Here is a 46,573-nt window from a genome sequence, read left to right on the forward strand (position 1 = left end):
GCCGACGGAGGCCACGGGTCCCTGGCGGACGCTCGGACCCGTCGCCCGGCTGATCAGGTGTTCCTGGGAGGGGCTCGACCGCCCCTTGCGGGCGGTCGCGGCGGTGGCCGCCGGGGCAGCCGTGGCCACCGTCCTGCTGGCGAAGGCGCTGCACTACCCCTCTGAGTCCGAGAGCCTGCAGGATCTGCTCACCGGCCACTTCGGCCGGCCCGACCGCACCCGGCTGTGGCCGGAGTTCCTCCACCTGGAGGTCAACTTCTGGGTGGAGTGGCTGCGCCGTCAGCTGTGGGAGCCGCTGTTCCTGACCGCGCTGGCCGCGGGCGCCTGGGGCGTGCTCCGGCAGCGCCTGGGCTTCGGCTGCTTCCTGCTCGCGGCCGCGTTCACCGGCATCCTCAACCAGGCCGGGCACCCGGACATCAACATCTACGGCGACCGGCTGATCGTGCTGGCGTGGCTGCTGCCGGTGCTGGGGCTGCCCCTGCTGCTGGAGCGGTTCGTACGCCCGCGGACCGACGCCACGGGGACGGCGGTCCCGGGCCCGCTGCGCAGGGACGCCACCATCACGCGCTGAGGGACTTGCCGCCACGTGCCGAGGGAGCCGTACAGCCGTCCCCCGATGGGGTGAACGACCGCTAGGCCGTTGACCCCGACGGGAATATACGGCAAATGCCCCGAACTGCTCAGCCCTGGCCGCCCTGCCCCGCCCCCGTCCGGTGAGCGCCGACCTTCTCGTCCGGCGGGTCGCGCGCGGTGCCACGGCGCTGCGCGGCGGCGCGGCCTGGCGTCCGACGCCGTATCAGGTCTTCGGCGGCCTCTTCTGGCTGGTGATGTCACTCGCGTACTGGCGGATCCCGATGTGCTGCGACTTCGGGCAGCACGCGGCGGTGGTCGAGCGGCTCAAGGCCAATCTCCTCCACCCGCTCCACCCGATGGCGGACCTGCCGGGCGCGGGCAGCCCCTACTACTCGCCGTACGCCGTCGCCCAGGGCGCCTTCGCACGGCTGACCGGTCTCCCGGGCTGGGAGGTCGTCCGGCTCTCGGCGCCGGTGAACCTGCTGGTGCTGCTGACGGGGATCGGCCGCTTCGTGCGGGTCCTGGCGCCCCGCCGCCCCTGGGCACCCGTACTCGCCCTGCTCGCGATGGCGCTGCTCTGGGGCACCGAACGGGCCTGGTGGAGCGGCTATCTCGGGCTGATGTCGATGACCGGGAACCTCGGCTATCCGTCGACGTTCGCCATCGGGCTGACCTTCTGGGCCTGGGCGCTGACCGGGACGCGGGCGGCCGGACTGGGCGGCCCGGTGCGCTATGTCGGGCCGAGCGGCCTGCGCGGCTTCACCGGATACGCGGGCCTCGGCGCCCTGTACGGACTGATCCTGCTCATCCATCCGATCACCTCCATCGCGGCCGCGCTCGGCGCGGTGGCCGTCGTCGTGGGGTGGCAGCGCGGATGGCGCGGGCCGGTCGTGGGCCGGTGGGCGCTGGCGGGCGGAAGCGCATTGCTGGTCGCCGTCTGCTGGCCGTACTTCGACGTTTTCGCGCTGACCGGCGACACCAGCGTGGACGCCATGCACCGGCGGCTGTACGTGGGGATGCCCGGGCACTTCTGGCTGGCGCTGATCGGGCTGCCGGCGCTGTGGGCGCGGGCCCGGCGGGCGGCCCGCGGGTACGGGGCCTGGTGGCGCGACCCCCTGGTGCTGATGTTCACGCTGGAGTACCTCGCGGTGGCGTACGGCTGGGTCAGCGGGCACTACACGTACGGCAGGATCCTGGGCCTGACGCTGGTGCCGCTCCAGTTCGCGACGGCGGTGGAGCTGGCCGCGCCGCGCCCGTGGCCGGTCTGGCGGCGGGCGCTCGGGGTGGCGGCGGCCGTCGGGGCCTGCGTCGGCTTCCTCACCGTCCAGGCCGGGGCGGTCGTACCGCGCTCGCTCGACCCGGTCGGCTTCGACCAGCCGCCGCGCTGGCCCACGTACGAGTGGGCGGCACGGCACATCGGACCGGGCGAGGTCGTCATCACCGACGGGTACCACGCCGTCCACTCCATCGCCGGGTACGGCCCGAACCTCGCGGCGCCCGCGTGGCCCGACCCCGCCCTCGACGAGCGGGAACGGCAGCGGCGGCTCGCGGCGGTCCGCGCCTACCTCGCTCCTGACTCGACCCTCGCCGAACGCACCGCCGTCGCCCGCCGCTATCACGTGCGCTGGCTGCTGCTGACCCGCTGGGCCCGGGTGCCGGGCGAGGCGGTCGTGGTGGCGTGGAGCCGGACGACGGGCGAGGTGCTGGCGCGGATCAACGACGGCGCGTCCAACGACAGCGCGCCCAGCGGGCGTTGACCGCTGGGCGCGCTGTTCGGGAACAAGGTCGACGACACTGCCTCACTCGGGTGCCGCTTCGGTCGCTCGCCCTGCTCGACGACGAGGACGCCCTGCGCAGACTGTTCGGGCAGGCCGGGCGGGCCGCCCTGCTCGACGACGAGGACGCGCTACGCGGACCGTTCGGGCAGGCCGGGCGGGCGCCCTACTCGACGACGATCTCGACCGGGATGTTGCCGCGGGTCGCGTTGGAGTAGGGGCAGACCTGGTGGGCCTGCTCGACGAGCTTGCGGCCCGTCGCGGCGTCGATGGACGCGGGCAGCTCCACGCGCAGCGTGACGGCCAGGCCGAAGCCCTCGCCCTGCTTGCCGATGCCGACCTCACCGGTGACGGCGGCGTCGGTGACGTCGACCTTCGCCTGCCGGCCGACGAGGCCGAGGGCACTGGCGAAGCAGGCCGCGTAACCGGCGGCGAAGAGCTGCTCCGGGTTGGTGCCCTCGCCGTTGCCGCCCATCTGCACCGGTACGGCCAGCTGGAGGTCCAGGCGTCCGTCGGAGCTGACGGCGCGGCCCTCGCGGCCGTGGGTGGCGGTGGCGACAGCGGTGTAGAGCGCGTCCATGGGGACCATCCCTCTCAAGTCGGGGTCCTGCTCGGGCGACCGATCCGGCCGCCGCACGTTCTCCAGTAGAGCACGCAATTCAATTGTGCACAACTTAATGGCGAACAAGCGCTACTCTGGATGCATGACCGCCACGCCGACCCCGAGCCCCCAGGCACCGCCCGACGGGGACTACCTCCGTCTGGAGCAGCAGATCTGCTTCTCCCTGAACGCCGCGTCGCGCGCCTTCGGCGGCGTCTACCGCGTCCTGCTGAAGGACCTCGGGCTCACCTATCCCCAGTACCTGGTGATGCTGGTGCTGTGGGAGCACGGCGAGCTGCCCGTCAAGAAGGTCGGCGAGCATCTGCGCCTCGACTCCGGGACGCTGTCCCCGCTGCTCAAGCGGCTTGAGGCGGCCGGTCTCGTACGGCGTGAGCGCAGCGCCCGCGACGAACGGTCCGTACGGGTCCAGCTCACGGACGAGGGCACCGCCCTGCGGGAGCGCGCGCTGGTGGTGCCGCGCCGGATCGCCGCCGCGACGGGCTTCGAACTCGACGAGATCCGCGAGCTGCGGACGCGTCTCGACCGGCTCACGTCGGCGCTCGACGCGGCGGCGCTGGAGGAGTCCCCGGGCTGCGCGTAGGCGTGCCCCGGCCCGCGCGGGACGTGGCACGCCTACGTCATCGACAGGTCGGGGGGCTGGGCGCGCTACGTCCTCGACGGGTCGGGGGACTGGGCGCGGCTACGTCATCGACAGGTCGAGGGGCTGGGCCGGTGGGCGGCGTACGTACAGGCGCAGGGTCGCGCCCCGGCGCACGTACTGCTCGCGCGGTACGAACTCCTCGTCCACGACGGCCAGTTTGACCTGCTCGGTCGGGTCCTGCGGATACCAGGACGGCTGTCGCGCGAAGGGCTCGGTGACCACCCACACGTGGGTGAGGCCGAGCAGCCTGCGCCGTAGCTCCGCCGGGCCGGTCTCCTGCCCGTACAGGGTCCCGGACGCGGACGCCGACTCCCGGAGCGCGATGTCCCGTGTGCCGCGGAACCCCCGCGGATAGGCCAGCGCCGACCGGCGTCCGAGGCCCGGCACGAACAACACCGGGTCCCCGGGCCGCAGTTCCCGCGCGGCGACGTCGGCGATCGCGGCGAGGTCGTCGGGACGATTCTCGGGGCGGCGGTCCTGCTCGAGCAGGGGGAACTCACCGACGAAGACGAGGCCGACGGCGAGTACGCCGGCGAGGGGGACGGCTCGCTTACGGGCGACGGTCAGTACGCCGGTGAGGGTGACGGTTCGCCGACGGACCAACGGAGTCTCGGCACGTACCGACCGGACCGGCGCCGACGTGCCCCCCGTCCCGGGAGACTCCCCCCGAGCTCCGGCAGACGTTCCCGTCACCCCGGCCGGCGCCCCTGCGCCCACCAAGCTCCCGGCCTTCGCCGACGGCTGCCGGGCAGCCAACGCCCGCTCCTCCCCCGCCAGGTGCGCGTCCGGCGTCAGCCACCCGGCCCCCGCCGCCACGAACCGGCCCGCCTCCACCAGCCGTTCCGCCCCCGCCGCCGCGAGCAGCGGTGCTCCCGCCAGGGCGTAGAGAACGTATCGCTCGTCGTAGAGCGGCATGGTCTGGGAAACGGTCATCAGGAGCGTGGGCGGCAGCAGCACGAGCGGGAGGGCGACCGCGGGGAGCGACAGTTCGCCGCGGCGGGTCGGCGGCGGGCACAGGGCGAGGAGGACGAGCACCAGGTACGGGACGAGAAAGCCGGGGTACGGGCCGGCGAAGTCGCCTGCCAGCCGCTCCACACTGTGGCCGTTGGGCGGAGCGAGCCACGCGACCTGCGCGGCCTGCCCGTGGGAGACGAGCACCAGCGGAAGCAGCACCACCAGGGCGGCCCCCGTGGCGCACAGCCACCCCCGCCAGATTCGCCACGGCGTCCGTGCCAGCGCCAGCGTCACCGCGTGCGCCAGCGGCAGCAGCACCGCCAGCTCGTGGAGCACACAGGTGACGGCGAGGACGACGCCGTACCCGAACCAGCCCCCCACGCGCACGCGTGCCGTCACTCCCCCGGCCCCGCCCTCGCCGCGCACGCGTGCCGTCACTCCGCCGGTCTCGCCCCCCACACGCACGCGTGCCGAGTTTCCCCCGGCCCCGCCCCCCACACGCACGCGTGCCGGGTTTCCCCCGGCCCCGCCCGCGTCTGCCGTCACTCCGCCGGTCTCGCCCGGTACGCGCGCGCCTGCCGTCACCGCGCGTACCAGCAGCAGGGTGGCCAGGGCCGCACCCGCGGCGACCATGGCGTACGAGCGTCCCTCCTGTGCGTAGTGGCCGACCATGGGGTTGGCGGCGTACAGCAGGCCCGCCCAGAGGCCCACGCGCGGGCGGTACAGACGGGCGCCGAGGGCCCCGACGAGGCCCGCCGTCACGGCGGCGGCGCAGACCGAGGGCAGCCGCAGCGCCACCTCGCCGGGGTGCACGGCGAGCACGAGGTGCATGAGCAGGTAGTACAGGCCGTGCACCGCGTCCACGCTGTGCAGCAGCTGCCAGATCTGTGGCACCGAGCGCCGGGCGACCTGGAAGGTGACCCCCTCGTCGCGCCACATGCCACCCCGGTCGAGGCCCCACAGCCCGATCGCGAGCATGGCGAGCGCGGGCACCAGCACCGGCACGAGCAGGGGCGTGGACGCCGGCCCGAGAGCGGTCGTCGGCTCCGTACGCCTGACCTGCCACCGGCTCACGCACTTGCTCAGCATGGGCAGATTTTGTGCTATTAGCTAACTCCTGTTGCGTATTGACGGTGTATCGACCGCTATTCCCCATCCGTGCGGCTTACGATCCAGCCTTGATGAGCGCCTTGACGAAACTCCGCCCCCTGCTCCCGCTCGCCGCCGCCTGGCTGGCCGCCCGCGGTCTGATGCTGTGGCTGCTCACCCACGACGACCTCCGCCTGCTCGGCAGGGGCGGGGTCTCGCGCGAGGTGGAGCAGCTGTATTTCCGCTGGTACGGCGTCCTGTCGCACGGCAGCTATCCGTCGGGCGACCATCTGTGGCAGTACCCGCCCGGCGCGGGCCCGGTGCTGCTGTCGCCGGCCCTGCTGCCGACGCTGACCTACTTCCAGGCCTTCGTGACCCTCACGCTCGTCACGGACGCCGTGATCACGGCGGCACTCGCCCGCGCGGGCACGCGTCCGGGCCGTAGCCTGCACGGCGCGTGGCTGTGGACGGCGGCCCTGCCGCTGCTCCTGCACATCCCGCTCGCCCGGTACGACGTGCAGGTCACCGCCTTCGCCGTCATCTCCCTGTTGACGTTGTCGCGCTCCACGCGCGTGTGCGGCACGTTCGCCGCCATGGGCGCACTGGTGAAGGTCTGGCCGGCACTGGCGCTCATCGGCACCCCCCGGGGGCGGACGACCCGGGAGGCCTGGACGTCGGCCGTGGTCACGGCGACCGTCCTGCTGGCCGCCCTCGCCGTCCTCTTCGACAACCCGTTCGACTTCCTGCGTCAGCAGGGTGGCCGGGGGGTCCAGATCGAGTCACTCGGCGGCACGGTCCTCGGCGTCGCGCGCCACGCCGGCTGGCCGGGCCGAGCCCGCTACCAGTACGGCGCGATGGAGTTCGTCGGCCCCTACGTCCCCCTCGTCGCCGCCGCCTCGCTCGCACTCACCGTCGCCGCGGCCGGCCTGCTGCTGTTCTGGCGGATGCGCGCCCGGCGCTGGACGCCCGCGACGCCGTACGACGCGGCCCTCAGCGCCGTTCTGCTGTTCACGGTCACGAGCCGGGTGATCAGCCCGCAGTACATGGTGTGGCTGCTGGGGCTGTCCGCGGTCTGCCTGACCGCGCGGCACACCACCCAGCGCCCGGTGGCCGCGCTGATCGTGGCGGCGACGGCCGTGAGTTCCGTGGTGTACCCGGCCATGTACGGCGAGGTCATCGCCAGCACCTGGACGGGCTGTCTGCTGATGCTCCTGCGCAACGGTCTGCTGGCCGCGGCGGCGGCGCTGTCCTTCCGCCGCCTGTGGCGATCAGGACTTTCCCTGCCGGACCGGAACGAATCCGGCACGCGCATGCGGAACTCACACCCCATTCCTGCCGTCTTCCGCACAAGACACTAAGCAACTCTTAACGGAGAATTACCCACAACTCCTACTGTTCCGGCCCGTGGAATCCATGCATCCTCACCCCGCCCAGGTCAGCGTCGTCGTCATCGGCTACAACGACGCCGCTCACGTGACGGACGCCGTGCGCTCGGCGCTCGCGCAGGGCCCCGCCGTCCGCGAGGTGATCGCCGTCGACGACTGCTCGACGGACGGCAGCGCCGGCCTCCTCGACACCCTGGCCGCCGCGGACCCGCGGGTGCGGGTGCTGCGCCGCCCGGTCAACAGCGGCGGCTGCGGCAGCCCCCGCAACGACGGGATCGACGCGGCGACCACCCCGTACGTGATGTTCCTCGACAGCGACGACGTGCTGCCGGCCGGCGCGGCGGACGTGCTGCTCGCGGCGGCCGCCGGACACGGCGCACAGGTCGCGGCGGGCCTGTGCGTGCGGCGCGAGCTGCCCTCGGGCCGCGAGGTCCGCTGGCAGCCCGAGCTGTACGCGAAGGCGGCCGTCGTCCCCCGCCCCGCGCGGCGCGCCCGCCTGGTCCACGACACGCTCTGCGTGAACAAGCTCTACCGCACCGACTTCCTGCGCGAGCACGGCATCCGCTTCCCGGAGGGCCGCTACACCTACGAGGACTTCGTGTTCAGCGCGCGCGTGCTGGCCGCCGGGCCGCGCATCGCGCTGGTGCCCGACACGGTGTACGTCTGGCATGTGCGCAGGTCGGCCGAGCAGCTGTCGATCTCGCTCGACCGCGCCGACATCGACAACTGGCGGGCGCGGACGGAAGCGAACCGCGCCGCCCACGAGATCCTCCTCGGCGCGGGCGAGAAGCGGCTCGCACGGGCGGTACGCGCCAAGTTCCTCGACCACGAGCTGCGGATGTACACGCGGGAGCTCGATCTGCGCGGGCCCGAGTACCGGCGCGAGTGGTGGACCCTCACGCGCGCGTACCTCGCGACCTTCGACGCGGCCGACTTCGCGCTGGCGCCCGCGCCGGGCCGGATCATCGCGCGCGTGGTGCTCGCCGCCGCCGAACCCCGTGATCTGTCCCGCCTCAAGGAGATCGCGGCCCGTCCGGCACGGCTGCGCCCGCCGTACTTCCGGGCCGCCGACGGCACGCCCGTCTGGTCGGCGGACCTGCCCCAGGTGGAGCTGGACCACCTCCTGGAGCGCCCGATGCATCTGCTCCCGGCCGCCGTGGACGCGGAACTGCGTCCCCGCGCGCGTGCCGCACGACTGCGGCTGCGCCTGCACGAGCTGTACGGGCGGATGGCGGATGCGGGACCCCGGTCGGTGGACGTCGAGTTCGTGCACCGGGAGAGCGGGCGGCCGGGGCTGCGCCGTACGGCCGGCCTCGTGCCCGATCCCGACGACGACACCTGGTCCGCCGAGGTGCCGGTGGAGCTGTCGGCGCTCGACTCCGGCGCCTGGGACCTGCGCCTTCGCCTCCACTTCCACGACGGCACGAGCCGCGACACCACGGCCCACGCGGTCGCGGGACCGGGTCTGCTGCGGCGCGCGGCCGTCCCGAGCCGGCGCCACGGGGTCCTGCTCGTGCAGCCGTACGCCACCCACGCGGGGGCGCTGGCGCTGCGCATCGCGCCCGGATGGCGAGGAATGACCGGTGTCGTCCGCCGCAGGCTCGGCCGCCTGCTTCACTGATACGCGACCGACCACCGACCCGCACCGACCGCTCGACTCACTCCCGCTGCTTGACTCACTCCCGCCTACGGGCTCACTGACGAGGGGATGGCCGACCATGACCTGGCTGATCACCGGCGGCGCCGGCTACATCGGGGCGCACGTGGTCCGCGCGATGACCGAGGCGGGCGAAGGGGCCGTGGTCTACGACGACCTGTCCACGGGCATCGCGGAGCGCGTGCCCACGAGCGTCCCGCTCGTCGTCGGCTCCACCCTGGACGCCGAGCTGCTGGCCAGGACGATCACGGAGCACCGGATCACCGGAGTCGTCCATCTGGCGGCGAAGAAGCAGGTCGGCGAGTCGGTGGACCTCCCGCTGCACTACTACCGCGAGAACGTCGAGGGTCTGCGCGTGCTGCTGGAGGCGGTGACGGCCGGGGCCGTCGCCTCCTTCGTCTTCTCCTCCTCGGCCGCGGTGTACGGCATGCCGGACGTGGACCTGGTGACGGAGGAGACCCCGTGCGTGCCGATGAGCCCGTACGGCGAGACGAAACTGGCGGGCGAGTGGCTGGTCCGCGCGACGGGCCGGGCCACCGGCCTGTCCACGGCGTCGCTGCGCTACTTCAACGTGGCGGGGGCGGCCGCTCCCGAGCTGGCCGACGTCGGTGTCTTCAACCTCGTCCCGATGGTGTTCGAGCGGCTGACGGACGGCGCGCCGCCGCGGATCTTCGGTGACGACTATCCGACGCCCGACGGCACGTGCGTGCGCGACTACATCCATGTGGTGGACCTGGCGGAGGCCCATGTGGCCGCGGCCCGCGCGCTGGAGGCGTCACCCGGCACGGACCTGACCCTCAACATCGGCCGCGGGGAGGGCGTTTCGGTCCGCGAGATGGTCGACCGCATCAACGCGATCACCGGTTACGACTCCCCGCCGACCGTCACCCCGCGCCGCCCCGGAGACCCCGCCCGCGTCGTCGCCTCCGCCGACCGCATCGCCGTCGAACTGGGCTGGAAGGCCAAGTACGACGTCCAGGACATGATCACGTCCGCCTGGGACGGCTGGATCCGCCACCACCCGGGAGCGGCCCGCACGTGACGCCGGCCGGGCACCGGTCCACCATGTCGACGCCCTGACACAACTGTGCCGCCGCGGGCCGTCCCTACAGCGCCTTGAGGGCCGCCGCCGTCGCGCGGGCCAGGCTGGCGAGGTAGTCCTTGGGGAGTTTGGGGCCGCGGATGACCACCGCGCGCCAGTACAGGGGGCCGGACATCAGGTCCAGGGCGAGGTCCTCGTTGACGCCCTCGCGGATCTCGCCGCGGGCTGCGGCGGCCGCCACGATTCCGGAGGCGACTCCCTGCTGACCCTGGCGGAGCGCCTGTTGCATCGCCTCCGCGATGTCGGGGTTGCGGGCCGCCTCCGCCTGGAGGTCGGGGATGATCTGGCCGGCGACGGGGTGGCGCAGGGCACGTGACGTGACCTCGTACAGGAGCCGCAGGTCGCCCTCCAGGGAGCCCGTGTCGGGCGCGGGCAGGCCCTGGACCGCGACGGCCGAGACCAGGTCCAGGACGAGGTGGAGCTTCGAACGCCAGCGGCGGTAGACAGCCGTTTTGCCGACGCCGGCACGGCGGGCGATGCCCTCGATGGACATCCGCGCATAGCCCACGGCCGCGAGTTCCCCGAAGACGGCGGCACGGATGGCCTCGGTCACGTCCTCCCGGAGCACGGCCGCCCCGGCCGGAGCCCGGCGCCGCGGGACCTTGCCGGCGTCCGTCGCCGTCTCACCGGCGCCCTTGCCCGCACCGGCCTGCGTCACGTCGGCGGCCCTGCCCGTGCGGCTCTCCGTCACCTCGGCGCCCTTGCCCGCGCCCGTCTCCGAGGCGTCGGAGCCTTTGCCCGCGCCCGCCTCCGAGGCGTCGGCGCCCTTGCCCGCGCCGGGCTCCGGCACATCGACCGTCTTGCCGGCGCCCGTCTCCGAAGCGTCGGCCGCCTTGCCGGCACCGGCCTGCGTCACGTCGGCCGCCTTGCCCGCGCCGGCTTCGGTCACGGCGGTGGCCTTGCCTGCAGTGGTTCCGGGGGCGTGGGCGTTCGTCGTCATGGTGTCCAGCATAGGCCGTTACGACGAAACGGTTGCGTTCCGACGTCATCTCGGCCTAGGCTCACGTTGCGACGATACGGTCCCGTCCCGACGTAAGAAGACGGCAAAGACGGCGTAACGAAACGTCCAAGGACAGCACCCGCACCCCACCCCCCGAGCGAAAGCAGCGGATGTGAGCCAGGTCCTCCACACACCGCCCCCGACGTCGGTCACCCCTGCCGACGATGCCGCGGCGCTCGCCGCCCGCTACGGCCTGACCGTCAGCGGCGCCCGCCCGACCCTGACCCAGTACGTCCGCCAGCTGTGGGCGCGGCGTCACTTCATCACCGCCTTCGCCACCGCCAAGCTCACCGCCCAGTACAGCCAGGCGAAGCTCGGCCAGGTCTGGCAGGTGGCGACCCCGCTGCTGAACGCGGCGGTCTACTACTTCATCTTCGGCGTCCTCATGGGCACCAGCCGAGGCGTTGCCGACTACATCCCGTTCCTGGTCACCGGCGTCTTCGTGTGGACGTTCACACAGAGCTCGATCATGGCGGGCACCCGCGCGATCTCCGGCAGCCTCGGCCTCGTACGGGCCCTGCACTTCCCGCGGGCCGCCCTGCCGGTGTCGTACTGCCTCCAGCAGCTTCAGCAGCTGCTGTTCTCGATGGCCGCGCTGGTCGTCATCCTGCTCTGCTTCGGCGTCCCGGTGAGCGCCTCCTGGCTGCTCGCCCTCCCCGCGCTCGCGCTCCAGTTCGTCTTCAACGCGGGCGTGGCGATGGTCATGGCCCGGATGGGCGCCAAGACGCCCGACATCGCGCAGCTGATGCCGTTCCTGCTGCGCACCTGGATGTACGTCTCCGGCGTGATGTGGAGCATCGACAAGGTGCTGAGCCACCAGGACCTGCCGCACGTCGTACTGGTGGCCCTGCAGTGCAACCCGGCCGCCGTGTACATCGACCTCATGCGGTTCGCGCTGATCGACACCTTCCACCACGATCAGCTGCCGCCCCACGTGTGGGCGCTGGCCGTGGGCTGGGCGCTGGTCGCCGGCGTCGGCGGCTTCATCTACTTCTGGAAGGCTGAGGAGACCTACGGCCGTGGCTGACATCCTGACGAAGGACGCGGGACCCCGCGTCGAGACCGGCGCCGACAACGGCTCCGCTCCCGTCCCCACCGTGATCGCCACCGGCGTCGACATCGTCTACCGCGTCAACGGCACCGGTGCCGGCCGGGGCACCGCCACCGCCGCCCTCAACCGCATGCTGCGCCGCCGGCAGACCGAACAGGCCGCCGGCGTCCGCAAGGTGCACGCGGTGAAGAACGTGTCGTTCACGGCGTACCGCGGCGAGGCCATCGGTCTGATCGGCACCAACGGCTCGGGCAAGTCCACCCTGCTCAAGGCGGTCGCCGGCCTCCTCCCCGTGGAGAACGGCAGGATCTACACGGACGGCCAGCCCTCGCTCCTCGGCGTCAACGCCGCCCTGATGAACGACCTCACGGGCGAGCGCAACGTCCTTCTCGGCGGCCTGGCGATGGGCATGTCCCGCGAGCAGGTCAAGGAGCGCTACCAGGAGATCGTCGACTTCTCCGGCATCAACGAGAAGGGCGACTTCATCACGCTGCCCATGCGCACGTACTCCTCCGGCATGGCGGCCCGGCTCCGCTTCTCCATCGCCGCCGCCAAGGACCACGACGTCCTGATGATCGACGAGGCGCTTGCCACCGGCGACCGCTCCTTCCAGAAGCGCTCGGAGGCGCGCATCCGCGAGCTGCGCAAGACCGCCGGCACGGTGTTCCTGGTCAGCCATAACAACAAGTCGATCCGGGACACCTGCGACCGGGTGCTGTGGCTGGAGCGGGGGGAGCTCCGCCTGGACGGGCCCACGGACGAGGTCATCAAGGAGTACGAGAAGTTCACGGGGAAGTAGCGGCTCGACCCCGGCACGGCTCAACCCCGGCACGGGCTCAACCCCGGCACGGGCTCAACCCCGGCACGGCTCGACCCCGGCACGGCGCGCGCCCCGCACAGGGCGCGCGCTCACCTCTCCGGTAGCCCGATCTCACCTCTCCGGTAGTGCGATCTCACCTCTCCGGTAGTGCGATCTCACCTCTCCGGTAGTGCGATCTCACCTCTCCGGTAGTGCGATCTCACCTCTCCAGGAAGAGGAACAGCTCCTCCCAGCGCCGCACGACCTCCTCCGTCGTGTAGCGCTGGATGTTGACCCGGGCCGCCTCGCCCATCGCGTCCCGCAGCTCCTTGTCCGACATCAACGTGTCGAGCCTGCGGGCGAGTTCACCGGTGTTGCCGAGGCCGGCAAGGAGCCCGTCCTCGCCGTCGTGGACGATCTCGCGGACGCCCGGCGCGCAGTCGAAGGCGGCACACGCCAGGCCGCTCGCCATCGCCTCCATGAGGGCGAGCGGGAAGCCCTCGCCGCGTGAGGACAGCACGAACACGGACCCGCTGCGCAGGGCCGCCGGGACATCGCCGGTACGGCCCCTCCACTCGACGGAGTCGTCGAGGCCGAGGGACGTGCACTGCTTCCTCAGCATCTCCTCGTCCTCACCGGAGCCGTAGATCCGCAGCGTCCAGCCGGGATGGCGGGGTGCGACCTCGGCCCAGGTGTCGAGGAGCATGTCGATGCCCTTCTGGTCGGTCAGCCTGCCCACGCTGACCACGGCCTTCTCGGTGCGCGGGGACGGCACCTCGGGCATGAACGGGAGCGGGTTCGGCATGAACGAGGCGTTGTTCAGGCCCTGTCCGATCCACAGGTCGGCGTCCTCACGGGTGAGCGCCAGCATGCGGTCGACGTCCCGGTAGTGCAGGAGCACCCGCTGGAAGCGCGAGGTCGACTTCGAGAACAGGAACGACTCGTGGCTCATGCCGATGACCATCAGCCCCGTGGTGTCGGCGAGTTCCACCCACTCCATGGCCCACACCTGCGTGACGATCACGACGGCTCCCGGCCGGGCGGCCCGGAACAGCGCGGTCAGCTTGGCGGCCTGCTCGCGCATGCCCGCCGCACGGGCGGCACGCAGCCGCCGCTCGGCCACGCCGAGCCGCCCCTTGAGGCCGGCCGCCGCCGCGACCCGCGGCGGGTGGACGTCGTACAACGTCGTGGTGGGGTAAGGGAGTTCACCCAGTTCCTGGGCGACGGCGGGCTCGGTGATGCCGATGACCTGGACACGGTGTCCGCGCTCGGTGAAGAGGCGTGCCATCTGGTGCGACCAACTGGTCACTCCGCCCAGCTCGTCGACGCTGTTGGAGACGAAGAAGATGTCGCGTCCGCACTCGTCCCGCTCGCTGTACCCGCTCACGCGCGCCTCCCCTGGGAAAAGAACTGGTCGACGACACTGCGGGCGGCGGTGCCCTTGTCGTACTCGCCGAAGTCGGCGACGAACCGCTCCCGCGCCGCCGCGTACTTCACGATCTGTTCGTCGAGGGAGCCGAGGACGGCGTGCAGCTCGTCCTCGGTGCGCACGACGGGTCCCGGCGCGCGTTCCAGCAGGTCGAAGTAGGTCCCGCGGCCCTCGTGCACGTACTCCTCGTAGTCGTACACGAAGAAGAACATCGGGCGGTCGAGGAGGGCGTAGTCGAACATCACCGAGGAGTAGTCGGTGATCAGCCCGTCGGCGAGCGCCAGCAGCGGAGTCATGTCGTGGTGCGCGGTGACGTCGATGACGCGGCCCCGCACGGACGGCGGGAGCACCACGTGGTTGAGGTAGTGCGAGCGCACGAGAAGGACGTACCGGTCGCCGTACGTGTCGGCGAACCGCTGCACGTCGAAGGGCAGCTCGAACCGCCGCTGCTTGCCTTCGCGCTGCCGGAAGGTCGGCGCGTAGAGCAGCACGGTCCTGTCGTCCGGGATGCCCAACTCGGCGGCGAGCGGCCCGCGTTCACGGATCCCGGACTTCTCCTCGCGCTCCTTGGCCTGTACGAGGGCGTCGTTGCGCGGATACCCCACCCGCAGCAGCGTCTTCTCCTGGAGCCGGAACGCCCGCGCCAGGGTGCGCACATCGTGCTCGGAGCGGATCAGGAACCGGTCGAAGCGGTCCAGGGTGCGCTGCTGCTCGTCCTGCTGGGTCCGGGTTCTGAGCTTCCACTCGGGCTCGTCGAACCCCATCCGCTTCAGCGCCGAACCGTGCCAGGTCTGCAGGTACGTCGTCTCCGGCCGCTTGGTGAGCTTCAGCGGGTAGCTCTGGTTGTCGACCCAGAACTCGGCCCGGGCGAGCGCCTTGAGATACGGCAGCGACCAGCGGCGCACCAGGGTGGCATCGGCCGGAAAGCCGTCGGGAGCGCCCGTATACGACCACACCGCCTCGAAGTCGAGACCCTGGCGGCGCATCTCCTCGTAGATGGCCCGGGGGCTGTCGCTGTACTGCCGGCCCAGGTGGCTCTCGAAGACGACGAGGCCCTTCTTGACCGGGAGACGGGTGAACACCTCGTGGTACAGGCGGAGTTTGGCGTCCCCGGAGGTCAGCTTCTTGCGCAGGGCCTTGGCCTTGCGGTAGCCGGACTTGGCGAGCCGGCCGGCCGGCCCGTGCACACCCCGCTGGACGAGCTCGTTCGCCTTCTTGTCCGGGACGAGCCGGAAGGAGAGGTGGCCGCGCGTGGAGACCACCGGTTCGATGCGGTCGGCGACCAGCCGGGTGAGCCGGGGCCGCACGGGCAGGGAGCCGGCGGCCAGGTCGGGCTCGGCGGCCGTCAGCCGGGTCGAGGTGCGGACGCCGTCGACGTCCAGATGCAGCCGTACGTCCCACACGGCGTCCACGATGCCCAGCGGCCGGACCGCGGCGAGGCCGGCCGAGGCCTCCCAGGCGATGGTCTCGCCCTCGTGCCGCACCGTCGTCACGGGGAAGCGGAAGGTCTGGAAGCGGACGCCCGGGCGGCGGGCGTAGAACTCCAGCTCCCCGGCGAGCCGGGCACCGGGCGGGATGACACCGAGGGGGTTGGTGATCCGTCCGGCCAGCCGGGCGCTGCCGCCGGCTTCCGTGTACGAGGTCAGGGCGTTGCGCAGGAACATCCGCTCGACGGGCCTGGTGTGGTAGCCGAGTTCGGTGACGTCCAGGACGTGCCGGCCGAAGTCGTCGTCGAGGTGTTCGGCACACCAGTAGACGCGTCCGTCGCGCTCGACGAGGGGCGAGGAGATCTTGTCGCGGTTGGTCAGCGTGTCCACGGCGGGCAGCAGGTTGGCCCAGTCGCTCTTCTGCAGAAGGTAGGCGCAGATGGCGTGGATGGGCTCGGTCTCGTCGAAGGCGGCGCGGTCGATCGACTCCAGGTACTGCCGGGCGATCCCGGCGAACGCCTCGCGGTAGGCCGCGTCCCGGAAGGGCAGCTCCCGCAGATGCAGCACCAGATCGTGCTTGAGCCACTTGACGTCCTTGGCGAACTTCAGCTCCAGCAGGCCGTTGTCCGCGAGGAGTTGGTCGACCCGGTGGTGGATCTCCATGCGGTGTGTGAAGTTGGCGATCTCGTCACGCCGGTTGCTGATCGACTTCGTCGCCGCCGGTTTCTCCACGACCCGCCAGTCGTAGACCCGGTTGGGGATGAGCGTGATGCGGCGGGCGGCCACGTACGCCTGGGCGGAGAAGAGCAGGTCCTCGTAGTGGATGCCGACCGGGAAGCGCAGCCCCTGGTCGAGCAGGAACTGCCGGCGGTAGCACTTGTTGGTCGACAGGGTGTCGAAGACCAGCAGGTCGGGCAGCTCGGAGACCGACTCCAGGGTGCGGGTGCGCTCGTAGAGCCAGGGGTACCACTTGACCTCCTTGCCCGTACGGGAGTCGACGTGGACGCGGACGCACAGGCCGGAGACGAGGTCGGCGCCGGTCCGCTCGGCGGCCTCCAGCATGTTCCGGCAGGCGTTGCGCTCCAGGACGTCGTCGCTGTCGAGGAAGAGGACGTAGTCGCCACGGGCCTGCTCGATGCCGTGGTTGCGCGGGGCGCCGCAGCCGCCGCTGTTCTCGGGGAGCCGGAAGGCGCGGACCCGGTCGGGGTACTCGGCCGCCAGCAGCCGCGCCACCTCGTGCGAGCCGTCCGTGCTCCGGTCGTCCACGATGACGACCTCGACGCCGTGCAGCGTCTGGTCCAGGACGGAACGCACCGCCGTGGGAAGCCTCTGCGCGTCGTTGTAGACGATCACGACCACGGAGACGGCGGGCGGGCGACGCTGATCCACATTCATCCTATTTATCCTAGACATTCCCGATGGGCCGACCTAGGCGGGCTGGTCCACTTGTGTACCGACCGGGCAGACGGCGAGCGGGGCGCGGGGGTTGCCGCCCGCCTCTCAGGCCAACGTCAGTCAAATGTACCTTTTAGCAGTAAAAAGTAAGTTCGGGATCCGGATTCTCCGAGAGCACGTCAAGGGCTCGGCAAGAGCCGGGCAAGAGGACGGCGCCGCCGCGGTGCGGGCACGACGTACGACGGCATACGGAAACGGGGGCGCCCCGAGCCGAAACGGCCCGGGGCGCCCCCATCGACGTACGGACTACGAATGCGTCCGCAGCAGTGTGCGCATGGTCCGCATGGCCACCGACAGGTTCGCCAGGTCGAAGGAGTCCGAGCTGCGGATCTCCTCCAGGGTCGTGCGGGCCCGGCCGAGGATCGCGGCGTTCTTCTCCTCCCACGCCTTGAAACGCTGCTCCGGGGTGGAGGTGCCGTTGCCGACGGCGAGGACGTCCGCCGTGAGCGCCGCGTGGGCCGCGTACAGGTCCTCGCGGATCGAGGCGCGGGCCATGGACTGCCAGCGGTCGGCACGCGGGAGCTCGATGATCCGGTCCATCAGCTGGGTGATCGACAACCGGTCGGCGAGGTCGTAGTAGACCTCGGCGACGTCCATCGGGTTCTTGCCCATGCGGTCGGCCACCGCGACGATGTCCAGCGTCGGGAAGGCGGACGAGAAGCCGGCCACGCGGGTGGCGAGTTCGTCCGGGACCCCGGCCGCCGTCAGCTCGTCGCAGATCTGCTGGTACCACTCGAGATCCGCGCCGCGCAGCAGCTTGGGCAGCTCGTCCCAGACCTGCTTGACGCCCTCGCGGAAGAACGAGATCGTCTCGGCGAGCTGGAGCGGCTGCGGCCGGTTGTTGAGCAGCCAGCGCGTGCCGCGCTCGACGAGACGGCGCGAGTGCAGCCGGATCCGGGTCTGCACGGCCGCGTCGACGACATTGTCGAGCGACTCGACGGCGTCCCACACCGCACTGGAGTCGAAGATCGCACGGGCCGCGGTCTGCGCCCGGACGATCTCCTCCAGGGAGGCACCGGTCTCCTCGCGCAGCCGGTGCAGGAAGCTCGTACCGCCCGTGTTGACCGTGTCGTTGACCAGCACCGTCGTGACGATCTCGCGGCGCAGCGCGTGCGCGTCGATCTGCTCGCGGAACTTGTCGCGCAGCGCCGTCGGGAAGTACGCGTGCGCCAGGCTCTGCAGATACGGGTCGTCGGGCAGCGAGGTGGCGAGCAGCTCGTCGGACACCGTGATCTTCGTGTACGCGAGGAGGACGGCCGTCTCCGGGCCGGTGAGCCCCTGCCCGCTGTTCAGCCGCTCCCGGATCTGCCGCTCGGTGGGCAGGAACTCCAGCGCCCGGTCCAGGTGACCCTCGCGCACCAGGTGGCGGATGAACCGCTGCTGGGCGTGGAGCATGCTGCCGGACTGGGCCAGCGCGTTGGCGATCGCCACGTTCTGCGCGTAGTTGTTGCGCAGGACCAGGTGGCCGACCTCGTCGGTCATCTCGGCGAGCAGCTTGTTGCGCTGCTTGACGGTCAGATCGCCGTTCGTCACCACCGAGTTGAGCAGGATCTTGATGTTCACCTCGTGGTCGGAGGTGTCCACACCCGCGCTGTTGTCGATGGCGTCGGTGTTGATCCTGCCGCCGTGCTGGGCGAACTCGATCCGGCCGAGCTGGGTCAGACCCAGGTTGCCGCCCTCGCCGACGACCTTGACCCGCAGGTCGGCGCCGTCCACCCGGATCGCGTCGTTGGCCTTGTCGCCGACGTCGGCGTGCGACTCGGCGGACGACTTCACGTAGGTGCCGATGCCGCCGTTCCACAGCAGGTCCACCGGCGCCTGGAAGATCGCCCGCATCAGGTCGGCCGGGGTCATCTTGCCGACGCCCGCCTCGATGCCGAGGGCCTCCCGGATGTGCGCGTTGACCTGGATCGCCTTGGCGGTACGCGGGAAGACACCGCCACCGGCCGAGATCAGCTCGGTGTTGTAGTCGGCCCACGACGAGCGCGGCAGCTCGAAGAGGCGCCGGCGCTCCGCGTACGACGTCGCCGCGTCCGGGTTCGGGTCGATGAAGATGTGCCGGTGGTCGAAGGCGGCCACCAGGCGGATGTGCTCGGACAGCAGCATTCCGTTGCCGAACACGTCACCCGACATGTCGCCGACGCCGACCACGGTGAAGTCCTCGGTCTGGGTGTTCACCCCCAGCTCGCGGAAGTGGCGCTTCACGGACTCCCAGGCACCGCGGGCGGTGATGCCCATGCCCTTGTGGTCATACCCGGCGGAGCCGCCGGAGGCGAACGCGTCGCCGAGCCAGAAGTTGTACGACTGCGCGACCTCGTTGGCGATGTCCGAGAACGTCGCCGTGCCCTTGTCGGCGGCGACCACGAGGTAGGTGTCGTCCCCGTCGTGCCGGACGACGTCGGCGGGCGGCACGACCTCGCCGGCCACCATGTTGTCGGTGATGTCGAGCAGCGCCGAGATGAAGGTCCGGTAGCTGCGGATGCCCTCGGCCAGCCAGGCGTCACGGTCCGCGGCCGGGTCCGGCAGCTGCTTGGCGACGAAGCCGCCCTTGGCGCCGACGGGCACGATGACGGTGTTCTTCACCATCTGCGCCTTGACCAGGCCGAGGATCTCGGTACGGAAGTCCTCACGCCGGTCGGACCAGCGCAGACCGCCGCGCGCGACCTTGCCGAACCGCAGGTGGACGCCCTCGACGCGCGGCGAGTACACCCAGATCTCGTACGCCGGACGCGGCGCCGGAAGGTCCGGGATGGCCTGCGGGTCGAACTTCATGGAGACGTACTCGTGCGGCTTGCCGCCGGCCGCCTCCTGGAAGAAGTTCGTCCGCAGCGTGGCCTTGATGAGGTGCAGGAAGGACCGCAGGATCCGGTCCTCGTCGAGCGACGCGACCTGGTCGAGCGCCGCGTCCAGCTCCTCCAGCAGGGCGTCCGTCAGCTCGACCCCGGCCCGCTGCCGGTCCGGCGACATCCGCGCCTCGAAGAGCGAGACCAGCAGCCGGGTGGTGTGGACGTTGTTGCGGAGGGTGTCCTCCATGTAGTCCTGGCTGAAGGTCGAGCCGGCCTGGCGCAGGTACTTGGCGTACGCGCGCAGCACCATGGCCTGGCGCCAGTTCAGCCCGGCGCTCAGGACGAGGGCGTTGAATCCGTCGATCTCGGCCTGGCCGGTCCAGGTGGCGGCGAAGGCCTCCTGGAAGCGCTGGCGGCCGTCGTCGCCGAGGTAGTCCCCGTTGCCGTTCGGCGACTTCGGCAGGCGCAGCCCGAAGTCGTAGATCCAGGCCGTCGTACGGTCCGAGCAGCGCAGCTCGTAGGGACGCTCGTCGGTGACCTCGACGCCCATGCGGTTGAGGGCCGGCAGGACCGCGGAGAGCGAGACCTGCGCGCCGGTGCGGTAGATCTTGAAGCGGCGCTCACCGGGCGCGGCGCCCACCGGCTCGTACAGGCTGAGCGCGAAGTCCTTGACGCCCTCGCGCTGGGCGTGGCTGAGGTGCTCCAGGTGGACCAGGTCGGCGACGGCCGCGCGCGGCGAGTGGTCGGCCTTGTAGCCCTCGGGGAAGGCGTTGTTGTACCGGCGCAGCAGCTCGGCGGCGCGCTCCTCGCCGAACTCGGCGGTCAGCGCCTCCCCGAAGCCGTCGGCCCAGGACCGGGCGGCCTCGACCAGGCGCGACTCGATGCGCTCCTTGTCGGCGTCGGACAGCTCCGGCAGCTCGGTGCCCTGCGGGACCCGCACCACGAAGTGCAGCCGGGAGAGGATCGACTCGGTGTTCCAGGCCGTGAAGTCGACGCTGTTGCCGCCGAGTTCCTCCTTGAGGATGTCGATGATCCGCAGACGCACGCCGGTGGTGTAGCGGTCGCGCGGGAGGTAGACCAGCGCGGAGTAGTAGCGCCCGTACTCGTCCTGGCGCAGGTACAGCCGCAGCCGCCGCCGCTCCTGGAGGTACAGGACGCTGGTGACGATGGTCCGCAGCTCGTCGACCGGGGTCTGGAAGAGCTCGTCGCGCGGATACGTCTCCAGGATCTGGAGCAGGTCGCGCCCGTCGTGGCTGTTGGGCGAGAAGCCGGCGCCGCGCAGGACTTCCTGGACCTTGCGGCGGATGACCGGCACGCGGCGCACGGACTCGGTGTACGCGGCCGAGGAGAAGAGCCCGAGGAAGCGGCGCTCACCGACGACGTTCCCGTGCGCGTCGAACTTCTTCACGCCCACGTAGTCGAGATACGAGGGCCGGTGGACGGTGGCGCGGCTGTTGGCCTTGGTCAGCACCAGCAGCTTGTGCTCGCGGGCCTTGGCGCGGGCGTCGGCGGGCAGCCGCTCGAAGGACGGGCTGACCGGGTGGCTGTCGTCGCCGCCGTGCTGCGGGTCGGAGCGCAGGATGCCGAGGCCGGTGCCGGGCACCGCGGCCAGCGAGTCGTCGTCCCGCAGCTCGTACTCGCGGTACCCGAGGAAGGTGAAGTGGTCGTCCGAGAGCCAGCGCAGCAGCTCACGGGCCTCCTCGACCTCCTGGTCGCGCAGGTCGTCCGCGGTCGGCTCCTTGGGCAGCTCCTCGGCGATCCGCAGCGCCGAGTCGCGCATCTTCTCCCAGTCCTCGACGGACTCACGGACGTCGGACAGCACGCGCAGCAGGTCGGCGGTGATCTGCTTCAGGTCCGCGCGGTCGGTCTCGCGGTCGATCTCGACGTGGATCCAGGACTCGACGGAGGCGTCGTGCGGGAGCTCACCGGTCGGCCGCCCCGGCAGCACCTCACTCAGCTTGCCGGTCAGATCACGCCGTACGACGAACTGCGGGTGGATGACGACATGGATGCCGCGCCCCTGCCGCGAGAGCTCATTGGTGACCGAGTCGACGAGAAAGGGCATGTCGTCAGTGACGACCTCGACCACGGAGTGGCTGCAGGTCCAGCCGTTCTCCTCGACGGTCGGGGTGTGGACCCGCACGTTGGCCGTGCCCTGAGGGCGGTTCTCGGCCAGCCGGTAGTGGGAGAAAGCGGCTCCGAAGATGTCGACCGGGTCGCGGTCGGCGAGGTCCTCCGGGGCGGTGTGCAGGTAGTAGCGCTGGAGGAACGCGAGCACGGTGTCCCGGTCAGGGGTGCCCTCGCCCGTCGTCCCAGTCGGTAGGTGCCCCCCGACCGGGCTGTTCTCAGCTACCCGGGCGGCCCGTTCGAGCAGCTCGGCCTTGGCTTCGTCCAGCTTGGTCTGCATTGTCCTCTGGCTCCTGTCGCGCGCCATTGCGTGACGTAGAAGGAAGTACGGTCTCTTCTCCGACGAAACGCCGAGACGCGGGGTGTCCGGTCTGGTCCGACGCTATGCCGCATGGAGAGATGGGCGGGGGGTTATCAGCCATTTTCGGCACCCGCGGCGACTGTGATGCTGCTCTCGGCAACGTCCGCCCCGGAGGTGTCCCCGGCATACGGAGTGCGGTCGCCGCCACCCCGGCCCGCCCGCGAAGATCAGCGATTGACGCCCGGTCACGGATGTCGTCCGTGCTCTCCGGGCGCGGGGCAGGGGCGACGATGCCCCCGCGAGATATCGCGCTGATCACGCCACCAGGCTATCGCCCCCTACCCCGGACCCGTCATGAGCCGTATGTGTACAAAACCGGGGGTGGAACTTTGACAGTATGCACAGGGACGAAACGGACGAGGACGTGCAGTACCGCCGCTGTCGTAGCAGTCTTGGCAGTGGACGACGGGTGCGTGTGCCGGTGGGGCTTCAGCGGTGCCGGAGGTGTCGCCGGTGCTGCGGGTGGCGGCGGCGACGCAGGCTTACGGGTGCGACAGGTGGCGGTCGCGGCGCAGGCGTCACCGGTGCCACAGGTGGCGACGGCGCCGGGGCGGCGGACGCGTCACGCGGGTGTGCGCGGCGGGCAGGCCCCCTTGGCAAGACCTCCCCGCGGAGGCACGTTGGCCAGGACGGCCCACGGCGGCACAGGCACGGCTGAATGGAGCGGCAGCGACATGGCAGCGAAGATCCTCATCGTCACCGGCGACGCAGCGGAGTCGCTGGAAGTTCTCTACCCCTACCAGCGCCTGCGCGAGGAGGGCTACGAAGTGCACATCGCGGCCCCCGCCCGCAAGCAGCTGCAGTTCGTGGTCCACGACTTCGTGCCCGGCTTCGACACCTACACGGAGAAGCCCGGCTACACCTGGCCCGCGGACCTCGCGTTCGCCGATGTGGACCCCGGCCAGTACGCCGCCCTCGTCATCCCCGGCGGCCGCGCGCCGGAGTACCTCCGCAACGACCCCGAACTCCGCAAGATCCTCAAGTCCTTCTTCGACGCGGACAAGCCCGTCGCCCAGATCTGCCACGGCCCGCTGCTGACGGCCGCGGTGGACGGCCTGCGGGGCCGGCGCGTCACGGCGTACCCGGCACTGGAGCTGGACATGCAGGCCGCCGGCGCCACCTTCCAGGACGCGGAGGCGGTGGTCGACGGCACGCTCGTCTCCTCCCGTGCCTGGCCGGACCACTCCGCCTGGATGCGGGAGTTCCTCACGGTCCTGCGGGCGAAGGCACCGGTGACCTGACCGTCCTGCCCCCGGCTTCCGCCCATGGACGGGAGCCGGGGGCAGGACGCGCGGGTACGGCGTCGGGGGCAGGGCGCGAGAGTACGGCGTCGGGGGCAGGACGCGAGAGTACGGCGTCGGGGGCAGGGCGCCGGCGTCAGGCGGCCAGCCGCTCGGCCTCCTCCACGGCCTCCTCCAGGGTGTCCACCACGGGCACGCCCACCTGCTCGAGGCTGGCCCGGCTGTGGGAACCCCCGGTGTACAGGACCGCCTGCGCTCCCACGTGCAGCGCGGCGACCGCGTCATCGGCGGCGTCCCCGATCACGACGGTGCGCGCCGGATCCACCTGGGCAAGCGCGCCGATGTGCCGCACCATGTGCTCGGCCTTACTGCCGCCGGACGGCCCGGTCCGCCCGTCGACCCGTATGAAGTGCGGCTCGATCCCGAACCCGCGCACCAGCGGAACCAGCTCCTCATGCCCGTACATGCTGAGGATCGACTGGCTGCGCCCCGCCGATCGCCAGCCGGCGAGCAGCGTCGGCACGCCCTCGGTGAGCCCGCAGCCCGTCCGGTGCTCCGCGTAGTACCGGTGGAAGGTCTCGTCCATGATCTGCCACTCGGCGTCGGTCGGCAGCCGGCCGATCAGCCGCTCGTAGAACTTCGGCACCGGGACGCAGTACAACGCCCGGTACCGCTCCAGTGTGATCGGCTCGATGCCGAGCTCGGCGAACGCCGCGTTCGTCGCCCCGATGATGGCCGCGTTGTCGTGGAACAGCGTCCCGTTCCAGTCCCACACAATGTGCGCTGCTTCGTGCTTCCCCATATCCAAAACGTACCCGGCCCCACCGACAACGGATCGCCGGATGGTCCGGTCTCCGGAGATCTCAGTCGCCGAGCCCGATCAGGTTGGGGATCTCCTGCCTCGCGAACCAGAGCAGCTCATGGTCCTCGGCGCCGTCCACGGTGAACTGGGCGTCGTCGTCCCCGAGGTCCGCCGCGCCCAGCGCCTCGGCCGCCGCGGTGACGTCCGCCTCGGCGTCGTCCGAGTCGGCGTGCACGGCGGCCGCCTTGGCCAGCGGTACGGGCCCGGTGACCCGCACCTCGCCGAGCGCCCCCGGGTCCAGTCCCCGATCGGGATCGGCCGCCGCCGCCCCGTCGGCCACGTCGACCGCGACCACGACCCGCCGCCGGGCGGCACCGGGATCGACCGCGACCAGTCGCAGGGAGGCCAGCGCGGCGCGGTTCAGCGCCGCGTACTCGAGCTCTTCGATGTCGTCGGAGACGTACCACTCGCGCAGCGCGGGAGTGACGGCGTACGCGACGAACCGCTCCGCCCCCAACTCCCCCGTCTTGTACGCCTCGGCGAGCCCGGAGAGGGTCAGGGGGACGTAGACGCGCATGGTGGCCGCTTTCGTAGTCGGAGGGTGGGGCTCTGAGGGTCGGCGTGCCCGGAGGAGAACGCTTCCGCGCCTCCGGGAGGGCGTTCCCGTGTCTCCGGAAGGCGTTCCCGCATCTCCGGGAGGACATTCCCATGTCCTCCGAAGGACGTTTCCGAACCTCCGGAAAGGCATTCCCCTGTCCCCGGAAGGGCGGTCCCGTGCCCCCGGAAGGGCGGTCCCGCGTCTCCGGGAGGGCCTTCAGGATACGTGCGGCCGTCCCCTTTCGGGGCCCGGGCCAGGCGCCGGGCGCCGTCCACCCCGCTCCCGCACTTCACCCCGTACGCCCCGGCTCCGGCATGCCCTCGTACGTCGCCGGCCACCCTGATAGGTGAACGCCCCGGCCGCCTCCGACGCGGCCCCACGGTCCTTGCCGCCGCCGTCTCCCGCCCCGTACAAGATCACCACCAAGAAGTTACCGCCCGGTATTCAGTTCGGGCCCATGGAACGGGGACGTCGTATGAACAAGGTGATGACCAGGACCAAGCGCCACCCGGGCAACCGTCCGCCGGGCAGCCGTCCGCCGGGCCGCCAGGACACCGGCCGCCCGGGCAGCGCCCCGCCCCGCACCCCGGGCGGCGGCACCCCGCGCACCACGCCCCGCGCCGGACAGCCGTCGGCGCCCATGGCCCCGGCCACCCATTCGCCCGCCCAGGCCACGACTCCGCCCGCACAGACCACCACTCCGCCCGCCCCGCCGGCTCCCGTCCCGCTCAGGACGGCAGACGGGGCCCCCGCGCACTCGGCCCCGGGGCGCTCCCGCACCACGACGAGCACACCGGGTACGGCACCGGCCGGCGCCGCGTCCCGCACCGCGCCCGCCGGAGGCCCGCTCAGCCCGGTCGCCCAGCCCCGGCCCACCGACCTCTTCGCCGACCGGCTGCTCGCGGTGCTCAGCGGCCACCGGCCCGTCCACTGCATGCTGCGCCACACCGCCGGCCGCGCCTACGACGAACTCGCCTGGCTCGCCGAACGCGGGCCGCTGCGCACCCGCGGGACCCGGCCCGTCGTCCGCGACATCGGGTACTACGTGCCGCGTCCGGGCGCGATCGAGGCCTTCGCCCGCATCGGCGCCGGCGAACAGCTCCGGGCGATGGCCTTCCGTCTGGAACAGGGCCCCGACCTGCGCTGGCGCTGCACGGCCGTGGAACTTGGCGGCCCCCGCATGCCGCACACGGACGACGACTGAGCCCCACCCGGCATCCGGGAACACCGGCTCACCGCCCCTCGGGCCACCGCAGACACCGCACGGCGTTTGGGCAGGACGCAGGCCCGGGCAGTCCGAAGGGCGGGACCGGGCAGTACGAAGCCGGACCCCGCGAAGGACCGGACCCGCATAGGACCGGACACGGCAACAGGTCGGACACGGCAAAGGGCCGGACACCCTCAGGTGCCCGGCCCTCAGCCGGCTGCCGGCGCTCGCGCGCGGCAGGTCACTTCCCGCGGCGGCCGTTACTTCTTGCGGCGCCGGCTGCCCTTCTGCTGCTTGCGGCGCTCCGCGCGCGTGAGGCCGTCGGCCTCGGAGCGCACCGGCTCGTCGTCGTCGACGAAGTCGCCCTCGACGATGCCGCCTTCGCCGTCCACGGTGGGCGCGGAGAAGTGCAGCCGGTCCGGCCGCTGCGGGGCGTCGAGGCCCTTGGCGCGGATCTCCGGACGCGCACCCGCGGGCACCGCGTCCTCCTTCTGCAGCGACGGCGCGGCGTCCTCGACCGGGACCTCCTCGACCTGCTGCTCGACCTGGACCTCCAGGTTGAACAGATAGCCGACGGACTCCTCCTTGATGCCGTCCATCATGGCGGTGAACATGTCGAAGCCCTCGCGCTGGTACTCGACCAGCGGGTCCTTCTGCGCCATGGCCCGCAGGCCGATGCCCTCCTGGAGATAGTCCATCTCGTAGAGGTGCTCACGCCACTTGCGGTCCAGGACGGACAGCACGACCCGGCGCTCCAGCTCACGCATGATCTCGGAGCCGAGCTGCTCCTCACGCGACGCGTACTGCTCGTGGATGTCGTCCTTGATGGACTCGGAGATGAACTCGGCGGTCAGACCGGCACGGTCGCCGGCCGCCTCCTCCAGCTCCTCGACGGTGACCTTCACCGGGTAGAGCTGCTTGAAGGCGCCCCACAGCCGGTCCAGGTCCCACTCCTCGGCGAAGCCCTCGGCGGTCTCGGCCTCGATGTAGGCGTCGATCGTGTCGTCCATGAAGTGCTGGATCTGCTCCTGCAGGTCCTCGCCCTCCAGGACGCGGCGGCGCTCGCCGTAGATGACCTCGCGCTGCCGGTTGAGGACCTCGTCGTACTTCAGGACGTTCTTACGCGTCTCGAAGTTCTGCTGCTCGACCTGCGACTGGGCGGACGCGATCGCGCGCGTGACCATCTTGTTCTCGATCGGCACGTCGTCGGGCACGTTGGCCATCGACATGACGCGCTCGACCATCTGCGCCTTGAACAGGCGCATCAGGTCGTCGCCGAGGGAGAGGTAGAAGCGGGACTCGCCCGGGTCGCCCTGACGGCCGCTGCGGCCGCGGAGCTGGTTGTCGATACGGCGCGACTCGTGCCGCTCGGTGCCGAGGACGTACAGCCCGCCGAGTTCCTTGACCTCCTCGAACTCGGACTTGACCGCCTTCTCGGCCCGCTCCAGGGCGGCGGGCAGTGCGGCGGCCCACTCCTCGATGTGCTCCTCGGGGTCGAGACCGCGCTGACGCAGGTCCGCCTCGGCGAGGTCGTCGGGGTTGCCGCCGAGCTTGATGTCCGTACCACGGCCGGCCATGTTCGTGGCGACGGTCACGGCGCCCTTGCGGCCGGCCTGGGCGATGATCGGCGCCTCACGGTCGTGCTGCTTGGCGTTCAGCACTTCGTGCTGGATACCGCGCTTGCTGAGCTGCTGCGAGAGGTACTCGGACTTCTCGACCGAGGTCGTGCCGACCAGGATCGGCTGGCCCTTCTCGTGCTTCTCGGCGATGTCGTCGACGACCGCCTCGAACTTCGCGACCTCGGTGCGGTAGATCAGGTCGGACATGTCCTTGCGGACCATCGGCCGGTTGGTCGGGATCGGGACGACGCCGAGCTTGTAGATCTGGTGGAACTCGGCGGCCTCGGTCATCGCCGTACCGGTCATGCCGGACAGGCCGGGCAGTTCCTTGCCGTCCTGGTCGTGACGCTTGTAGAGGCGGAAGAAGTTCTGCAGGGTGATCGTCGCGAGCGTCTGGTTCTCGTCCTTGATGTCCACCCCTTCCTTCGCCTCGATCGCCTGGTGCATGCCCTCGTTGTAACGGCGGCCGGCGAGGATACGGCCGGTGTGCTCGTCGACGATCATGACTTCGCCGTCGATGACGACGTAGTCCTTGTCCTTCTTGAAGAGCTCCTTCGCCTTGATGGCGTTGTTCAGGTAGCCCACCAGAGGGGTGTTGACCGACTCGTAGAGGTTGTCGATGCCCAGCCAGTCCTCGACCTTGGAGACACCGGGCTCGTGGATGGCGACGGTGCGCTTCTTCTCGTCGACCTCGTAGTCCCCGGTCTCCTCGATGCCCTTGAGGGAGTTGCCCGCCTCGCCCTTCTTCAGGCGGGTGACCAGCTTGGCGAAGTCGCCGTACCACTTGGTGGCCTGGTCGGCCGGGCCGGAGATGATCAGCGGCGTACGGGCCTCGTCGACGAGGATCGAGTCGACCTCGTCGACGATCGCGAAGTTGTGGCCGCGCTGCACCAGTTCGTCCTGCGCCCACGCCATGTTGTCGCGCAGGTAGTCGAAACCGAACTCGTTGTTCGTGCCGTACGTGATGTCGCACGCGTACTGCTCGCGGCGCTCGGCCGGCGTCATGTTGGCGAGGATGCAGCCGACGCTCAGGCCCAGGAACTTGTGGACGCGGCCCATCATCTCGGAGTCGCGCTCGGCCAGGTAGTCGTTGACCGTGATGAGGTGGACGCCGCCTCCGGAGAGGGCGTTCAGATACGCGGGCAGGGTGCCGACGAGTGTCTTGCCCTCACCGGTCTTCATCTCGGCGACGTAGCCGAGGTGGAGCGCGGCGCCGCCCATCATCTGCACGTCGTAGTGGCGCTGGCCAAGGACGCGCTTGGCAGCCTCACGGACGGTGGCGAACGCTTCGGGCAGCAGGTCGTCGAGGCTTTCGCCGTCGGTGTACCGCTGCTTGTACTCATCGGTGAGGGCCCGCAGCTCGGCGTCGGAGAGGTCGACGAAGTCCTCTTCGATGGAGGCGACCTGGTCCGCAATGCGGTGCAGCTTGCGCAGGATCTTGCCTTCGCCTGCACGCATGATCTTCGAGAGGACGGACACGGGGGTTTGTCTCCTTGCCGGTCGGGCCTAGGACGGTCGGTTTTCCTTGATGCAACAGAGCAACGGCCATCGTATGCGAGGACCCCACCGCGCCGGGAGGCCTGCTCTCGTGACAGCCACTAGGACAACGGGCGGGGGTGGCGGATGGTGCCGCGTCCGGCCACGAAATAAGCGAACCGTGATCGCAGCCTCACGCACCGTTCGGAATTCCGTGGGCCTCGCGGACCGCTCGACGGGGCTCAGGCCGAAAATCGTGGCGCCGCCACCCGAGCCCGAGCAGAATCGGCCGATGGAACCCGTCACGCTCACCACCGACCGTCTCCTGCTGCGCGCCGTGGGCCCACGCGACGCCGGCGCCGTCTACGACGCCGCCCAGGACCCCGACATCCAGCGCTGGACGACGATCCCCTCGCCCTATCTGCGGGAGCACGCCGAGGGGTTCGTCGGCCAGCTGGCACCGGACGGCTGGGCCGACGGTTCGCTGTTCACCTTCGGCGTCTTCGTCCCCTCCGGGGACCTCGTCGGCATGCTCAGCCTCATGATGCGTTCCCTGGGCGTCGCCGAGGTCGGCTTCTGGGCCACCAAGGAACACCGGGGCCACGGCTACACCACCGAAGCCGTGCTCGCCGCCTCCCGCTGGGCCTTCACCGACCGCGGCATCGACCGCGTCGAGTGGCGCGCGGAGGTCGGCAACACGGGCTCCCGCGCGGTCGCCGAACGCGCCGGCTTCACCCTCGAAGGCACCCTCCGCTCCGCCCTCAACAACAAGGGCGTACGCCGCGACGCCTGGATCGCCTCCCTGCTCCCCTCAGACCTGGGCCTGCCGTCAACAGCGCCCTACCTGCCGGGACCGAGTTTCAGCCCGTCCGGCGTTTGAGGACGAGCGCGAAGCGCGACAGGGGGGTCTGGGGGCGAAGCCCCCAGGTACGGGAAGGGCAGGGGCGGAGGGGGCGAAATCAGCACGCCGGCAGCAACGCCGGGACCCGAAAGCGGGGCGCACCTCCGGAGGGGCCGGCCCCAACCCCGGGCCCGGAAGGGGGCGTACCCCCGGGCCGGCCCCTTGTGTCAGTGGCACCGCCTATCGTGCGGGCATGACGAGCACTCCGCGTCCCACCGCAGACCTCACCACCGACGAGGCCCGCCGCATCGCCCTGCGGGCCCAGGGATTCCTGGGCGCCCCCGACCGCAAGGGCGGAGTGCGCGGCGTCCTGCGCCACCTGGGCGCGGTCCAGCTCGACACCATCTCGGTCCTCGCCCGCTCCCACGAACTCATCCCGTACGCCCGCCTGGGCGCGGTAGGCCGCAAGACGGTGGACGAGGCGTACTGGACGCCGGGTTCGGACGGCGCACCCCACGCCTTCGAGTACTGGTCCCACGCGGCCTGCATCCTCCCCGTCGAGGAGTGGCCCCACTTCGCCTTCCGCCGCCGCGCCTACCGCGCCCGCCCGCACTGGAACCACGCCCTGCCGGACGGCACGTACGACCAGGTCATCAAGCAACTGCGCACCGAAGGTCGGCTCACGGCCACCGAGTTGGGCGGCGCGAAGAAGACCAGCGACTGGTGGGACTGGTCGGGCACGAAGGTCGCCGTGGAGCGCGCCCTGATGTACGGCGAGGTGGTGTGCACGGAGCGCCGCGGCTGGAAGCGGGTGTACGACCTCGCCGAGCGCGCGATCCCCCAGCACCTGCTCCACGACGAGCTGGACGACACCGAGTGCCTGCGCCGCCTCGTCCGTCTCGCGGGCCAGTCCCTGGGCGTCGGCACGCGCGCGGACATCGCCGACTACCACCGCCTCAAGGGCGAGCAGGTCGACGCGGTGATCGCGGACTCGGGCCTGGTCCCGGTGGCGGTGGAGGGCTGGGGCAAGCCCGCCTGGGCCGACCCGGCGGCGCTGGCGACGGCTCCGCGCGGCCGGCACCGTACGACACTGCTGTCGCCGTTCGACTCCCTCATCTGGGAGCGGGCGCGCACGGAGCGGATCTTCGGTTTCACCCATCGCCTGGAGGCGTACACGCCCAAGCCGAAGCGGGTGTACGGCTATTTCGCGATGCCGGTCCTCGCCGGCGGCCGGCTCGTCGGCCGGGTGGATCCCGCGCGCGCGGGCCGCACGCTGGTCGCCAAGCAGGTCACCCTGGACGGCCCCAAGTCCGTCCCCGCGGTCGCCCAGGCCCTGTTGGAGGCCGCGAGCTGGGTGGACTGCACGCATGTGCGTGTGGAGCGCGTGGACTCCCCGGAGCTGCGCGACCCGCTCACCAGAGAGCTGACCCGCGCCCTGGCATGACCCTGACGCGGACGGCGCACCCTCGCCCGCTGCGAGCCGACCCGCGGCCTAGCGGATCTCGAGAATCTTCTCCCGCATCGCGTACACGACCGCTTCCATCCTGGAGTGCAGCTGGAGCTTCTCCAGGATGTTGCGCACGTGGTTCTTCACGGTGTTCTCGGAGATGAACAGCTCCTTGGCGATGTCCCGGTTGTTCATCCCCGTGGCGACGAGCTTGAGGACCTCGAGCTCGCGCTCCGTGAGCCGGGGCGCGGGCACCAGCCGGCGCTCGTCCGTGCGCTGGATCATCGACTTGAACTCGGTGAGCAGCTTCGACGCCATGGAGGGGCTGATCTGCGACTGGCCGTCCGCCACCGCGCGAATGGCGGTGGCCACCTCGTCCGTCGAGATCTCCTTGAGGAGATAGCCGGTCGCGCCCGCCTTGATCGCGTCGTAGAGGTCGGCCTCCTCGTCGCTGATCGTCAGCATGATGATCTTTGCGCTGGGGGCCACCTCCTTGATGGAGGTGCATGCCTCGATGCCACCGCGCTTGGGCATCCGGACGTCCATCAGCACGATGTCGGGCAGCAGATCGGCGGCCTTGTCGACCGCCTCGGCGCCATCACCCGCCTCGCCGACGACCTGGATGTCCTCCTCGGCCGCGAGCACGATCTCCAGGCCGCGGCGGAAGAGGGCGTGGTCGTCCACGACGAGGACCCGGATGGGCTCCTTGCGTGGAGGGGCCGCGTCCGGGCCCATGCCGGCGACGCCGTCGTCGGCGTCGTCATCACGCATCGGTCCGAAGCTGTCCGCCATCGTTCCTCCCCCTGAAGGCCGTGGCCTGCGGTCCTGTGCCATCGCCAACCCAAGGCAACGGCCTCCCGGTTGGGGCCGTTGCGGCCATGATTTCATGCCTGGACGACAGTGCGGTGACAGAGCGGGGTCCTAAGCGGTCGCACACCGGTGCCCCTGGGGGCGCACGCGCACACCAGGGGCACCGATTCAGCTGTCACCGGCGGAGGTCAGCCGCCGAGCGCACCGCCCGGCGCGTCCGACGCTGCCTGGGCGACCATGGGGTCCGTGTTGAGGTGGATGACGCCGTAGTCATACGCGTGCCGCCGGTAGACGACACTCGGTTCCTTGGTCTCGGAGTCGACGAAAAGATAGAAGTCGTGCCCGACCAGCTCCATCTCGTAGAGAGCCTGATCGAGCGTCATCGGGGCAGCCACGTGGGTCTTCTCGCGGACGACGAGGGGGCCTTCGCCCACCACCTCGAGCGAACCGATCTTCTTGGTCGGCACACTGTCCGACTGGTCATCGTGTACGACACTGCCGTTGCCGTTCAGCGTCGCTGCGCCCGGGACGTTGTCGGCGACCTCGGCCGCCGAGAGCCGGCCGGCACCACGGCGGGTGTGGCGCTTGTCGTGCTGCTTGCGCAGCCGGGCTTCGAGCTTGTCCGCCGCCAGGTCGAGTGCCGCATACGGATCGCTTGCCGCTGCCTCCGCCCGGATCACCGGACCGCGGGAGCGGAGGGTGATCTCCACTCGGTCACAACGGTCGGCCTGCCGGGGGTTGGGCTCCTTGGACACCTCGACGTCGAGGCTGATCACCTTGCCATCGAGCTTCTGGATCTTCTCCAGCTTCAGCTTCTCGGCCACGTGCTTGCGGAACCGCTCGGGCACCTCGGTCTTGCGGCCCTTGACGACGATGTCCACGCAGAACTCCGTTCCCGGATCGCTCCGCTCAACCGCGGAGCGTCTCCCTTTTGCACCAGGCTCCGGTGAGCCCCGGAACCTCGGACTCGGTGACTGTCACCTCCTCCTCCCCCGCGGGCAAGATCTCCACCCCAACCGTCACGGGTGATTACAGAAAACCCGCGACATGGCATTCGGATCTGCGAGGTGCGGCCTGCGCCATTGCCTCACAACCGAACATATCTCGCCCGGACGGATGTCGTCACCCTCTACTGCGGCGTACCTCCGTTCAGGTGAATTGACCGTCTCATTACCTGCAACGATGCAAGTTTCCTGTCAGTTCCGGTTTATTTCGAAAGCGCTCGGTGAGGCCGCGACCACAGCCGCGCAGATCCGGCCCCGAGCGATGACCGCGTCGGCCGTCCCCCGGTCCGCGTGTGTTCGGTCCGCCGCCATGTCCGTCACCGCCGCCGTCACCTCCTCGATCCGTACTCCCGTTGCTTCCCGTGTTCCTGAGCCGTACACGCGTGCGGCCGCCGCGGCTTCCGTGAGCGCCGCCCGCACCGCGCGCGCCGCCTCGGCCAGCGAGGCGCCCGTGGTCATCAGGTCGTCGACGAGCACGACCCGGCCTGCGCCGGCCAGCAGCCCCGCTCCCCCGGCGGCCACCTCCAGCGCGCCTGCGAGATTCTCCATCCGCTGCCGGGAATTGAGCCCCGACTGATCAGCCACGGCCCGCCGCTGCCGCAGCACACCGAGCACCCGGGCCGCGGTCCCGCTGCGCCGCAGCTCCCCCGCCGCCGCGAGCGCGATCCGCCGCGCGGGATCATGCCCCCGGGCCCGAACAGCCCTGCGCGCGGACGGCACGGGAACAAGCACCAGGGGGCCTCTGGCGGCCCCGGAAGGCCCGGCCGCCACAGGGCCCCACGAAGCCTGCGCGACGCCCTCCAGCGCACCCGCAGACCCGGCAGCCCGGCACTCCGGCCGCTCGCCGGGCCCTACCCGCACATGTCCTGTCGTCCCCGCCCGTACGGCTCCTGCCAGAGCCGCTCCGAGTGGGCCCGTCAGCGCCAGCGCGCCCCGCTCCTTGTGGGCGAGGAGCACCGCCCGTACCTCGTCCTCGTACGGAGCCGCCGCGTGCACCACCGGCAGTCCCGCCGGCTCCGGCTCCGGCCGCACCCGGCACGGCGCGGACCCGCGAAGAGCCGCACGGCACTCGGGACAGAGCACCGTACGAGGCCTCCCGCAGCCTCCGCACTCAGCCGGGAGCACCAGGTCGGTGAGGTCCTGCCACCACCCCCGCATGCCCACCACTGTGCCAACACCGGCGCCACCCTGCCACCCCTGTGGATAACTCCCTGTGGACAACTCAGCGCGCCCTCACCGGAGTTTCGGCCGCACGCCGAAGCGAGCGGGCACTGGATCCCCGAAGCGGACCGCACGGAGAATCCGAAACCAGCCGGTACGGCACACCGGAGGACCGGCCGGCACGGGATTCCGCAGCGAGCCGCTCAGCGAAAGCGAATCCGAACCGAGCCGGCACGGCACGGCACGGCACACCGGAGCACCCGCCGGCACGGCGGCGGGATTCCGCAGCGAGCCCCACGACACAGCGAAGGACCGGCACCAGCAAAGAACCGGCACCGCACACCGAAGAACCGGCACGGCATTCCGCAGAAGCCGTCCCGGTCCTCGGTCCTGCCCGGGCCCGCCTATCCGGGATAGACCGGCGCCGTCCCGTCCTTGACGACCTTCTGCCACTGCGATCCCGACGACAGCCGCACGATCCCGTCCACCGAGTACGCCACCAGCGGCAGCCGCTCGTCCTCCGAGGCGGCGATGTCCTTCACGCCCGTCAGCGCAGAGGGCGGTGTACGCAGCGGAGTCGAGCCGTCGACCTGGACGTACCGCATCTGCTGCACCCCGCCGGACTCGCGCCCCACGACCACGAGCTGGCTGTCCGCGGCCCACGACATGGCCGTGACCTCCTCCAGCTGCGGGGTCACCGAGCGCAGTTCGAGGACGGAGACGCCGGAGCGCTCACCGCCCTTGTCCTCGCGCTCGATCCGTCCGACCTGCAGGGACGTCTTGCCGCCCTTCTCCACGACCAGCGCGACCCGCACCCCGTCGGCGGCCACCCGCACCGCCTGTACGCGTCCGTCGAGCTGCGGCGTCCTGACCACCACCGGCTCGCCGGCGCCCTTCTCCAGCAGGAGCAGCCGCGGGTCCTTGGGGTTCCGGTCGGCCACCCACAGGTCGCCCGACCCGTCCCAACTGGGTGTCGTCAGCCGGTCGTCCTCGGTCCTGCCGTCGCTGTGCAGCACCGCTTCGCCGAGCGAACCGCCCGACACCAGCGACCCCACGTACAGCGAACGCCCGTCGAGGGAGACCCCGGCCGCGCCGGTCTCGTCGCGCGAGACCGCGGCGGCCCGCAGCGCCTTGTCGCCCTCGCCCAGCGCACCGGGCACCGGCTCGGGCTCCTTGCCGCTGCCCGCGGAGGGCAGCCGTACGAGCCGGTGCTTGCCGTCGAGGAAGTACTGGGACTCGGGCCGCTTTCCGGTGCCGCGCGAGGCGACGCCCTCTGCCTGGTCCTCACCGAGCACGCACAGCTGCGAGCCGTCGGACCGCTGCAGTTTCACCTCGTCGACCCCGGTGGGGGTCAGGTCCTTGAGCGTGAAGAGGAGTTGGGCCGCCATCTTGGTGCACTGGGTCTGACCGACGTGGTCCGCCTTCGCGTTCAGCGGGACCGTCAGCTCGTTCTGATCGTCCGGCGCCAGTGAACTGACGCCCTTCTTCAGTGCCGTATGCGTGGGGAAGCTCGACCTCACCACCGGGTCGAGCCAGCGCGTGGGCCCCTTGAGGAGCGCCTGGACCGTCTCGGTCATCGGGTCGACCTCCTTGCGCACGTAGATCGGGTCGGCGACGGCTCCCGGCCGGCCGCCCGAGCCCGTGGGCACGGTGGAGGCGAAGTAGTACTTGTTGACGGACAGGTAGTTGCGCTGGAAGTCGGACTTGCCCATCACGACGCCCTGCGGCAGTCCGTCGATGCGCCACTGCTTGTCCTTCTCCTGCGTGAGATACACCGTCTTCGTGTACTTCCCGCTGTCGGGCGCGTACGCGTGCTGCCCGTCCACGGTGGCGACCTTGGCGCCGGTCAACGTGTACGCGTAGTCGTCGCTGCCCTCCCGGGCCCCGGTGCGGTCCGCCACGGTGCTCGGCCCGTCCGCGAGGACGGTGGTGGAGGACGACGGCTTCCACTTCTGTCCGGCGTCCGCGGTCAGGTACTTGCGCGCCGTCTCGTACCCCGGGTCGTCACTGGTCAGCGCCTCCAGGAAGCCCTGCACGATCTCCTCGGGCCGCGCGTTGTCCCGCGGCGGCATCGCGAAGACGCGCACCTGCGCGTCCTGACGCGGCGTGGACTCGACGCCGCGCAGATCCCCGCTGTCCGGCATCGAGGCGCATCCGGCCAGCAGTACGGCACCGCAGCCGACGTACACGCCGATGCGCAGCGGGCGCCTGCGGCCACCCCCCTCAGCGCCCACGAAATGTCTCCCCTTCCTTGACCTCGTCCGGTCCGCTGCCGCTCGGGGGCGGCCCCTGGGCGCTCTGCCCTCCGCTCGCGGCGGTCGGCCTGTTGTCCTGCCGCCGGGCGCCCTGCGCGGGGCGCGGCACCACGCGCGCGCCGTTGCCGGGCAGCGCTGTCGGGTCGGCCGTGGGAGTCACGCCGGTCGTCCGGTTCGCCATCGGCGACCCGGTGTCGGCCTGCGACTGCACGGGCACCGTGGCGAGCTTGCCGCCGCCCGGGGGCGGACCGGCGTCATTAAGTCCACGATTACGCCGTGAGTCCTTGGGCTCCAGGGGTATCGGCGAGCCTCGCAGCGGCTCGTCGGCCGTCCGCGGCAACGTCAGCCGGAACTGTGAACCACCGCCCGGCTCGCCCCACGCCTGGAGCCAGCCCCCGTGCAGCCGCGCGTCCTCCAGGGCGATGGACAGCCCCAGCCCCGTACCGCCGGTGGTACGCGCGCGTGCCGGGTCCGCCCGCCAGAAGCGGCTGAACACCCGGGTCGCCTCGCCGGGCTTGAGTCCCACGCCGTAGTCGCGCACGGCGATGGCGACCGCTCCGCCCGCCGAGGCGAGCTTGACCACCACGTCCTTGCCGTCGCCGTGCTCCACGGCGTTGACGACGAGGTTGCGCAGCACCCGCTCCACGCGCCGTGGATCCGCCTCGGCGACCACCGGCTGCTGGTCGCCGACGACACGTATGTGCGTGCCCTTCCGCTCCGCGAGCGGCTCGGCCCCGCTGAGCACCCGCCGTACGACCTCACGCAGGTCTATCGGCTCCGCGTCCAGCGCCGCCGCACCCGCGTCGAACCTGCTGATCTCCAGCAGGTCGGCGAGCAGCGACTCGAACCGGTCCAGCTGGTCGGCGAGCAGCTCCGCCGACCGCGCGGTCACCGGATCGAAGTCCACGCGCGCGTCATGGATGACGTCGGCGGCCATCCGGACGGTCGTCAGCGGCGTACGCAGCTCGTGCGACACATCGGAGACGAACCGCCGCTGCATCCGCGACAGGTCCTCCAGCTGCTGGATCTTCAACTGCAGGTTCTGCGCCATCTTGTTGAAGGCCTCACCGAGCCGCGCGATGTCGTCCTCGCCGGTGACCTTCATACGTTCCTGGAGGCGCCCGGCGGACAGTCGCTCGGCGACCCCCGCGGCCATCCGCACCGGCGTGACCACCTGGCGCACCACGAGCCAGGCGATCGCCCCGAGCAGCACCACGACGAACAGCCCCGCCGTGGCGAGCGTCCCCTTGACCAGGCTCAGCGACTTCTCCTCCTGCGTGAGCGGGAAGAGGTAGTACAGCTGGTACGGGTTTCCCTTGGGGTCGTTGACCTGCTTGCCGATGACCAGCGCCGGCTGGGACTCCTTCTCGTCCGTGTAGACGACACGCGTATAGCTCTGGGCCGCGACCATGCTGGTGTCGACGCGGTGCCGCAGATCCTCCGGCACGCTCGCCGCCGGGTCGACGTTGCCCGAGGAGCGCGGGCCGCGCCCGCCGCTCTCGTCACCGACCGCGGCGGAGGCGCTGAGGGTCACCACGTCGAAGGCACCCTGCCCGCCGCTGGACAGCGACTCCACGAGGTCGCTCATCCACTGGGGGCTGACGTTCTGCGAGGAACGGCCCTCCGCGCCGGAACCGCCGTCGCCGCTCGATGCCGCGGCCGTGTCCGCTTTCTGCTTGGCCACCGAGAACCCACCGGTCGCCTGGCTCTGCGACGCCTTCACCTTCGCGTCCAGCAGGCCGTTGCGCACCTGCCCGATGACGACGAAGCCCAGCAGCAGCACCACTCCGAGCGACATCAGCAGCGTCGTGACGACGATCTTGAGCTGGATGTTGCGCCGCCACAGCCGCATCATCGGCAGCAGGGGACGGCGCACCCAGCGCATGAACAGCCGGAAGACCGGGCTGCCCTGGACTCCGCCCTGGGGCAGCCCGCCCTGGACGAACCGCGCCCAGAGGGAGTCCGTCACCTTCTGCCCGACAGGCCGCCCCGCACGGGTCCCCGGCTGTCCGGGCGCCGAAGCGGCACTGTCCCTGGACATGTCAGCTCGGTCCGGCCTTGTAACCGACGCCACGGACGGTCACCACGATCTCCGGCCGCTCCGGGTCCTTCTCGACCTTGGAGCGCAGCCTCTGGACATGGACATTGACAAGGCGGGTGTCCGCCGCGTGCCGGTAGCCCCAGACCTGCTCCAGGAGCACCTCACGCGTGAACACCTGCCACGGCTTGCGGGCCAGCGCCACCAGCAGGTCGAACTCCAGCGGCGTCAGGGCGATCGACTGCCCTTCCCGCTTCACAGAGTGACCGGCCACATCGATGACCAGGTCACCGATGGTGAGCTGCTCCGGTGCCGGCTCCTCCGAACGGCGCAGCCGCGCCCTGATCCGTGCCACCAGCTCCTTTGGCTTGAACGGCTTCACGATGTAGTCGTCGGCGCCCGACTCGAGGCCGACCACGACATCGACGGTGTCGCTCTTCGCCGTGAGCATCACGATCGGCACCCCGGACTCCGCCCTGATCAGGCGGCACACCTCGATACCGTCCCGTCCGGGCAGCATCAGGTCCAGGAGCACCAGATCGGGCTTGGTCTCACGGAAAGCGGCCAGCGCCTTGTCGCCGTCGGCTACGAAAGACGGCTCAAAACCTTCACCACGCAACACAATGCCGAGCATCTCGGCCAGTGCGGTGTCGTCATCGACGACAAGGACTCGTCCCTTCATAAACGACATCATCCCATTAGCTAATCGTTACCTGGCGTGACCTGGCACACAGCTCGGCTAGCGCCTGCGCCGTGACGGGCGACACGGCGCCCTCTTCGGTGACGATCGCCGTCACCAACTCGGGCGGCGTCACATCGAACGCCGGGTTGTACGCCTGGGTCCCCAGGGGTGCCACCGGTATCCCGCCTCCCGCTTCCGCCCCCGCCACCGGCACCTGTGGTGCTGTGATCTCTGTCACTTCATGTCCACCGCGCTGCTCGACCTCGATGGACGCCCCGTCCGGGGTGTCCAGGTCCACGGTCGTCAGCGGCGCCACCACGATGAACGGCACATGGTGATACCGGGCCAATACGGCGAGCGGATAGCTCCCCACCTTGTTCGCCACCGAACCGTCGGCCGCGATCCGGTCGGCTCCGATCAGCACCGCGTCCACCTCTCCGGCCGCGAACAGCGAACCCGCCGCGTTGTCCGTGAGCAAGGTGTACGCCATTCCGTTGCGCGCCGCCTCATACGCGGTCAGCCTCGCACCCTGCAGCAACGGCCGCGTCTCGTCCACCCACAGCCGGCGCAGCTGCCCCACCCGGTGCGCCGCGAGGGCCACCGCGAACGCCGTGCCCTCCCCGCCGGACACCAGCGCCCCGGTGTTGCAGTGGGTCAGGATCCGGTGCCCGCCGCCCGGCACCAGCTCGTCGAGCAGCGCCAGCCCGTGCCCGGCCATCCGCGCGCTGGCCTCGGCGTCCTCCCGGTGCAGCAGGCGCGCCGCGGTGAGCGCGGCCCCCGCGGCCTCGCGCTGATCACCGCCGCCGGCCAGGGCGGCCCGGTACGCGGCCCGGGCCCTGCGCACCCCCACCCCGAGGTTCACGGCGGTGGGCCGGGCGCCGGCCAGTGCGTGGGCCGCCTCGTCCACGTCGAAGCCGCGTACGGCGGCGAGCGCGACGCCGTACGCCCCGGCGATGCCGAGCAGCGGTGCCCCGCGCACCGCCAGCGAGCGGATCGCCTCCACCAGCGCGGGAGCATCCGTGCACACCAGCTCGACTTCCTCGGCCGGCAGCCTCGTCTGGTCGAGAAGGACCACGACCGGGCCTTCTGGTGGTTCCTCCCAGCGGATCGCCGGTATCTCCGTCGGCCGGTTGTCTTCGCCGGATTGCGCGTACTGATCAGCCATCCGCCCAGTCTGCCCCTTACCCGGCAGACAATTGAAGGTGTGCAGCCCACACGACCCCTGGTCCCCGGCCGCACACACCGTGGCACGATGGCTGCCAACCTGCCGCCGCGCCCGCGGACGGGCACCGTGAAGGAGCGACGATGAACGACACTCCGGGCTGGGCCTCGCCCGGATCTGCCCCCTCCGACGGGCAGGAGCCGGGCACCACCGGCCCTGCGCAGCCCACGGACCAGAGCGGCACGGACCAGAGCGGCACGGACCCGAGCGACTCCACGTCGAAGTGGTCCAAGGAACAACCCCCGGCCGGCCAGTGGACGGCGCCCACGCCCCAGAGCCCCCCAGGGACCCCGCCACAGCCGTCCCCCGGCCCCGGCTGGGGCGGCCGTCCCCCCGCGGGCCCTGGCGGCCACACAGGCCCTGGCTACGGAGCGCCGGGGGGATACGGCGGCGCCCCCACCGGCTGGGGAGGCGGCTGGGGCGGTCCCCCGCCCGCGGCCAAGCCCGGCGTCATCCCACTCCGCCCGCTCGGTGTCGGCGAGATCCTCGACGGCGCGGTCTCCACCATGCGCACGTACTGGCGCACGGTCCTCGGCATCTCGCTGACCGTCGCCGTCGTCACGGAGATCATCGTCGTGCTGCTCCGGGGCCTGGTCCTGGACAACACCGGCAGTGCGGACGTCCTCAACGACCCGAGCGCCACCGCCGGCGAACTCGGCCGCGCCCTGGGCGACTCGATGACCGAGTCCGGGGTCGTCGCCCTGGTCACCCTGGTCGGCACCGTCTTCGCCACGGCCCTGCTCACGACCGTGACCAGCCGCGCGGTGCTCGGCAAGTCCGTGACCACCGCCGAGGCCTGGCGCGACGCCCGTCCCCGGCTGCCGCGGCTGTTCGGCCTGATCTTCCTGCTGCTGCTGATCGGCGTCGGGCTCGTCGCCGTAGGTGTCGCGCCCGGCATCCTGGTCGCCGTCGCCGGCTCGGCCGGCGCGGGCGCCGCCCTCGCGGTCCTGGGCGGCCTCGGGGCGAGTGTCGTCGCGATCTGGCTGGTGATCCGCTTCTCGCTCGCCTCGCCCGCCCTGATGCTGGAGAAGCAGAGCATCCGGAAGTCCCTGAGCCGCTCCGCGAAGCTGGTCCGCGGCTCGTGGTGGCGCGTCTTCGGAATCCAGCTCCTGGCCACCGTCATCGCCAACATCATCGCGATGATCATCGTGATCCCGTTCGCCGTGGTCGCCGGGCTGTTCAGCGGCGACGGTGTGTCCGGAATCGTCGACGGCACCGGCGGCCTCGGCTGGACCTTCCTCATCATCAGCGGGATCGGCTCGGTGATCGGATCCATGCTCACCTTCCCGATCAACGCCGGCGTCACCGTGCTGCTCTACATCGACCAGCGCATCCGCCGCGAGGCCCTCGACCTCGACCTGGCCCGCGCCGCCGGCCTCCAGGGCTACGGCACCACCGGCCCAGGCACCACCCCGGGGAGCTGATGCGGTGAGTCCCGCGGGGGGAGTTCTCACAACAGCGGTGACGGCGCTGCCACAGGCCGGCGAGACGACGGCACAGTGGCTGTCGCGCTCGGCCGACACAGCCGTACTCACGCTGTCGCACACCGGGCTCTCAGGGGCCCTGTCACTGGCACGCTCCGGCGACGAACCACCGCTGACGACCCCGCGCGACCCCGCGCGGGAGGCCGCCCGGCGCGAGCTGTCCAAGCGGATGTACCACGAGAACGACCAGAGCCTGTTCGAGCGCGCCCTCAACGCCTTCTGGGACTGGGTCGACAAGCTCCTGGGCGCCGCCTCCACCGGCACCCCCGGCGGCCTGCTCGGCCTGGTGGTCATCGTGCTCGCGGTGCTGGCTGTCGTAGGAGCACTGTGGTGGCGCCTCGGCACCCCGCGCCGCGCCCCCGTGTCGTCCGCCGCGCTCTTCGACGACCGTCCCCGCAGCGCCGCCGAACACCGCGCGGCCGCGGAGGCACACGCCGCCCAGGGCCACTGGAACCAAGCCGTCCAGGAACGCATGCGTGCCGTCGTCCGCTCTCTGGAGGAGCGCGCCCTCCTCGACCCCCGGCCGGGCCGCACCGCCGACGAGGCGGCCGCCGAAGCGGGCCGCACCCTGCCCGCCCACGCGGACCGACTGCGCACCGCGGCCCGGGACTTCGACGACGTGACATACGGCGGACGATCGGCCGGCGAAGGAACGTACCGCAGACTCACGGCACTCGACCGCGACCTGGAGCGCGCCAAGCCGGCCCTCGCGAGCAGCGTCCACAGCACGGCCCACAACGCCGGCCAGGGAGCCGCCGAATGACCACCGAGGCCACGCTTCCGTCCACCACGGCCTCGCCCACCGCCCGCCAGGTGTGGACCCGCTCGCGGGGCGTCCTCCTCGCGTTCGTGATCCTCCTGGCGGCCGGCATCGCGATCGCCGCCGTCCGCTCCAGCTCCCAGCACGGCCGACTCGACCCGCGCTCCCCCGACCCCTACGGCAGCCGCGCCGTCGCCGAACTCCTCGACGACCGGGGGGTGTCCACGCGCGTGGTCACCACCGCGGACGCGGCCCGCGCCGCCGTCGGCCCCGACACCACACTCCTGATCGCCGCCCCCGATCTCCTGACCCCGCGTCAGCAGTCCCTCCTGCACACCGCGACCGAGAACTCCGGCGGCCGTACGGTCCTGATCGCCCCCGAGTCGGCCTCCGTCGGCACCTTCGCCCCCGGAGTCACCGCCGATCTCGCGACCGGCTTCGACTCGACGCTGTCCCCCGACTGCGAGCTGCCGGCCGCCCGGCGCGCGGGCACGGCGGACACCGGCGGCATCCGCTACTCCACCGCGGACCCCGAGGCCGACGCCTGCTACCCCAGCGACGGCCTGCCCACCCTGCTGCGCATCCCGGCCGCCTCCGAGGACGGCGACACGGTCCTGCTCGGCGCCCCCGACATCCTCTTCAACGACCGCCTCGACGAGCAGGGCAACGCCTCCCTCGCCCTTCAACTGCTCGGTTCCCGCCCCCACTTGGTCTGGTACCTCCCCTCGCTCTCCGACACCTCCGCCACCGACACCGGCGAGCGGAGCCTCTTCGACCTGCTCCCCTCGGGCTGGCTCTGGGGCACGCTGCAGCTCTTCATCGCGGCAGCCCTCGCCGCCCTCTGGCGGGCACGCCGGCTCGGCCCCCTCGTACGCGAACGCCTCCCCGTGGCGATCCGCGCCTCCGAGACCGTCGAAGGCCGCGCCCGCCTCTACCGCAAGGCCGACGCCCGCGACCGCGCGGCCGGCGCCCTGCGCTCCACCACCCGCACCCGCCTCGCCCCCCTCGTCGGCGTGGCCCCCGCCCAGGCGCACGCGCCCGAGGCCCTGCTCCCCGCCCTGTCCGCCCACCTCCAGGGCGACGGACAGGCCCCGCATTCCCTCCTCTTCGGCCCGCCGCCCAGCGACGACGCGGCCCTCATCGCACTTGCCGACCAACTCGACGCCCTCGAAAGAGAGGTACGCCGTTCATGATGGACCCGACCACTGACAACGCCGGGTACGCCGGGGACGCGGCCACCGCCCGCTCCTCCCTGGAGTCCCTGCGCACCGAGATCGCCAAAGCCGTGGTCGGCCAGGACCCCGCCGTGACCGGTCTTGTCGTCGCCCTCCTCTGCCGCGGACACGTGCTCCTCGAAGGAGTCCCCGGAGTAGCCAAAACGCTGCTCGTCCGCGCCCTGGCGTCCGCGCTCGAACTCGACACCAAGCGCATCCAGTTCACCCCGGACCTGATGCCGAGCGACGTCACCGGCTCCCTCGTCTTCGACTCGCGCACCGCCGAGTTCTCCTTCCAGCCGGGCCCGGTCTTCACGAACCTCCTCCTGGCCGACGAGATCAACCGCACCCCGCCCAAGACCCAGTCGTCCCTGCTCGAAGCCATGGAGGAGCGCCAGGTCACGGTGGACGGCACCCCGCGCCCGCTCCCCGAACCGTTCCTGGTCGCCGCGACCCAGAACCCGGTCGAGTACGAGGGCACGTACCCCCTCCCCGAGGCCCAACTGGACCGCTTCCTCCTCAAACTGACGATCCCTCTGCCGTCCCGCGAGGACGAGATCAACGTCCTCACGCGCCACGCCGGGGGCTTCAACCCGCGCGACCTCCGCGCCGCGGGCATCCGCCCGGTGGCCGGCCCCGCCGACCTCGAAGCCGCCCGCACAGCCGTCGCCAAAACGGCCGTCTCCCCCGAAATCACCGGCTACGTAGTCGACATCTGCCGTGCCACCCGCGAATCGCCGTCCCTCAACCTCGGCGTCTCCCCGCGCGGCGCGACCGCGCTCCTCGCCACAGCCCGCGCCTGGGCCTGGCTGACCGGCCGCGACTACGTCATCCCGGACGACGTGAAGGCCCTCGCCCTGCCCACCCTCCGCCACCGGATCCAGCTCCGACCGGAGGCCGAAATGGAAGGCGTGACGGCCGACTCGGTCATCAACGCGATCCTCGCCCACGTCCCCGTCCCCCGCTGATGGCACTCACCGGACGCGCCGCCCTCCTGGCGGCCCTCGGCTCCCTCCCCGTAGGCATCTGGGAGCCGAGCTGGACGGGCATCCTCGCGGTGAACGGCCCGCTGGCCCTGGCCTGCGCCTGCGACTTCGCCCTGGCAGCACCCGTACGCCGGCTGGGCCTGACCCGCTCCGGCGACACCTCGGTACGCCTCGGCGAGACCGCGGAGGTCACCCTGACGGTCACCAACCCGTCCGGCCGCCCGCTGCGCACCCGCCTCCGCGACGCCTGGCCCCCGAGCAGCTGGGAACCGGGCACCGAGGTCGCCGCATCCCGCCACCGCCTCACCGTCCCCGCAGGCGAGCGCCGACGTCTCACCACCCGGCTGCGCCCCACCCGCCGCGGCGACCGCCACGCCGACCGCGTCACGCTCCGCTCGTACGGCCCTCTCGGCCTCTTCGCCCGCCAGGGCAGCCACCGAGTCCCGTGGACGGTCCGCGTCCTGCCGCCCTTCACCAGCCGCAAGCACCTCCCGTCGAAACTGGCCCGCCTGCGCGAGCTCGACGGACGCACCAGCGTGCTGACCCGCGGCGAGGGCACCGAGTTCGACAGCCTCCGCGAGTACGTCCCCGGAGACGACACCCGCTCCATCGACTGGCGCGCGACAGCCCGGCAGACCACGGTGGCCGTCCGCACCTGGCGCCCGGAACGCGACCGCCACATCCTCCTGGTACTCGACACGGGCCGCACATCGGCGGGACGCGTCGGCGACGCTCCCCGCCTCGACGCCTCCATGGACGCCGCCCTCCTCCTGGCCGCCCTCGCGTCCCGCGCCGGCGACCGCGTCGACCTCCTCGCCTACGACCGCCGGGTCCGCGCCCTGGTCCAGGGCCGAGCCGCAGGCGACGTCCTTCCGTCCCTCGTCACCGCGATGGCGACCCTGGAGCCGGAGCTCATCGAAACCGACGCACGCGGCCTCACCGCAACAGCACTCCGTACGGCCCCGCGCCGTTCCCTGATCGTCCTGCTGACCAGCCTCGACGCGGCCCCCATCGAGGAGGGCCTGCTCCCCGTGCTGCCAGGCCTCACCCAGCGCCATACGGTCCTGGTGGCCTCGGTGGCCGATCCGTACATCGCCCGCATGGCGACCGCCCGCGGCCGGGCAGAGGCGGTGTACGAGGCGGCAGCCGCGGCCCAGGCCCAGACGGAACGTCATCGCACGGCAGAACAACTGCGCCGGCACGGAGTCACCGTCGTCGACGCCATCCCGGACGAACTGGCACCGGCTCTGGCCGACGCATATCTGGCCTTGAAAGCTGCGGGCCGCCTGTAAGCGTCGGAAAGATCTGTAAGCACAAAGAAAAAGGGGGGCCTCTTTCCCAAGAGGCCCCCTGAAATGCAGAAAACCCCCGTACCAGGAATCCCGGTACGGGGGTTTTCTTCAAAATTTGTTCGGCGGCGTCCTACTCTCCCACAGGGTCCCCCCTGCAGTACCATCGGCGCTGTGAGGCTTAGCTTCCGGGTTCGGAATGTAA

Annotated in this window: 33 protein-coding genes, 1 rRNA gene and 1 pseudogene; 18 read left to right on the top strand and 17 right to left on the bottom strand. The window is 71.3% G+C overall.

All coding sequences use genetic code 11. From position 1 onward, the window contains the following. From ACFVYF_RS37015 to ACFVYF_RS37025, 3 genes and pseudogenes are all read left to right on the top strand, one after another. Positions 1–571, top strand: a pseudogene (locus ACFVYF_RS37015) (hypothetical protein); the annotation flags it as partial. Between the two features lie 142 nt (positions 572–713). Further along, entirely contained in the window at positions 714–2,330 is a 1,617-nt protein-coding gene (locus tag ACFVYF_RS37020; RefSeq protein WP_389462446.1) for a hypothetical protein, read from the top strand. Positions 2,331–2,380: 50 nt separating this feature from the next. Next, entirely contained in the window at positions 2,381–2,566 is a 186-nt protein-coding gene (locus tag ACFVYF_RS37025; protein ID WP_389462447.1) for a hypothetical protein, read from the top strand. On the opposite strand, the gene ACFVYF_RS37030 is transcribed toward ACFVYF_RS37025, so the two are convergent. After that, complete coding sequence (locus ACFVYF_RS37030) at positions 2,515–2,928, bottom strand: organic hydroperoxide resistance protein (protein WP_389462449.1); 414 nt, start codon at positions 2,926–2,928, stop codon at positions 2,515–2,517. The genes ACFVYF_RS37025 and ACFVYF_RS37030 overlap by 52 nt on opposite strands. A 124-nt stretch (positions 2,929–3,052) precedes the next feature. Here ACFVYF_RS37030 and ACFVYF_RS37035 point away from each other — a divergent pair, with 124 nt between their 5' ends. After that, positions 3,053–3,550, top strand: coding sequence for a MarR family winged helix-turn-helix transcriptional regulator (locus ACFVYF_RS37035; protein ID WP_389462450.1), 498 nt, complete (start codon positions 3,053–3,055; stop codon positions 3,548–3,550). 99 nt (positions 3,551–3,649) lie between these two features. Here ACFVYF_RS37035 and ACFVYF_RS37040 read toward each other — a convergent pair whose 3' ends face one another. Beyond that, positions 3,650–5,542 carry a hypothetical protein gene (locus tag ACFVYF_RS37040; RefSeq protein WP_389462474.1) on the bottom strand — a complete coding sequence of 631 codons (1,893 nt, stop codon included), beginning with the start codon at positions 5,540–5,542 and terminating at the stop codon, positions 3,650–3,652. Between the two features lie 203 nt (positions 5,543–5,745). Here ACFVYF_RS37040 and ACFVYF_RS37045 point away from each other — a divergent pair, with 203 nt between their 5' ends. From ACFVYF_RS37045 to galE, 3 genes are all read left to right on the top strand, one after another. Beyond that, on the top strand, positions 5,746–7,011 hold the full coding sequence (locus ACFVYF_RS37045; RefSeq protein WP_389462451.1) for a glycosyltransferase 87 family protein: 1,266 nt from the start codon (positions 5,746–5,748) through the stop codon (positions 7,009–7,011). A gap of 55 nt (positions 7,012–7,066) precedes the next feature. Continuing rightward, positions 7,067–8,659, top strand: coding sequence for a glycosyltransferase family 2 protein (locus ACFVYF_RS37050; RefSeq protein WP_389462452.1), 1,593 nt, complete (start codon positions 7,067–7,069; stop codon positions 8,657–8,659). A gap of 97 nt (positions 8,660–8,756) precedes the next feature. Next, on the top strand, positions 8,757–9,737 hold the full coding sequence (gene galE / locus ACFVYF_RS37055; RefSeq protein WP_389462453.1) for a UDP-glucose 4-epimerase GalE: 981 nt from the start codon (positions 8,757–8,759) through the stop codon (positions 9,735–9,737). Positions 9,738–9,801: 64 nt separating this feature from the next. Here galE and ACFVYF_RS37060 read toward each other — a convergent pair whose 3' ends face one another. Beyond that, entirely contained in the window at positions 9,802–10,455 is a 654-nt protein-coding gene (locus ACFVYF_RS37060; protein WP_389462475.1) for a TetR/AcrR family transcriptional regulator, read from the bottom strand. A 454-nt stretch (positions 10,456–10,909) separates the two neighbouring features. Here ACFVYF_RS37060 and ACFVYF_RS37065 point away from each other — a divergent pair, with 454 nt between their 5' ends. Then, positions 10,910–11,824, top strand: coding sequence for an ABC transporter permease (locus ACFVYF_RS37065; RefSeq protein WP_389462454.1), 915 nt, complete (start codon positions 10,910–10,912; stop codon positions 11,822–11,824). A 1-nt stretch (position 11,825) separates the two neighbouring features. Further along, on the top strand, positions 11,826–12,647 hold the full coding sequence (locus tag ACFVYF_RS37070) for an ABC transporter ATP-binding protein (protein WP_389462476.1): 822 nt from the start codon (positions 11,826–11,828) through the stop codon (positions 12,645–12,647). Between the two features lie 220 nt (positions 12,648–12,867). Here the strand turns inward: ACFVYF_RS37070 and ACFVYF_RS37075 are convergent, their stop codons facing one another. The 3 genes from ACFVYF_RS37075 to ACFVYF_RS37085 form a co-directional block, all read right to left on the bottom strand. Continuing rightward, positions 12,868–14,034, bottom strand: a complete 1,167-nt coding sequence (locus ACFVYF_RS37075) for a glycosyltransferase (RefSeq protein WP_389462455.1) — start codon at positions 14,032–14,034, stop codon at positions 12,868–12,870. Further along, positions 14,031–16,898: a CDP-glycerol glycerophosphotransferase family protein gene (locus ACFVYF_RS37080; RefSeq protein WP_389462456.1), complete on the bottom strand. Its 2,868-nt coding sequence runs from the start codon at positions 16,896–16,898 to the stop codon at positions 14,031–14,033. The genes ACFVYF_RS37075 and ACFVYF_RS37080 overlap by 4 nt, the downstream gene beginning before the upstream one ends. A 306-nt stretch (positions 16,899–17,204) precedes the next feature. Continuing rightward, positions 17,205–22,151, bottom strand: a complete 4,947-nt coding sequence (locus ACFVYF_RS37085; RefSeq protein WP_389462457.1) for an NAD-glutamate dehydrogenase — start codon at positions 22,149–22,151, stop codon at positions 17,205–17,207. Positions 22,152–22,906: 755 nt separating this feature from the next. On the opposite strand from ACFVYF_RS37085, the gene ACFVYF_RS37090 reads away from it, so the two are divergent. Continuing rightward, positions 22,907–23,473, top strand: coding sequence for a DJ-1/PfpI family protein (locus ACFVYF_RS37090; protein WP_389462458.1), 567 nt, complete (start codon positions 22,907–22,909; stop codon positions 23,471–23,473). Positions 23,474–23,609: 136 nt separating this feature from the next. On the opposite strand, the gene ACFVYF_RS37095 is transcribed toward ACFVYF_RS37090, so the two are convergent. Both ACFVYF_RS37095 and ACFVYF_RS37100 read right to left on the bottom strand, forming a co-directional pair. Beyond that, positions 23,610–24,275 (bottom strand): HAD family hydrolase, encoded by a 666-nt coding sequence (locus ACFVYF_RS37095; protein WP_389462459.1) that lies wholly within the window; start codon positions 24,273–24,275, stop codon positions 23,610–23,612. Positions 24,276–24,336: 61 nt separating this feature from the next. Next, complete coding sequence (locus tag ACFVYF_RS37100) at positions 24,337–24,852, bottom strand: DUF6912 family protein (protein WP_389462460.1); 516 nt, start codon at positions 24,850–24,852, stop codon at positions 24,337–24,339. 496 nt (positions 24,853–25,348) lie between these two features. Between ACFVYF_RS37100 and ACFVYF_RS37105 the strand changes: the two genes are divergently transcribed. Further along, on the top strand, positions 25,349–26,077 hold the full coding sequence (locus tag ACFVYF_RS37105) for an Rv3235 family protein (protein WP_389462461.1): 729 nt from the start codon (positions 25,349–25,351) through the stop codon (positions 26,075–26,077). Between the two features lie 263 nt (positions 26,078–26,340). Here ACFVYF_RS37105 and secA read toward each other — a convergent pair whose 3' ends face one another. Beyond that, positions 26,341–29,178, bottom strand: coding sequence for a preprotein translocase subunit SecA (gene secA, locus ACFVYF_RS37110; protein WP_389462462.1), 2,838 nt, complete (start codon positions 29,176–29,178; stop codon positions 26,341–26,343). 289 nt (positions 29,179–29,467) lie between these two features. Here secA and ACFVYF_RS37115 point away from each other — a divergent pair, with 289 nt between their 5' ends. Both ACFVYF_RS37115 and ACFVYF_RS37120 read left to right on the top strand, forming a co-directional pair. Then, the gene (locus ACFVYF_RS37115) at positions 29,468–30,055 is read left to right on the top strand and encodes a GNAT family N-acetyltransferase (RefSeq protein ID WP_389462463.1); all 588 of its coding nucleotides are present in this window, start codon (positions 29,468–29,470) and stop codon (positions 30,053–30,055) included. A 214-nt stretch (positions 30,056–30,269) separates the two neighbouring features. Continuing rightward, positions 30,270–31,460, top strand: coding sequence for a winged helix-turn-helix domain-containing protein (locus tag ACFVYF_RS37120; RefSeq protein ID WP_389462464.1), 1,191 nt, complete (start codon positions 30,270–30,272; stop codon positions 31,458–31,460). A gap of 48 nt (positions 31,461–31,508) precedes the next feature. On the opposite strand, the gene ACFVYF_RS37125 is transcribed toward ACFVYF_RS37120, so the two are convergent. The 7 genes from ACFVYF_RS37125 to mtnA all read right to left on the bottom strand — a co-directional run bounded on the left by ACFVYF_RS37125 (position 31,509) and on the right by mtnA (position 40,578). After that, a complete protein-coding gene (locus tag ACFVYF_RS37125) occupies positions 31,509–32,255 on the bottom strand; it encodes a response regulator (protein ID WP_383285307.1) in 747 nt (248 codons plus the stop codon). Between the two features lie 206 nt (positions 32,256–32,461). Then, positions 32,462–33,154 (bottom strand): ribosome hibernation-promoting factor, HPF/YfiA family, encoded by a 693-nt coding sequence (gene hpf / locus ACFVYF_RS37130; RefSeq protein WP_389462465.1) that lies wholly within the window; start codon positions 33,152–33,154, stop codon positions 32,462–32,464. Between the two features lie 315 nt (positions 33,155–33,469). Beyond that, a complete protein-coding gene (locus tag ACFVYF_RS37135; protein ID WP_389462466.1) occupies positions 33,470–34,435 on the bottom strand; it encodes a ComF family protein in 966 nt (321 codons plus the stop codon). Positions 34,436–34,842: 407 nt separating this feature from the next. Then, positions 34,843–36,672 carry an LpqB family beta-propeller domain-containing protein gene (locus ACFVYF_RS37140; protein WP_389462467.1) on the bottom strand — a complete coding sequence of 610 codons (1,830 nt, stop codon included), beginning with the start codon at positions 36,670–36,672 and terminating at the stop codon, positions 34,843–34,845. Further along, on the bottom strand, positions 36,662–38,734 hold the full coding sequence (gene mtrB / locus ACFVYF_RS37145; RefSeq protein ID WP_389462468.1) for an MtrAB system histidine kinase MtrB: 2,073 nt from the start codon (positions 38,732–38,734) through the stop codon (positions 36,662–36,664). The genes ACFVYF_RS37140 and mtrB overlap by 11 nt, the downstream gene beginning before the upstream one ends. 1 nt (position 38,735) lies before the next feature. Beyond that, complete coding sequence (mtrA, locus tag ACFVYF_RS37150; RefSeq protein WP_220784158.1) at positions 38,736–39,425, bottom strand: two-component system response regulator MtrA; 690 nt, start codon at positions 39,423–39,425, stop codon at positions 38,736–38,738. A 4-nt stretch (positions 39,426–39,429) separates the two neighbouring features. Further along, on the bottom strand, positions 39,430–40,578 hold the full coding sequence (mtnA, locus tag ACFVYF_RS37155; protein WP_389462469.1) for an S-methyl-5-thioribose-1-phosphate isomerase: 1,149 nt from the start codon (positions 40,576–40,578) through the stop codon (positions 39,430–39,432). Positions 40,579–40,718: 140 nt separating this feature from the next. On the opposite strand from mtnA, the gene ACFVYF_RS37160 reads away from it, so the two are divergent. From ACFVYF_RS37160 to ACFVYF_RS37180, 5 genes are read left to right on the top strand one after another with little or no spacing between them, the layout of a single operon-like run. Next, positions 40,719–42,059, top strand: a complete 1,341-nt coding sequence (locus ACFVYF_RS37160; RefSeq protein WP_389462470.1) for a glycerophosphoryl diester phosphodiesterase membrane domain-containing protein — start codon at positions 40,719–40,721, stop codon at positions 42,057–42,059. A 4-nt stretch (positions 42,060–42,063) separates the two neighbouring features. Continuing rightward, on the top strand, positions 42,064–42,882 hold the full coding sequence (locus ACFVYF_RS37165) for a DUF4129 domain-containing protein (protein ID WP_389462471.1): 819 nt from the start codon (positions 42,064–42,066) through the stop codon (positions 42,880–42,882). Next, on the top strand, positions 42,879–44,072 hold the full coding sequence (locus ACFVYF_RS37170; protein ID WP_389462472.1) for a DUF4350 domain-containing protein: 1,194 nt from the start codon (positions 42,879–42,881) through the stop codon (positions 44,070–44,072). The genes ACFVYF_RS37165 and ACFVYF_RS37170 overlap by 4 nt, the downstream gene beginning before the upstream one ends. Continuing rightward, positions 44,072–45,061, top strand: coding sequence for an AAA family ATPase (locus ACFVYF_RS37175; RefSeq protein WP_389462477.1), 990 nt, complete (start codon positions 44,072–44,074; stop codon positions 45,059–45,061). The genes ACFVYF_RS37170 and ACFVYF_RS37175 overlap by 1 nt, the downstream gene beginning before the upstream one ends. Continuing rightward, complete coding sequence (locus tag ACFVYF_RS37180) at positions 45,061–46,371, top strand: DUF58 domain-containing protein (protein ID WP_389462473.1); 1,311 nt, start codon at positions 45,061–45,063, stop codon at positions 46,369–46,371. Before ACFVYF_RS37175 ends, ACFVYF_RS37180 begins: the two co-directional genes overlap by 1 nt. A 117-nt stretch (positions 46,372–46,488) precedes the next feature. Here ACFVYF_RS37180 and rrf read toward each other — a convergent pair. Next, positions 46,489–46,573 (bottom strand): 5S ribosomal RNA (gene rrf, locus ACFVYF_RS37185); the annotation flags it as partial.

This window comes from Streptomyces sp. NPDC058274 (assembly GCF_042881375.1).
Classification (GTDB): Bacteria; Actinomycetota; Actinomycetes; order Streptomycetales; family Streptomycetaceae; genus Streptomyces.

Coding starts and splice junctions, on each gene's coding strand:
- ACFVYF_RS37030 (WP_389462449.1), bottom strand. CDS start 2,928: ATGGACGCGCTCTACACCGCTGTCGCCACCGCCACCCACGGCCGCGAG.
- ACFVYF_RS37035 (WP_389462450.1), top strand. CDS start 3,053: ATGACCGCCACGCCGACCCCGAGCCCCCAGGCACCGCCCGACGGGGAC.
- ACFVYF_RS37040 (WP_389462474.1), bottom strand. CDS start 5,542: ATGCTCGCGATCGGGCTGTGGGGCCTCGACCGGGGTGGCATGTGGCGC.
- ACFVYF_RS37045 (WP_389462451.1), top strand. CDS start 5,746: ATGAGCGCCTTGACGAAACTCCGCCCCCTGCTCCCGCTCGCCGCCGCC.
- ACFVYF_RS37050 (WP_389462452.1), top strand. CDS start 7,067: ATGCATCCTCACCCCGCCCAGGTCAGCGTCGTCGTCATCGGCTACAAC.
- galE (WP_389462453.1), top strand. CDS start 8,757: ATGACCTGGCTGATCACCGGCGGCGCCGGCTACATCGGGGCGCACGTG.
- ACFVYF_RS37080 (WP_389462456.1), bottom strand. CDS start 16,898: ATGAATGTGGATCAGCGTCGCCCGCCCGCCGTCTCCGTGGTCGTGATC.
- ACFVYF_RS37085 (WP_389462457.1), bottom strand. CDS start 22,151: ATGCAGACCAAGCTGGACGAAGCCAAGGCCGAGCTGCTCGAACGGGCC.
- ACFVYF_RS37090 (WP_389462458.1), top strand. CDS start 22,907: ATGGCAGCGAAGATCCTCATCGTCACCGGCGACGCAGCGGAGTCGCTG.
- ACFVYF_RS37095 (WP_389462459.1), bottom strand. CDS start 24,275: ATGGGGAAGCACGAAGCAGCGCACATTGTGTGGGACTGGAACGGGACG.
- ACFVYF_RS37100 (WP_389462460.1), bottom strand. CDS start 24,852: ATGCGCGTCTACGTCCCCCTGACCCTCTCCGGGCTCGCCGAGGCGTAC.
- ACFVYF_RS37105 (WP_389462461.1), top strand. CDS start 25,349: ATGAACAAGGTGATGACCAGGACCAAGCGCCACCCGGGCAACCGTCCG.
- ACFVYF_RS37115 (WP_389462463.1), top strand. CDS start 29,468: ATGGAACCCGTCACGCTCACCACCGACCGTCTCCTGCTGCGCGCCGTG.
- ACFVYF_RS37120 (WP_389462464.1), top strand. CDS start 30,270: ATGACGAGCACTCCGCGTCCCACCGCAGACCTCACCACCGACGAGGCC.
- ACFVYF_RS37125 (WP_383285307.1), bottom strand. CDS start 32,255: ATGGCGGACAGCTTCGGACCGATGCGTGATGACGACGCCGACGACGGC.
- ACFVYF_RS37135 (WP_389462466.1), bottom strand. CDS start 34,435: ATGCGGGGGTGGTGGCAGGACCTCACCGACCTGGTGCTCCCGGCTGAG.
- mtrB (WP_389462468.1), bottom strand. CDS start 38,734: ATGTCCAGGGACAGTGCCGCTTCGGCGCCCGGACAGCCGGGGACCCGT.
- mtrA (WP_220784158.1), bottom strand. CDS start 39,425: ATGATGTCGTTTATGAAGGGACGAGTCCTTGTCGTCGATGACGACACC.
- mtnA (WP_389462469.1), bottom strand. CDS start 40,578: ATGGCTGATCAGTACGCGCAATCCGGCGAAGACAACCGGCCGACGGAG.
- ACFVYF_RS37160 (WP_389462470.1), top strand. CDS start 40,719: ATGAACGACACTCCGGGCTGGGCCTCGCCCGGATCTGCCCCCTCCGAC.
- ACFVYF_RS37170 (WP_389462472.1), top strand. CDS start 42,879: ATGACCACCGAGGCCACGCTTCCGTCCACCACGGCCTCGCCCACCGCC.
- ACFVYF_RS37175 (WP_389462477.1), top strand. CDS start 44,072: ATGGACCCGACCACTGACAACGCCGGGTACGCCGGGGACGCGGCCACC.
- ACFVYF_RS37180 (WP_389462473.1), top strand. CDS start 45,061: ATGGCACTCACCGGACGCGCCGCCCTCCTGGCGGCCCTCGGCTCCCTC.